This is a genomic window from Limnobacter parvus (assembly GCF_024623725.1).
In the GTDB taxonomy this organism is placed as follows: domain Bacteria; phylum Pseudomonadota; class Gammaproteobacteria; order Burkholderiales; family Burkholderiaceae_B; genus Limnobacter; species Limnobacter parvus.
This window is the reverse complement of record NZ_JANKHG010000001.1, coordinates 57,672-115,342: the sequence shown is the minus strand read 5'-3', so window position 1 is coordinate 115,342 and position 57,671 is coordinate 57,672. Positions and strand designations below refer to the sequence as shown.

The 57,671-nt window shown below is 52.4% G+C and carries 50 protein-coding genes, 1 tRNA gene and 1 pseudogene (2 of these 52 cut by a window edge); 32 read left to right on the top strand and 20 right to left on the bottom strand.

Translation table 11 applies throughout. The features are described 5' to 3' along the window. The 5 genes from NSP04_RS00460 to NSP04_RS00440 all read left to right on the top strand — a co-directional run. On the top strand, positions 1 to 575 hold the final stretch of the coding sequence (locus tag NSP04_RS00460) for a cytochrome b (RefSeq protein ID WP_257510368.1). 691 nt of this gene lie to the left of the window's left edge; only the last 575 of its 1,266 coding nucleotides appear in the window; its start codon lies beyond the left edge, outside the window; its stop codon occupies positions 573 to 575. Positions 576 to 625: 50 nt separating this feature from the next. Beyond that, positions 626 to 1,384, top strand: a complete 759-nt coding sequence (locus tag NSP04_RS00455; RefSeq protein ID WP_257510367.1) for a cytochrome c1 — start codon at positions 626 to 628, stop codon at positions 1,382 to 1,384. Positions 1,385 to 1,459: 75 nt separating this feature from the next. Further along, positions 1,460 to 2,062, top strand: a complete 603-nt coding sequence (locus NSP04_RS00450) for a glutathione S-transferase N-terminal domain-containing protein (RefSeq protein WP_257510366.1) — start codon at positions 1,460 to 1,462, stop codon at positions 2,060 to 2,062. 49 nt (positions 2,063 to 2,111) lie between these two features. After that, positions 2,112 to 2,657 (top strand): ClpXP protease specificity-enhancing factor, encoded by a 546-nt coding sequence (locus NSP04_RS00445; RefSeq protein WP_257510365.1) that lies wholly within the window; start codon positions 2,112 to 2,114, stop codon positions 2,655 to 2,657. Between the two features lie 14 nt (positions 2,658 to 2,671). After that, positions 2,672 to 2,747 (top strand) — tRNA-Thr (locus tag NSP04_RS00440). A gap of 154 nt (positions 2,748 to 2,901) precedes the next feature. On the opposite strand, the gene NSP04_RS00435 is transcribed toward NSP04_RS00440, so the two are convergent. Further along, on the bottom strand, positions 2,902 to 3,105 hold the full coding sequence (locus NSP04_RS00435) for a hypothetical protein (protein ID WP_257510364.1): 204 nt from the start codon (positions 3,103 to 3,105) through the stop codon (positions 2,902 to 2,904). Between the two features lie 348 nt (positions 3,106 to 3,453). Here NSP04_RS00435 and NSP04_RS00430 point away from each other — a divergent pair, with 348 nt between their 5' ends. Further along, positions 3,454 to 4,320 (top strand): class I SAM-dependent methyltransferase, encoded by an 867-nt coding sequence (locus NSP04_RS00430; protein ID WP_257510363.1) that lies wholly within the window; start codon positions 3,454 to 3,456, stop codon positions 4,318 to 4,320. Between the two features lie 26 nt (positions 4,321 to 4,346). On the opposite strand, the gene NSP04_RS00425 is transcribed toward NSP04_RS00430, so the two are convergent. The 6 genes from NSP04_RS00425 to NSP04_RS00400 form a co-directional block, all read right to left on the bottom strand. Beyond that, positions 4,347 to 4,946, bottom strand: a complete 600-nt coding sequence (locus tag NSP04_RS00425) for a UbiX family flavin prenyltransferase (protein ID WP_257510362.1) — start codon at positions 4,944 to 4,946, stop codon at positions 4,347 to 4,349. Between the two features lie 52 nt (positions 4,947 to 4,998). Continuing rightward, positions 4,999 to 5,331 (bottom strand): Grx4 family monothiol glutaredoxin, encoded by a 333-nt coding sequence (grxD, locus tag NSP04_RS00420; RefSeq protein WP_257510361.1) that lies wholly within the window; start codon positions 5,329 to 5,331, stop codon positions 4,999 to 5,001. An 80-nt stretch (positions 5,332 to 5,411) separates the two neighbouring features. Next, a complete protein-coding gene (gene prmC / locus NSP04_RS00415; protein ID WP_257510360.1) occupies positions 5,412 to 6,275 on the bottom strand; it encodes a peptide chain release factor N(5)-glutamine methyltransferase in 864 nt (287 codons plus the stop codon). Beyond that, entirely contained in the window at positions 6,272 to 7,354 is a 1,083-nt protein-coding gene (prfA, locus tag NSP04_RS00410; protein ID WP_257510359.1) for a peptide chain release factor 1, read from the bottom strand. Before prfA ends, prmC begins: the two co-directional genes overlap by 4 nt. Next, positions 7,355 to 8,623, bottom strand: a complete 1,269-nt coding sequence (gene hemA, locus NSP04_RS00405) for a glutamyl-tRNA reductase (protein WP_257510358.1) — start codon at positions 8,621 to 8,623, stop codon at positions 7,355 to 7,357. A 54-nt stretch (positions 8,624 to 8,677) separates the two neighbouring features. Continuing rightward, positions 8,678 to 9,421 (bottom strand): response regulator transcription factor, encoded by a 744-nt coding sequence (locus tag NSP04_RS00400; RefSeq protein ID WP_257510357.1) that lies wholly within the window; start codon positions 9,419 to 9,421, stop codon positions 8,678 to 8,680. Between the two features lie 106 nt (positions 9,422 to 9,527). Here NSP04_RS00400 and NSP04_RS14985 point away from each other — a divergent pair, with 106 nt between their 5' ends. Continuing rightward, complete coding sequence (locus tag NSP04_RS14985; protein ID WP_371824983.1) at positions 9,528 to 9,695, top strand: DUF3649 domain-containing protein; 168 nt, start codon at positions 9,528 to 9,530, stop codon at positions 9,693 to 9,695. A 355-nt stretch (positions 9,696 to 10,050) separates the two neighbouring features. On the opposite strand, the pseudogene NSP04_RS14980 reads toward NSP04_RS14985, so the two are convergent. Further along, positions 10,051 to 10,194, bottom strand: a pseudogene (locus NSP04_RS14980) (hypothetical protein); the annotation flags it as partial. 180 nt (positions 10,195 to 10,374) lie between these two features. Between NSP04_RS14980 and NSP04_RS00390 the strand changes: the two are divergent. Both NSP04_RS00390 and NSP04_RS00385 read left to right on the top strand, forming a co-directional pair. Then, a complete protein-coding gene (locus NSP04_RS00390) occupies positions 10,375 to 11,577 on the top strand; it encodes an alkane 1-monooxygenase (protein ID WP_257510355.1) in 1,203 nt (400 codons plus the stop codon). Positions 11,578 to 11,609: 32 nt separating this feature from the next. Beyond that, positions 11,610 to 12,683: a 2Fe-2S iron-sulfur cluster-binding protein gene (locus NSP04_RS00385; RefSeq protein ID WP_257510354.1), complete on the top strand. Its 1,074-nt coding sequence runs from the start codon at positions 11,610 to 11,612 to the stop codon at positions 12,681 to 12,683. A gap of 6 nt (positions 12,684 to 12,689) precedes the next feature. Here the strand turns inward: NSP04_RS00385 and NSP04_RS00380 are convergent, their stop codons facing one another. The 3 genes from NSP04_RS00380 to NSP04_RS00370 form a co-directional block, all read right to left on the bottom strand. Beyond that, positions 12,690 to 13,523: a hypothetical protein gene (locus NSP04_RS00380; RefSeq protein WP_257510353.1), complete on the bottom strand. Its 834-nt coding sequence runs from the start codon at positions 13,521 to 13,523 to the stop codon at positions 12,690 to 12,692. A gap of 117 nt (positions 13,524 to 13,640) precedes the next feature. Beyond that, complete coding sequence (locus NSP04_RS14925) at positions 13,641 to 16,112, bottom strand: hypothetical protein (protein ID WP_306815182.1); 2,472 nt, start codon at positions 16,110 to 16,112, stop codon at positions 13,641 to 13,643. Next, the gene (locus tag NSP04_RS00370) at positions 16,109 to 16,954 is read right to left on the bottom strand and encodes a hypothetical protein (protein WP_257510352.1); all 846 of its coding nucleotides are present in this window, start codon (positions 16,952 to 16,954) and stop codon (positions 16,109 to 16,111) included. Before NSP04_RS00370 ends, NSP04_RS14925 begins: the two co-directional genes overlap by 4 nt. A gap of 1,024 nt (positions 16,955 to 17,978) precedes the next feature. Here NSP04_RS00370 and NSP04_RS00365 point away from each other — a divergent pair. From NSP04_RS00365 to NSP04_RS00350, 4 genes are read left to right on the top strand one after another with little or no spacing between them, the layout of a single operon-like run. Continuing rightward, on the top strand, positions 17,979 to 19,751 hold the full coding sequence (locus NSP04_RS00365) for an autotransporter assembly complex protein TamA (protein ID WP_257510351.1): 1,773 nt from the start codon (positions 17,979 to 17,981) through the stop codon (positions 19,749 to 19,751). After that, the gene (locus NSP04_RS00360; RefSeq protein WP_257510350.1) at positions 19,748 to 23,803 is read left to right on the top strand and encodes a translocation/assembly module TamB domain-containing protein; all 4,056 of its coding nucleotides are present in this window, start codon (positions 19,748 to 19,750) and stop codon (positions 23,801 to 23,803) included. The genes NSP04_RS00365 and NSP04_RS00360 overlap by 4 nt, the downstream gene beginning before the upstream one ends. Before the next feature lie 8 nt (positions 23,804 to 23,811). Beyond that, positions 23,812 to 26,886 (top strand): Mur ligase family protein, encoded by a 3,075-nt coding sequence (locus tag NSP04_RS00355; RefSeq protein ID WP_257510349.1) that lies wholly within the window; start codon positions 23,812 to 23,814, stop codon positions 26,884 to 26,886. A gap of 44 nt (positions 26,887 to 26,930) precedes the next feature. Further along, positions 26,931 to 27,632, top strand: a complete 702-nt coding sequence (locus NSP04_RS00350) for a DUF599 domain-containing protein (protein ID WP_257510348.1) — start codon at positions 26,931 to 26,933, stop codon at positions 27,630 to 27,632. Between the two features lie 12 nt (positions 27,633 to 27,644). On the opposite strand, the gene NSP04_RS00345 is transcribed toward NSP04_RS00350, so the two are convergent. The 3 genes from NSP04_RS00345 to NSP04_RS00335 form a co-directional block, all read right to left on the bottom strand. Further along, a complete protein-coding gene (locus tag NSP04_RS00345) occupies positions 27,645 to 28,850 on the bottom strand; it encodes an ammonium transporter (protein ID WP_257510347.1) in 1,206 nt (401 codons plus the stop codon). An 82-nt stretch (positions 28,851 to 28,932) separates the two neighbouring features. Beyond that, entirely contained in the window at positions 28,933 to 30,162 is a 1,230-nt protein-coding gene (locus NSP04_RS00340) for a hypothetical protein (RefSeq protein ID WP_257510346.1), read from the bottom strand. 86 nt (positions 30,163 to 30,248) lie between these two features. Beyond that, complete coding sequence (locus NSP04_RS00335) at positions 30,249 to 30,869, bottom strand: TetR/AcrR family transcriptional regulator (RefSeq protein WP_257510345.1); 621 nt, start codon at positions 30,867 to 30,869, stop codon at positions 30,249 to 30,251. Between the two features lie 115 nt (positions 30,870 to 30,984). Here NSP04_RS00335 and NSP04_RS00330 point away from each other — a divergent pair, with 115 nt between their 5' ends. The 5 genes from NSP04_RS00330 (at position 30,985) to NSP04_RS00310 (ending at position 37,506) form a co-directional block, all read left to right on the top strand. Next, on the top strand, positions 30,985 to 31,179 hold the full coding sequence (locus NSP04_RS00330; RefSeq protein ID WP_257510644.1) for a type II toxin-antitoxin system VapB family antitoxin: 195 nt from the start codon (positions 30,985 to 30,987) through the stop codon (positions 31,177 to 31,179). Further along, positions 31,176 to 31,601 (top strand): type II toxin-antitoxin system VapC family toxin, encoded by a 426-nt coding sequence (locus tag NSP04_RS00325; RefSeq protein ID WP_257510344.1) that lies wholly within the window; start codon positions 31,176 to 31,178, stop codon positions 31,599 to 31,601. Before NSP04_RS00330 ends, NSP04_RS00325 begins: the two co-directional genes overlap by 4 nt. 147 nt (positions 31,602 to 31,748) lie before the next feature. Beyond that, positions 31,749 to 32,954 carry an acetyl-CoA C-acetyltransferase gene (locus NSP04_RS00320; protein ID WP_257510343.1) on the top strand — a complete coding sequence of 402 codons (1,206 nt, stop codon included), beginning with the start codon at positions 31,749 to 31,751 and terminating at the stop codon, positions 32,952 to 32,954. A gap of 21 nt (positions 32,955 to 32,975) precedes the next feature. Further along, positions 32,976 to 35,120, top strand: coding sequence for a 3-hydroxyacyl-CoA dehydrogenase NAD-binding domain-containing protein (locus tag NSP04_RS00315; RefSeq protein WP_257510342.1), 2,145 nt, complete (start codon positions 32,976 to 32,978; stop codon positions 35,118 to 35,120). Between the two features lie 37 nt (positions 35,121 to 35,157). After that, on the top strand, positions 35,158 to 37,506 hold the full coding sequence (locus NSP04_RS00310) for an acyl-CoA dehydrogenase (RefSeq protein WP_257510341.1): 2,349 nt from the start codon (positions 35,158 to 35,160) through the stop codon (positions 37,504 to 37,506). 44 nt (positions 37,507 to 37,550) lie between these two features. Here NSP04_RS00310 and NSP04_RS00305 read toward each other — a convergent pair whose 3' ends face one another. Together NSP04_RS00305 and NSP04_RS00300 are read right to left on the bottom strand one after the other, a co-directional pair. Beyond that, a complete protein-coding gene (locus tag NSP04_RS00305) occupies positions 37,551 to 38,567 on the bottom strand; it encodes a hypothetical protein (protein WP_257510340.1) in 1,017 nt (338 codons plus the stop codon). Between the two features lie 177 nt (positions 38,568 to 38,744). Further along, positions 38,745 to 39,971 (bottom strand): hypothetical protein, encoded by a 1,227-nt coding sequence (locus NSP04_RS00300; protein ID WP_257510339.1) that lies wholly within the window; start codon positions 39,969 to 39,971, stop codon positions 38,745 to 38,747. A 120-nt stretch (positions 39,972 to 40,091) separates the two neighbouring features. On the opposite strand from NSP04_RS00300, the gene NSP04_RS00295 reads away from it, so the two are divergent. After that, positions 40,092 to 41,093 carry a CaiB/BaiF CoA transferase family protein gene (locus tag NSP04_RS00295; protein ID WP_257510338.1) on the top strand — a complete coding sequence of 334 codons (1,002 nt, stop codon included), beginning with the start codon at positions 40,092 to 40,094 and terminating at the stop codon, positions 41,091 to 41,093. Positions 41,094 to 41,323: 230 nt separating this feature from the next. Next, positions 41,324 to 43,093: an AMP-binding protein gene (locus NSP04_RS00290; RefSeq protein ID WP_257510337.1), complete on the top strand. Its 1,770-nt coding sequence runs from the start codon at positions 41,324 to 41,326 to the stop codon at positions 43,091 to 43,093. A 107-nt stretch (positions 43,094 to 43,200) separates the two neighbouring features. Here the strand turns inward: NSP04_RS00290 and NSP04_RS00285 are convergent, their stop codons facing one another. Continuing rightward, positions 43,201 to 43,869 carry an OmpA family protein gene (locus NSP04_RS00285; RefSeq protein WP_257510336.1) on the bottom strand — a complete coding sequence of 223 codons (669 nt, stop codon included), beginning with the start codon at positions 43,867 to 43,869 and terminating at the stop codon, positions 43,201 to 43,203. Positions 43,870 to 43,975: 106 nt separating this feature from the next. Between NSP04_RS00285 and NSP04_RS00280 the strand changes: the two genes are divergently transcribed. Both NSP04_RS00280 and NSP04_RS00275 read left to right on the top strand, forming a co-directional pair. After that, positions 43,976 to 44,350: a CidA/LrgA family protein gene (locus NSP04_RS00280; RefSeq protein WP_257510335.1), complete on the top strand. Its 375-nt coding sequence runs from the start codon at positions 43,976 to 43,978 to the stop codon at positions 44,348 to 44,350. After that, positions 44,343 to 45,107: an LrgB family protein gene (locus NSP04_RS00275; RefSeq protein ID WP_257510334.1), complete on the top strand. Its 765-nt coding sequence runs from the start codon at positions 44,343 to 44,345 to the stop codon at positions 45,105 to 45,107. The genes NSP04_RS00280 and NSP04_RS00275 overlap by 8 nt, the downstream gene beginning before the upstream one ends. A gap of 448 nt (positions 45,108 to 45,555) precedes the next feature. Here NSP04_RS00275 and NSP04_RS00270 read toward each other — a convergent pair whose 3' ends face one another. Genes NSP04_RS00270 through NSP04_RS00260 form a run of 3 tightly spaced genes read right to left on the bottom strand, consistent with a single transcriptional unit; the run spans position 45,556 to position 47,440 of the window. Then, positions 45,556 to 45,714, bottom strand: a complete 159-nt coding sequence (locus tag NSP04_RS00270; RefSeq protein ID WP_257510333.1) for a hypothetical protein — start codon at positions 45,712 to 45,714, stop codon at positions 45,556 to 45,558. Then, positions 45,689 to 46,945 (bottom strand): MFS transporter, encoded by a 1,257-nt coding sequence (locus NSP04_RS00265; RefSeq protein ID WP_257510332.1) that lies wholly within the window; start codon positions 46,943 to 46,945, stop codon positions 45,689 to 45,691. Before NSP04_RS00265 ends, NSP04_RS00270 begins: the two co-directional genes overlap by 26 nt. Before the next feature lie 24 nt (positions 46,946 to 46,969). Then, positions 46,970 to 47,440, bottom strand: a complete 471-nt coding sequence (locus NSP04_RS00260) for a DsrE family protein (protein WP_257510331.1) — start codon at positions 47,438 to 47,440, stop codon at positions 46,970 to 46,972. A 141-nt stretch (positions 47,441 to 47,581) separates the two neighbouring features. Between NSP04_RS00260 and NSP04_RS00255 the strand changes: the two genes are divergently transcribed. From NSP04_RS00255 to NSP04_RS00210, 10 genes are all read left to right on the top strand, one after another. Beyond that, complete coding sequence (locus tag NSP04_RS00255; protein ID WP_257510330.1) at positions 47,582 to 49,270, top strand: type II secretion system protein GspD; 1,689 nt, start codon at positions 47,582 to 47,584, stop codon at positions 49,268 to 49,270. A 7-nt stretch (positions 49,271 to 49,277) separates the two neighbouring features. Continuing rightward, on the top strand, positions 49,278 to 50,123 hold the full coding sequence (locus NSP04_RS00250) for a hypothetical protein (RefSeq protein WP_257510329.1): 846 nt from the start codon (positions 49,278 to 49,280) through the stop codon (positions 50,121 to 50,123). A gap of 19 nt (positions 50,124 to 50,142) precedes the next feature. Further along, a complete protein-coding gene (locus NSP04_RS00245) occupies positions 50,143 to 51,840 on the top strand; it encodes a GspE/PulE family protein (RefSeq protein ID WP_257510328.1) in 1,698 nt (565 codons plus the stop codon). A 4-nt stretch (positions 51,841 to 51,844) separates the two neighbouring features. Next, entirely contained in the window at positions 51,845 to 53,095 is a 1,251-nt protein-coding gene (locus tag NSP04_RS00240; RefSeq protein WP_257510327.1) for a type II secretion system F family protein, read from the top strand. Between the two features lie 4 nt (positions 53,096 to 53,099). Beyond that, positions 53,100 to 53,975, top strand: coding sequence for a hypothetical protein (locus NSP04_RS00235; RefSeq protein ID WP_257510326.1), 876 nt, complete (start codon positions 53,100 to 53,102; stop codon positions 53,973 to 53,975). After that, entirely contained in the window at positions 53,972 to 54,457 is a 486-nt protein-coding gene (locus NSP04_RS00230; RefSeq protein ID WP_257510325.1) for a hypothetical protein, read from the top strand. The genes NSP04_RS00235 and NSP04_RS00230 overlap by 4 nt, the downstream gene beginning before the upstream one ends. Beyond that, positions 54,450 to 55,334 (top strand): peptidylprolyl isomerase, encoded by an 885-nt coding sequence (locus NSP04_RS00225; protein WP_257510324.1) that lies wholly within the window; start codon positions 54,450 to 54,452, stop codon positions 55,332 to 55,334. Before NSP04_RS00230 ends, NSP04_RS00225 begins: the two co-directional genes overlap by 8 nt. Positions 55,335 to 55,382: 48 nt before the next feature. Further along, positions 55,383 to 56,072: a hypothetical protein gene (locus tag NSP04_RS00220; RefSeq protein WP_257510323.1), complete on the top strand. Its 690-nt coding sequence runs from the start codon at positions 55,383 to 55,385 to the stop codon at positions 56,070 to 56,072. 172 nt (positions 56,073 to 56,244) lie between these two features. Further along, positions 56,245 to 56,787, top strand: coding sequence for a hypothetical protein (locus tag NSP04_RS00215; RefSeq protein ID WP_257510322.1), 543 nt, complete (start codon positions 56,245 to 56,247; stop codon positions 56,785 to 56,787). An 8-nt stretch (positions 56,788 to 56,795) separates the two neighbouring features. Beyond that, positions 56,796 to 57,671 carry the beginning of a beta strand repeat-containing protein gene (locus tag NSP04_RS00210; RefSeq protein WP_257510321.1) on the top strand. Its footprint extends 12,069 nt past the window's final position, so the window shows 876 of its 12,945 coding nt (coding positions 1-876); the start codon lies at positions 56,796 to 56,798; its stop codon lies off the right edge, out of view.

Genomic DNA, 57,671 nt, shown 5'->3' with positions numbered 1-57,671 from the left:
AGAAGGACGCCGATGGCAAGCCACTGGATGGCATCCCTTTCCACCCTTACTACACCGTGCATGACATTCTGGGTGTGGGCGTGTTTTTGATGGTGTTTTCCGCCATTGTGTTCTTCGCGCCTGAAATGGGCGGTTACTTCCTGGAATACAACAACTTCATTCCAGCTGACCCTTTAAAAACGCCTGCGCACATTGCGCCTGTGTGGTATTTCACGCCTTACTATTCCATCCTTCGCGCCATCACATTCCCTTTCCTGGGCCTTGATGCGAAGTTCTGGGGAGTGGTCGCCATGGGCGGTGCGGTAGTAATTCTGTTCTTCCTGCCATGGCTCGACAAGAGCCCGGTGAAGTCGATCCGTTATCGCCCAACCCTGCACAAGTGGATTTATGCAGTGTTTGTAATCAATTTCATTGTATTGGGTTACCTGGGCGTGAAGCCGCCTTCAGACATTGGCCAAATCGTGTCCCAGCTCGGTACGTTGTATTACTTCCTGTTCTTCTTGGCCATGCCATGGTGGTCCAAGTTGGGTTCGTTTAAGCCCGTGCCCGACCGTGTTGTGTTTCAACCGCACTAAGTTATGCGCACTAAGCTGACTGGACAACGAACTGGACTAGATAGGATTTGATGATGAAAAAACTATTGGCATTACTGGCTCTTGTGCCTTCACTGGTGTTCGGCGCGGGTAGCGATTACCCGCTCGACAAGGCACCTGACCTGACGAACGATTTGGCGGCACTGCAGCGCGGTGCTAAGCTATTTTCCAATTATTGCCTGAACTGTCACTCTGCTGAAAACATGCGTTACAACCGCTTGCGTGACATTGGATTGACCGACGAGCAAATCAAGGAAAACTTGATGTTTGCCACGGACAACGTGGGTGACACCATGAACATTTCCATGGACCCCAAAGACGCAAAATTGTGGTTTGGCGGAGTGCCTCCCGACCTTTCTCTGATTGCGCGTTCCAGGGCATCAAGCAAAGGCCCGGGTGCTGACTACATTTACACCTATCTGCGCACCTACTACCTTGATCCGTCCAAGCCGACGGGTTGGAACAACATGGTTTATCCAAATGTGGGTATGCCGCATGTGTTGTGGGAACTGCAGGGCGAGCGCCAGGCCAAGTATGAAGAAGTGCCCGCCGGTTACGGCAAAGAAGGCACTGTGCAAAAGTTTGTCGGATTTGAGCAGGTGAAGCCTGGCTTGATGACGGCGGTGGAATACGATCAAGCGATGGCTGATTTGACCAGTTTTCTGGTTTACGTCGCTGATCCGGTTCGCGAAGACCGTTTCAAGCTGGGTGTGATCGTGCTGTTGTTCTTCGGTGTGTTTACCATTTTTGCATGGCGTTTGAACGCAGCATACTGGAAAGACATTAAATAAGCATTTTGGCTTAATCATGTACAGGCTGGGGTGTTTGCACGCCCCGGCCATTTTTTGTTTTGGGATGACAACATTATGATGGTTCTTTACTCGGGAACGACTTGCCCGTTTTCTCAGCGTTGCCGATTTGTTTTGCATGAAAAAGGCATGGATTTCGAGATCAAGGACATTGACTTGTTCAATCGGCCTGATGACATCAGCGTGATGAACCCATACAGCCAAGTGCCGATTTTGGTAGAGCGTGATCTGATCCTTTACGAATCAAACATTATCAATGAATACATTGATGAGCGTTTTCCGCACCCCCAGTTGATGCCCGCTGACCCGGTGATGCGCGCGCGTACTCGTCTGTTTTTGTTCAACTTTGAGCGTGAACTTTTTCAACATGTAAGCGTGTTGGAAAAGGCGGGAAACCCCAAGGCAATGGACAAGGCCAAGTCGTCCATTCGTGAACAGTTGACCCAGCTGGCACCAGTGTTTTTGAAAAGCAAATACATGCTGGGCGAGGATTTTTCAATGCTTGACGTGGCTTTGGCACCGCTGTTGTGGCGCTTGGAGCACTACGGTATTGAGCTTCCGAAGTCAGCGGCACCGCTGATGAAATACGCTGAACGGATTTTCGCCAAGCCTGCTTTCATTGATGCATTGACCCCTTCTGAGAAGGTGATGCGTCGTTAATTGGGCGCTTGTTAATTCGTAGCGACCCAAAACCGCCGAGGTATTTGTAGTGACTGAAGTATCAACCAAGCCTTATCTGATTCGCGCCATTCATGAATGGTGCGTTGACAACGGTTACACGCCGTACCTCGCGGTGGCTGTGAATGAAAGCACCCAGGTGCCCAAAGAGTTTGTAAAAGCTGGCGAGATTGTATTGAATACATCGCCTTTGGCCACCAACAAGCTGAATCTGGGAAATGCAGCCATCGAGTTTGAAGCTCGTTTTGGTGGTGTGGTACGAGAAATTTATGTGCCGATTGAACAAATCAGCGCAATTTATGCGCGTGAAAATGGTCACGGAATGGCCTTTGAGGTCAACAAGCCTTTGGCGGAAATTGAAGGCGACGGCAATGAAGCGGTTCAGTTTGTGCTTGATGATCAAGACGAACCTGCGATTGACGATTCTTCAGACCACAAAAAATCAGGTTTGAGGGCAGTTTCAGGTGCGTCGGAAGATCCCAAGCCCCTGTCTGTCGCTAAATCAGATAAATCTGATGAAAAAACACCGAAAAAACCGGGTCAGAAGAAAAAGAATCATCTGACTCGAGTAAAATAGCGCTTCTCTTAAGTGCCGCTTTAGCTCAGTTGGTAGAGCAACCGCCTTGTAAGCGGTAGGTCGTCAGTTCGAATCCGACAAGCGGCACCATTCTTCTCCCGGTCTCCCGGGAAGCCATCAAAGTTGATAGTTTATTCCATATTCTTTGGTATCACGCTGTGATTCAAATGCGTGTGCCCACTCGTTGTGGATTGCTTGTTCCGCACTGAAAACCGCTTCATCCCTTTTTGATATTCATCCTTGCTCAAAGAATTTGGCAAAACAGATGGCCGAATTCTTCGTCGGCTTTTGGCCGACCGCTGCGATTGACATCAAACGGGGCGGTTTTCTTGAAGTGCGGAACAAGCAATCCCACTGCCGAGTTGGCTGAATCGTTGCTGGGTTGACTAAGCCAACGCGTGCGAGTCTCCGCTAACTGGTTGTGATAACCAGTGTGGTTATTATTCATCACCGCGCGTGCCGATTGCACGTGTGTGATCAATCATTAGTCGCGTTCAGTCCAATCAGCAGCGATATCCCAATCGCTTCGCCTTCAAGAAAACCTTCCCGTTTGAATTCACACGCCACGTTCGACCATAGGTCGACACCGATACGCGGCCATCTTTTTTGCCGCGATCGGTGAGTCAGTGTGAACTTCAAAAAGGGAAACACAGGTTTTCAGGCGAAGCGTTGGGATTCGCGGCGATTGGGCTATCAACGAACTGAGTTTTCAATCAACGCCAGGTTGAAATTTCACGCTGAATTCGGCACAGAACCCTTTACACTGTGCGCATTGAATTCAACCCTGCAAACACAAATGCCTAAACCGAAAAAGAACCCGCTTGATTCACTTGAATTGAAGCCAGGCCAGTCTGTCGAGCTATTGAAAGCACTTCACATTGTGACGCGGGAAGGCGGCATTAACCAAGACAGCCGCAGGAAGCTGAAGCAGGTGTACCACCTGACCCATTTCATTGAGCCCTTGATTGATGAGGCGCGAAAAGCCAATGAAGGCAGTTTGTACTTGGTAGACCATGGCGCTGGAAAATCATATTTGGGCTTCATTCTTTATGACTTGTACATCAAGCAGAATCCGGAAGGTGCAATGGTGGCCGGGGTGGAAACCCGCCAGGAATTGGTCGATAAATCCAGCGAGCTGGCCAACAAACTGGGATTCGGAAGCGGCATGAAGTTCATTAACCTGCCAGTGGCACAGGCCACTGAACATCCGGATTTGCCGCAGCAGGTCGACATTGTGACGGCGCTGCATGCCTGCAATACAGCCACAGACGATGCTATCGCTTTTGGTCTGAAGAAGCAGGCTAAATTCATGGCCTTGGTGCCGTGCTGCCAGGCCGAGGTAGCAACACACTTGCGCAAGAACAAGGCCAGCCAGTTGGGAAAAACAAGCTTGGTGGAAATGTGGCGCCACCCCTTGCACACGCGTGAATTTGGCAGTCAGCTAACCAACGTGTTGCGTTGCTTGCAACTGGAAGCGCATGGCTACCAGGTCACTGTGACGGAACTGGTGGGTTGGGAGCATTCGATGAAAAACGAGCTGATTATTGCAAAGAAGCATCAGCGTTCAAACCCAAAAGCTGCACAGCGCTTGCGCGACATGTTGACTGAGCTGGGGCTGGATGGTGAAGAAGGGTTGCAGCAGCGTTTTGGCGTGCCGGCCTGAAAGAAGCACGCTGTGGGGTTGCGGCATTAGCTGCTGCGCAAGCCCTGCCATTCATTGCGCTGTACATTCGGTAGGCCAAGTAGCTGAAGGGCGTGCTGGGCAGTGTCTGTGACCATTGCGTCGATGCTGCTTGGGCGCTGGTACAGTGCAGGAACAGGAGGCATAACCACGCCACCCATTTCAGTTACGCTGACCATGTTGCGCAGGTGTGCCAAATTCAGCGGTGTTTCACGCGGCAGTATCACCAAGCGGCGGCGTTCTTTCAACACCACGTCGGCTGCGCGGGTAATCAGATTATTCGACAAACCATGTGCTACAGCGGCAAGGGTGTGCATGGAGCAGGGTGCAATCACCATGCCCATGGATGGATAAGACCCGCTGGCAATGCAATTGCCCACTGATTTGGGCGAGTGCACTACATTCGCCTTGGCCTCCACTTCTTCTTTGCTCAAGTCGCTTTCGCTGGCCAGGGTTAGCCAGCCGGAAGATGAAATCACTAGGTGAATTTCAGTGTCGCCACGCGCGCGAAGCAAGTCCAGAATTTTCAAGCCATACAGCGCACCGCTGGCACCCGTGATGGCCACTGTGACGGATTGCAGGAACTGTGGGGGAAGGGTGCTGCTCAAGATGATATGCCTGAAAATGGCCGCAGACTGCAGGATGCGGCCGGATTCACGATTACTCGGATTTGGTTGATGAACTGGCCGCAGCGATTAGCGATTTCAGTTCGCCGCTTTGGTACATCTCGGTCATGATATCGCAGCCGCCCAGGAATTCGCCGTTCACATACAGTTGCGGGATGGTGGGCCAGTTGGCGTATTCCTTAATGCCCTGGCGAATTTCCGGGTCGTCCAGCACGTTCACTGTAACCACCTTTTCGGCTTCGCAGGCTTTAAGAATTTGAATGGCGCGACCAGAAAACCCGCACATGGGGAATTGGGCTGTTCCTTTCATGAACAGAACCACGGGGTGGCTGGTAACGGTTTCGTGAATGGAATCGCGAGCGCTCATAGAAACTTCCTTTCAATTTTGTGAATTGCTACAACCCTGTAGTGTAATGGATGTGGGTACAAAACGCTTGTTTTCAATGCCTAGATGCGGGCAAACACGAAGCGTGGTGTGCCAGCCAAGTCGGGCAAGCCTTGTGCCTGCACATAAGGCGCTTGCGAAAACAAGGCTTTCACAGCCTGTTGCTGGTTGTACCCGTGCTCAACCAGGACGCCGCCGCCTGTGCGCAGCAGGGTTGGGCTGTGGCGGGCAATTTCCCGGTAAAAGCGAAGGCCATCGCCACCATCGGTCAGGGCTTGGGCAGGCTCGAACCGCAGGTCGCCCTGTTCAAGGTGAATGTCGCCTTGTTCAATGTACGGTGGGTTGCTACAGATTAAATCGAATGCCAGTGCGGGGGTTTGGTTTAGCAAATCGGCAAATAGATCGGATTGAATAAAGCGCACGTTTTTTGCGCCCAGTTCGTTGGCATTGTATTGCGCCACCCACAAGGCATCGGCTGAAATGTCGCTTGCTGTTACTTCAAGTATCGGGTTTTCAAGGGCCAGTGACACCGCAATTGCGCCACTGCCACAGCCAATGTCGAGCACACGGGTTAACAGGTTTTCAGTGGACTTGCTTTGTAGAAAGCCCAGTGCATGTTCCACCAATTCTTCGGTTTCTGGGCGGGGTATCAGCACCCGAGGGTCCACGAAAAAAGGTCGTGAGTAGAATTCTTTCTGTTGAACCAAATAGGCGATGGGTTCGCCGTTTTTGCGCCGTGCTGCCAGTGACTTGAAAGCGCTAAGTTGGTCCATGGGCAATTCTCGGTTGCCTTTGGTGACCAAACCGACGCGGTCAAACCCCGTGATGTGGCTCATTAAAACGCGCAGTTCACTGGGCGGAAGGCCAGTTTCCTCGCGCGTTTGCTGCAAAACGGATTCAACGGTGGGTTGGGGCAATGTGCTCATTCTTTGGCGGTGATTTCAGCCAGCAATTCTGCTTCATGAAAGGCTGTCAGGCCGTTCATCAGGTCGGTCAGGTCGCCGTCCATGATGTAGTCGAGTTTGTACAGCGTCAAGTTGATGCGGTGGTCCGTCATGCGGCCTTGCGGAAAGTTGTAGGTGCGTATACGTTCTGAACGATCGCCAGAACCCACCAGGCTGCGTCGCTCGGAAGCCTCGGCTGCCTGGCGTTCGCGGTCTATTTTGTCTTGAAGGCGCACATTCAGCACCTTCAGTGCTTTGGCTTTGTTTTTGTGCTGGCTGCGTTCGTCTTGGCATTCCACCACCAGCCCGGTGGGCAGGTGGGTAATTCGCACTGCAGAATCGGTTTTGTTGATGTGCTGGCCACCGGCACCGCTGGCCCGGTAGGTGTCGATTCGCAAATCAGCGGGGTTTATTTCAATGGCTTCGGCTTCATCGGGTTCGGCCATCACCGCGACAGTACAAGCCGAGGTGTGAATTCGCCCTTGCGATTCAGTGGCGGGCACGCGTTGCACGCGGTGACCGCCCGATTCAAATTTCAAATGCTTGTACACGTTTTCGCCCGCGAGGCGAATGATCACTTCTTTGTACCCACCCAATTCAGAATCGCTGGCACCCATGATTTCAATTTGCCAGCCTTGTCGTTCAGCATAGCGGGTGTACATGCGGAACAGGTCGCCAGCAAACAAGGCCGACTCGTCGCCCCCTGTACCCGCGCGAATTTCGAGCATGGCGTTGCGGTGGTCGTTGGGGTCTTTGGGCAGCAGCAAGCGTTGCAAGTCGGCTTCCAGTTGCGCCAGTTTCTCTTCATTGTGTGCAATTTCTTCGCGGGCCATGTCGCGCATGTCGGGGTCGGCGAGCCATTCCCGGGCGGTATTTAAGTCGGCTTCAATGCTTTGGTATTCGGCAAAGCGCTCGGTGGCTGGTAACAATTCTGAACGCTCGCGCGTGATGGCCTTGAACTGCGCCATGTCGTTGGCTGCGTTCTGGGAGGACAAAAAATCTTCTAGGTCGGCCAGGCGCTCGGCAAGCCGAGTCAGCCGGTTCCGCATGCTGTCGTTCATCTATTTGTCGGTGTTTTTGATGTTGAATAGTTGGGGTACCCACTTTATCAGGGCTTCCCGTTCGGCCGGGCTGGCTTGGTGCAGGGCTTGCATTGGGCCATGCATGAATTTTGCGCTCATGCGGTGGGCCATGAGTTGCAATACCTCATCGGCTGGGGTGCCTTTGGCCAGTTGTTTGCGGGCGTGGTCCAGTTCAAGCTGGGCAATGTCGTCGGCTTTCTGGTGAATTTCCTGAATGGTGGGTACCAGTGATCGTTCGCTCATCCAGCGCATGAAGCCTTGAACTTGCGACTCAATAATGGCTTCAGCTTGTTCCACCGCAGCTGCGCGTTGTTCGCGGCCTTCCTGAACAATCTGGCTAAGGTCGTCGACGGAATACAGAAATACGTCATCAAGTTTGCTGACCTGGGCTTCAATGTCGCGTGGAACTGCCAGGTCGAGCATAAAGATGGGTTCGTGTTTGCGCTTTTTGCAGGCGGCTTCCACCATTCCTAGGCCAATGATGGGCAAGGTGCTGGCCGTGCAGGAAATCACAATGTCGGACTTCGCAAGTTGCTCGGGCACCTGGGCCAGACCAATTACAGTGGCGCCGTAGGTTTGCGCCAGCTGCTGGGCGCGGTCGGCGCTGCGGTTGGCAATGGTAATGCTTTTTGGGTTTTGCGCGGCAAAGTGGGTGGCGCAAAGCTGGATCATTTCACCTGCCCCGATGAACAACACATTGCGCTTGCTTAGGTCGCCAAAAATGCGGGTGGCCAGCTTTACGGCGGCTGAGGCCATGGACACCGAATGGGCTCCAATTTCAGTGTGTGAACGCACTTCCTTGGCCACCGAGAAGGTGCGCTGAAAAAGTTGGTGCAGCATCTGGCCCAGCGTACCAGCTTCTTCAGCGGTGCGGGCTGCCTGCTTCATTTGCCCCAGAATCTGGGCTTCGCCCAACACCATGGAATCAAGCCCGCTGGCCACGCGGAACGCGTGTCGTACTACTTCCTGCTGCGGCAGAATGTACAGGTGGGGGCCCAGTTCGGTGGTGGGAATGTTTCTGTTGTTGGCCAGCCATTCAAGCAAATCACTTTTCAGTTGCTCAATGTTGCTGCTGGCGCAATAGACTTCGGTGCGGTTGCAGGTGGAAAGAATGGCGGCTTCAGGCGCCTGCACGCGTACGGCGAGTGCGCGCAAGGCCTCTTGCAATTGCTCGGCCGGAAACGCCAAACGCTCGCGAAGGGCGAGTGGTGCGGATTGGTAATTCAGGCCGACTGCGAAAAGCTCCATAATACCTACTGGGCGGAAAACCCTTCATTATAACCCGCTATGCCAGCTTTGCTTTCAATCGTTTTCAGCGAGCTGGCGTTTGATTTTTGCGAGGTCGGATGATTTGCCCTCATGGTCGACTTGTTCCAGTTTGTAGCCAAAGCCATACACGGGTGTCAGGCGAAAGCCTTGCTCGGGTCGCAGGGCCAACTTTGAGCGAACGCGGGAAATGTGGGTGTCCATGGTTCTGGAGGGCAAATCGGTGTCGCGACCCCAAACACTTTCTTGAATGTGTGAACGTGAAAGAGGTTTACCCAGGTTGCGAAACAGCAGCAAGGCCAAATCGAATTCTTTTTGGGTCATGACCACGCGCTTGGCATGACGAACAATTGTTGAGAATTTTGGGTGAAATTCCAGGTCGGCAATTTCAAAAACTTCGGGTGCTGTAAGTTCGGGATAAGCGCGACGCAGCAGTGCATTCACGCGGGCAATCAGTTCACCACGGCGGATGGGTTTGATCATGTAGTCATCGGCCCCGGCATTTAGGGCTTCAACAATGTTTTCTTCATCTGTTTTTGACGTAATAAAGAGAACGGGTATCTTGATGTGCAGGGTGTCGCGAATCCACTGCATAACCTTGGGGCCAGAGCTGTCTGGCAACACCCAGTCAAGTAAAACCAGGTCGAAGCTGTCGCGATACAGAGCCGTTTGAAAGCTTTTGAAGGACGCAAATGCGTAGCATTTGTGGTTTGCTGATTCCAGCACCCAACGCAGCATTTCGCTCTGGGTCAAATCATCTTCAAGAACTGCGATGCGCATAACTGTGGCTCCTGCATTGGAATTTTTGTTACCACAAGGTTAATTTGTGTGTTGACAGTTTAATCGTTTAAACAGGGTGGGAAACACAATGTTGCTTTTTTGTTAAATTGATTGGCCTGCCAATTTATCAATTAAGGCGATTGAGGATTTTCGAGTTCGGTCTGCATGGCGTGCGTGGCGTGGGCTCCAGCAAAAATTACAGCCACGATTCGAAGTGCCTTGTCATAGATGGCTTGTCGTTGCTCGGGCTTTTCAACGTATTCCACGGCCATGAACAACACGTTTTGGGCAAGTACTTCCAGTACTTCGATCATTTCTTCTTGGGGTAGGCCAGGCAGCAGTGCGGCGATGCGATTGTCGCTGCAAATGTCTTCGCTGATGGCGCGTATGGTTTTTTTCAAACCGGCGCGCATGCGTTCCAGCGGGCCGAAGGCTTCGGATGCGCCCACCACAACTGGCTTGGGATTTTCAGCAGCCCAGTCAAAAAAACGTTTCACTAACATAGGGCGAATGTCTAGATCCGCTTCCTTGGCGGTGCTAATGCGAACTTCAGTGAAAGCGTCGATGACCGCTTTTTCCACTTCCAGAATCACAGCAGTACCCAAGTCGGACAAATCTTCGAAATGCCGATAAAAGGCGGGCGCAGACAATTTGGCTTCGCGGGTAATTTCACGAATGCCTAGGCTGGAGAAGCTGCGCCGTTGATAGCTCAGGTTCAGTGCAGCGTTGATAAGCCGTGTGCGGCCGTGGGTGGTTGATGCTGTGGAGGTCATAGGCCTTCGATTATATCGAAAACCCGAACGCCTGTTATGAAACCGTGTTTGTGTAGTTTGAATCAATCGATCTATGCAGGTATTGACGAGTATGTTTACAATCGTTAACATAGGATTTGTTGAGATAGACTTTGCCCATTCCACAACAACTAAAGGGCAGCAAACAACGGGAGACCTGACATGTTGCATTACTTAAAATTTACAACGTTCCCCCTGATTGCGATTGGTGTGATGCACGCCATGATGCAAGGTGGCGCCTGGATGTACACCGGTATTCTGGCTTTGGTGTTTGTGGTTGCATTGGGCGATATTTTGTTGCCAGACGACCGCAGCGAGCCCCGCATGGAAGGTGAGTTTTTCCTGAACCTGATGTTGTGGTTGACCCTGCCAATTTTAATGTGGGTGACCCTGTGTTTCACTTGGGGGGTTGCCCCGGTGGATGTACTGGGCATCGATGGCTTTATGAAGAGCACCTTTGGTTACGACCGCTTGCAGCTACAAGCTGACACCACTTGGTACCAGTGGTTTGTAGGCGCGGTGGCCGGTGCGTTTTTGTTTGGCGCAGGTGGCACCAATGTGGGTCACGAGTTGACTCACCGCACGTACAGCATGCGCGACATGATTCTGGGCCGCTGGATGTTGGCTTTTACTTGTGATGCTTCTTTCGCAATTGAGCATGTGTACGGCCACCACAAGAACTTGGGCACACCCGCCGATCCTGCCACTGCGCAACGTGGCGAGAATGTGTACAGCTTTGTGTTGAAAAGCACAATTGGCGGTTACAAGTCGGCCTGGAAGCTTGAAAAACAGCGCTTGGCAAAATTCAATCAGTCGGTGTGGAATCCAATTCACAGTCGAATGATGCGCGGTAATTTGATGAGTTTGGGCTTGTTTGCCGCGTCGTTCTATATCGGCGGTTGGGCCGGGGTGGTGATGTTTTGGGTGATGAGCGCTGGCGGTAAAACTTTGTTGGAAATCGTGAACTTCATGGAACATTACGGCATTGTCCGCCGTCCGGAAGACAAGGTAGAACCCCGCCACAGCTGGAACACCAACGCATCGGTTTCTACTGCACTGTTGTACGCCTTAACCCGCCATTCACATCATCACGCTGAAGCCGACCAGGAATACTGGAACTTGCGCAGCTACCAGCATGCACCCATGTTGCCGACCGGTTATTTGGGCACTATTTTGCTGGCATTGGTGCCTCCACTCTACAAAAAAGTAATGACGCCTTTGTTGAACCATTGGGACGAAACGTTTGCCACGCCAGAGGAAAAAAAGCTGGCCATTGAAGCGAGCGTTAAAAGCGGCATGAAGGGATTGAAGTCGGCACAGTTGGGCCAACAAGCAAGCCAGAACATGAACCGCGCTGCGGCCTAAGCCGTGGCCTGATTCCCCACAAGGAGACGACAATGAAATTACTTGAATGGTTTGGTTTACAGGGCGGTGCGGTTCAAGCCAAGAAAGGCAAAGTAAGCCACAAAGTAAGTGTGGCACCCGGCGGGCAAAGCTTTGAAGTCGAAAAAGGCCGAAAAGTGATTTTGAATTCGGCATTGTCGGCGGGATTGGGTTTCCCGCACAACTGCCGTGTGGGCAGTTGCACCCAGTGCAAGTGCAAACTGAAAAGCGGCAAGGTGCGCGAGCTGACCGATTCCAGCTATGTGCTAAGCGCTGAAGACCTGAAGGCTGGGATGATTCTGGCGTGCCAGTCGATTCCAGAAACAGATCTGGAAATTGAAGTGGAATTGACTTCGGGCGGTGACCGCTTGGTTGAAACACGCGGCACGATTGTGGGGCAAAAAGATTTGACCCATGACATTGTGGAGTTGCGCGTGGCGCTGGACGACCCCATGCCTTTCAAGGCCGGACAATATGCGGAAATTCGCTTGGAAGAATTCAGCCTTTCCCGCAATTACAGCTTTGCAATGGCACCCAAGGGGCAAGAGGCGAACGAACTGGTTTTTCATGTTCGCAAAGTGCCCGGCGGTAAGTTCACGGAATGGCTGTTTGCGGCCAATCGCCAAGAAACCCGCCTTAGCATGAGCGGACCATTTGGCGATTTCTACCTGCGCCCTGCAGAGGGTGAAAAAGCTGCCCCCATTGTGTGTGTGGCAGGCGGAAGTGGCATGGCACCCATTTTAAGTTTGCTGGAGCAGGCCAAGTGGGCGGGTGAAACCCGCGATGCGGTTTACCTGTTTGGTGCGCGCACCCAGCGCGATTTGTATGCGGCAGACGAAATTGCCCGCATTCAGCAGGGGTGGCGTGGATCCATGAATTTCAAGCAGGTGTTGTCGGAAGAGCCCGAGAATTCTGGCTGGACTGGCGCACGTGGTTATGTCACGGATGAACTCGACAAACTGCAACTGGATTGGCGTGAAGTTCAGGCCTACTTGTGCGGGCCGCCTGCAATGATTGATGCCGCCATCGCCAAGTTTTCCAGACTTGGCGTGAAGGCAGAGAACATTCGCTATGATAAATTCGAATAACTTGACTTAAAAAGGCAGGTTGCCAGTGATTGCGTCCAGCGGCAGTGCGTCTGCCGGGTTGGGCGCGGATCCAATAGGAAGCGATCCCAATGCATCAAAAAGCGGGTCGGAAATCACTGCCAAAGGCGTGCCGCCCAGGGCATCTGCAAGTGGGTCGAGTATTGCATCCAGTGGGGTGCCAGTGGTGCCTTCATCGACTGGTTCAGCAGGTTCCTCGGGATTTTCTTCCTCGGGGTTTTCCTCGTCCGGATTTTCTTGGTCTGGGTTGTCTTGATCTGGATTTTCGCTTTCGTCGGGATTGTCTACCGGGTCTGTGGTTTCGTCGCCGTTGTCGACTCGCACATCCGTGAAGGCGGAGCCTTCAAATAAAGTGTCGTCACCAGACGAGGCTGCAAGTGCTGCAACGCCCACACCACCACCAATCGCAGTGGCGATTCCGCCCACACCACTGGCTGAGCCTGCAGACAAAACCCCAGCACCAACCAATCCGCTCATGCCAGTACCTGCATCGGCAACCAACACTGCACCATCAGCACCTTCGCTGACTGCATAAAGTTCCACACCTTCAGTCAACGATGTAATTTCCAGAAAAGCGCCTTCTGCCGATGTATTAGTAGCGATTTGCGCAGCAGATTGAGGCGCCAGTGTAACCAATGAATCGGCTTGGCCAGAAACCTGTGCAGGCAGTTCAATGTCCACCGGCACAAGGTCTTTGTTTTGAAGTACGTCTCCGGCAAAAATTGCGTCGCCTTGGCGAAGGGTAATTTGTTCGCCTTGCCGTTGTACCTGCAGTTTGCTTGTGTTGGAGGCAATGGTGCCAATTTGTGGGGCAGTGCTCATGGGAGTAGTGTCCATTGGTTTGTCGGTAAAGTTATTAGTTTTACTGCGCGAGACTGCAATTTGGATTCAAACAAAAAACCCCTCCGAGGAGGGGTTTTTGTTGGTCCTTTCAGCTCATTAGGCAGTTGGTAAACCTGGGATCGGCAATGCGCTTGGATCTAACAGGTCTGTAACTGTACTAATTGGTGAACCATCTCCACCCAGCAAGTCGGTCAGTGCAGATGGATCTGTTGGAATTGGCAATCCGCCAGCGTCTGGCAAACCACCACCCGCCAGGTCAGTCAATGGAGCAAGTACAGCGTCCAAAGGTGTTCCTGTTGGGCCATCAGTGTCACCACCGCCAGGGATGCCACCACCCGCCAGGTCAGTCAATGGAGCAAGTACTGTGTCCAAAGGTGTTCCTGTTGGGCCATCAGTGTCACCACCGCCGGGGATGCCACCAGCCAATATGCTGTCCAGAAGTGCGGCGCCAGTTACGATGCCATCTTCAATTGGCTGACCAATCACTGGGATCATCTCGATTGGCGCAATATCAACAAACTGTTGTGCTGCACTTTCAATCGGACCAGCCTCTGGGTTAGGTGCTGGCGTCTCGCCACCGGTGTCACCACCTGGCAAGCCTGGGATTGCTGGCAAACCGCCACCAGCCAGGTCTGTCAATGGAGCAAGAACTGCATCCAGAGGTGTGCCTGTTGGGCCGCCTTCGTCACCGCCGTCATCACCTGGCAAGCCTGGCAAACCGCCACCAGCCAGGTCTGTCAATGGAGCAAGAACTGCATCCAGAGGTGTGCCTGTTGGGCCGCCTTCGTCACCGCCGTCATCACCGGGCAAGCCTGGCAAACCGCCACCGGCCAGGTCTGTCAATGGAGCAAGAACTGCATCCAGAGGTGTGCCTGTTGGGCCGCCTTCGCCTGGCTCGCCTTCGTCACCACCTGGCAAGCCTGGCAAACCGCCACCAGCCAGGTCTGTCAATGGAGCAAGAACTGCATCCAGAGGTGTGCCTGTTGGGCCGCCTTCGCCTGGCTCGCCTTCGTCACCACCTGGCAAGCCAGGGATTGTAGGTGCACCAGGGATGCCACCAGCCAGTAGACCGTCCAAAGCCATGGCGCCAGTTACGATGCCGTCTTCAATTGGCTGGCCAATTACTGGGATCATTTCGATGGGCGCCACATCTACAAACTGACGAGCTGCGCTTTCGATTGGGCCAGCAGTGGGGTTTGGCTCTTCTGGTTCCTCTGGATCTTCTCCATCGTCGCCACCGCCCATGTCTGGCAGACCGCCAGAGCGCAGCGCTTCAACCAGTGGCTCAGTGACTGCCTCAAGAGGTGTGTTGGTGCCGATGTCTTCGATCACACTGGCCAAGTTTTCTGCAAACACCGCTGGGTCCGCATTTTCCATCAATGCGTCTGTTATGGGAGACAGTGGAGTTTCAGGAATGCCACCTTCACCGCCACCAACGGCATCGGCGATAGGATCGATGATCAAATCAAGTGGCGTACCAGTGGTGCCGCCTTCGCCTGGCTCGCCTTCGTCACCACCTGGCAAGCCTGGGATTGCTGGCAAACCGCCACCAGCCAGGTCTGTCAATGGAGCAAGAACTGCATCCAGAGGTGTGCCTGTTGGGCCGCCTTCGCCTGGTTCGCCTTCGTCACCACCTGGCAAGCCTGGGATTGCTGGCAAACCGCCACCAGCCAGGTCTGTCAATGGAGCAAGTATTGCATCCAAAGGTGTGCCCGTTGGGCCGCCTTCGCCCGGCTCTTCACCCTCGCCGGGTTCGCCGCCATCATCCTCTGCTCGTTCGCCACCTAGCAGGTTGCCCACTGTTTCAATAAGTGGTTCACCTGGGCCAGCTGTTTCGGCGTTATTCGTCAATTGTTCACCAAGAAGCACCACACCACCGGCCAGTCCACCTGAAAGTTGCTCAGGCAGTTGTCCACCAGTCGGATCTTCACCACCTGCAACAACAAAGGCTAGGCCACCGGTTACTGGTGCCAAAGGTGCAAGGGCGCTCTCTGGGTTGGTCAAGTCGGTCAGGCCTTCCGCCACTTCTTGCAAGGTGCCTGGTACGCCAGGTGAACCAGCGTCAGAGTTCTTGGTACCAACAACTGGTGCCAAAATTTCAGCAGTAAGAGGGCTCAATGGGCTTTTGTCTGAGGCAAGAACATTGCCAGCTTTCGTCAAGCCTTGCGCTACGCCATCCACTTCACCTTTGTTTCGTGCTCGTGGGTTAGCGGCCGCCGTTGTAATCATGTTCTCTTGCACTGGCTCATTCTCTGTGAAGCCCAAGGTTTGTGCCAAGGGGTTGACCAGTGGGTCGAGCGGTGTTGGCTCTGCGCCTTCTGCCAGACCTTGAGCCAAGTTGCTCACTGTACCGGCCAAGCCTCCTTGGTCGTTGGTGAAACCTTCTTGCGGTTGACCAACGGTTTCTGCAAGCAGGTTTGCGACCCCAGTAGGATCCTGTTCAGACACGCTTGCGATGCCGTCTGACACAGTGGCCAGGCCATCAGCCAACGCACCGGTTACCGCAGTAATAGGTGCTAGGGGTGTCTCTTCGAGTCCTTGATTTAACGACTCAAGACCACCGATCACTCCAGAAGTGTCGGAGTCTGCATCGGCATCAGCATCGGCATCAGCGTCAGCATCAGCATCAGCATCAGCATCAGCATCAGCATCAGCATCAGCATCAGCATCAGCATCAGCATCAGCATCAGCATCAGCATCAGCATCAGCATCAGCATCAGCATCAGCATCAGCATCAGCATCAGCATCAGCATCAGCATCAGCATCAGCATCAGCATCAGCATCAGCATCAGCATCAGCATCAGCATCAGCATCAGCATCAGCATCAGCATCAGCATCAGCATCAGCATCAGCATCAGCATCAGCATCAGCATCAGCATCAGCATCAGCATCAGCATCAGCATCAGCATCAGCATCAGCATCAGCATCAGCATCAGCATCAGCATCAGCATCAGCATCAGCATCAGCATCAGCATCAGCATCAGCATCAGCATCAGCATCAGCATCAGCATCAGCATCAGCATCAGCATCAGCATCAGCATCAGCATCAGCATCAGCATCAGCATCAGCATCAGCATCAGCATCAGCATCAGCATCAGCATCAGCATCAGCATCAGCATCAGCATCAGCATCAGCATCAGCATCAGCGTCAGCATCAGCGTCAGCATCAGCGTCAGCATCAGCATCAGCATCAGCATCAGCATCAGCATCAGCATCAGCATCCGCGTCAGCATCGGCATCAGCATCGGCATCAGCATCGGCATCAGCATCAGCATCAGCATCAGCATCAGCATCAGCATCAGCATCGGCATCGGCATCAGCATCGGCATCAGCATCAGCATCAGCGTCAGCATCGGCATCAGCGTCGCCATCACTTGGTTCTGTGGTGGTTCCGGGGCCGTCGTCGTCATCGCTTAGCGCAACTGCACCCAACACCGCGCCGCCAATTGCGGCACCAACGCCTGCACCAGCGCTGCCGCCTGCGAGCAAGCCAGCGCCAACCAAACCGGACATTGATCCTTCATAGGGGGTCAGAATGGCGGAACTTACTTCGTTGTCGATGTCATACAGTTCAACGCCTTCGCTCAATGCCACCACTTCAGTACGATTTGCACCGTCAGCTACCGTGGAACTGATCTGTTCAAGCTTCGCGGATGCGTTCGGAGCCAGTTGCATAAGCGTGTCGCCGTGGCCCGCAGAAACGGCAGGCATTAATACCTCTGCTGTTTGTGCGCTTGTGTTTGTAACTACGTCATTCCATTTCAAGGCATCGCCTTGCGACAGTTGAATGATCTGACCGCTTCGTTCCACTTGAAGGCCAGATGCGGATTTAATTATTCCGACATTCGGGTTTGCGTTTTCCATGATTTACAGTTCCTCGGAGCTAGGGTTTTCTTCAGGCAAAAAGACTTCTATAGGCGTTTTACTCACAGCTGTTTCGAACGGATTCAAGGAATAGGAAATAATCACGTCAATCGCGGGATAAATTTGGACAAATAACGATAGATTGTGAAATTTATACTGTTAAAAGGTTTTGCAAAGCCTTCATTTCAAGCTATTGCGAGCTTTCTTGTGAGTAGAAACGTTAATTTCGTTGTCAGGTTTGTTTACAAAAAACCTTTTAAGATGCGGTTTGCTTGTATTGGGTGTTTTCGGCGACTAAGCCCGAGGGGGGACCCATTTTAGTGGGTGGGTGAGGTAATTATTCCGATAACTATCTTCACGCTGTTGAATTGAACAGTCTTAGCGGTCATTTTTGCCGAATCGCAAATGTAAATTTCTGTATTTTTCGGAATGGTTTGTGCAGAAACAATCTTTGGGCCCCGGTATGGATGTCAAAGTACTACGATGCAGGGCAGCCATGTGTGGCCAATGCCTACCAAATCAATGAGAGCGCTACAACCGAGTGTGCGGATGTTGTTAACAGTTTTTGTCATGAAATTTTTTCGTTTGCGTGTGTTGTGCATGGCATGGATACTTGCGTTTCAGCTTGGTGCGGCCAATGCGCAACCGGCAGAGGCGGAACTTGAACCGCCAAAAGTCAGCTATCAGGTGGCAGATCAGTTTCAAAGTCTGATTGATCAATCAACACGTCAAATTCTTGCTTCTGCGCAGGTGAACGACAATGGCGACGCTTGGCAGTTGTTCCGCCGTTTGCGGCCTGCAATTCGTGACGCCCTGGGCACGCAGGGTTACTTTTCTCCCAATATTCAACGTGTCGTCGATGAAAGCATCCCTGAAGACCAAGCTCCAGTATTGAACATTACGGTTGAGCCCGGGCCGCAAAGCAAGGTCGTGTCAGTCGACATCCAGTTTGATGGTGAAATTAACAAAGACGAATTCTCGGATCGCCGCGAAAGGCTGAAAACCTTGTGGCTGCTTGGCGTGAATCAACCCTTTAACCAAGGCGACTGGAGTGCAAGTAAAGACACATTACTTCGTGATTTGCTGGCGCGTGACTTCGCGGCGGCGACCCTGTCTGAAAGCCTGGCCAATGTTGATCCAGAGAAAAGTACCGTTGAGCTTCTAGTTGTTTACGACAGCGGGCCGGTATTCACCTTCGGCGAATTGAAAATTGAAGGAATGAAAAAGTATCCATTGGATTTGGTGTCGCGTTACAACAAAATACGCCCCGGTGATCCCTATGAGCAAGAGCGGCTACTTCGGCTTTTGGCTGACCTGCAAGGAACCAGTTATTTCTCGTCGGTTGATGTAAAAATTGATGCCGATGATCGCAACCCCAAGAATGTTCCCATCGAAGTTTCCGTGCTTGAAAGCGACAGCAAGCGTTTGGGTTTGGGTGCCGGCTACAGTTCCAACACCGGGTTTAGAACCGAGGCAACATATCAATACAACAACTTGTTCAATCGAGCCTATTCCTTGGTCACAGGTGCTCGTCTTGAACAAAAAAGGCAATCCGCCTATGCCGATGTCTTTTTACCGCCTTCAAGTCTGGGTATTACCGATTCAGTGGGCGTGGCATTTGATCATCAAGAAATTTCAAATCTTGAAGTGGATCGCTCATCGATCGGTGCCATTCGCGAATTCAGCAAAGGCATTAACGAGTTTCGGCTCGGCCTGAATTTTCAATTGGAGGCGCGAAAAACCTTGGGCGTGAATTTTGGTGATACGCAGGCCTTGGTGGCCAGTTCATCCTGGCAGCGCAATGCGGTGGATGACAGGTTGAATCCGCGCAAAGGTTACATTGCGTTTGGTCAGTTGGCCGTGGCAGCGGAACAGCTTGCATCCGATCAGGACTTCGTTCGTCTGTACGGTCGCGTACAAAAATTCTGGTCGCCTTCTCGCGAGAATGTTTTCTCCGCCCGTTTTGAGGCAGGTACAGTTGTGGCCAGCGCACGGCGAGACATTCCCCAGGATTTCCTGTTCCGGGCGGGCGGAACCAACAGCCTTCGTGGATTTGATTTTCTTGATTTGGGTGTGCTCGATCAAGGTGTTTTGGTGGGTGGCCGCCGAACCATGATTGGTAGCCTTGAATACACCAGGTGGTTCGATGGTGGCCCACTGGGTGCAGCGGTGTTTACCGATGTAGGCGATGTATCGAACAGCTGGGGCGATTTTGATCCCAACACGGCGATTGGCATTGGTGTGCGGTACCAAACGCCTGCAGGGCCAATCGCTTTTGATATTGCCAAGGCAGCAAATCAAAGCTCCCCCCGTATTCATTTCGCATTGGGGGTGGCGTTTTGAAAAGGGCAGTCACAGCGCTATTCTTGGTTTTCTTGCTGATCGTGGTTGGTGTTGCCACCTCGTCATTCTGGTTAATTAAAACTGAGCAAGGGGTGCAGTTTGCGTTTCGGCAGGCTGAACAATGGCTGGCTGGCAATACAACCCAAAAGCTTGTTGTTGGCAATGTACGTGGCACGCTGTGGCAAGGGTTGTACATTGACACCTTGAGTTGGCAAGATGGAAACAATTCTGTCCAAGCCGAGCAGGTTTATATTCAGGTGGACTTTCCAGTTCTATTGAGCAGGAAAGTGGTGGTGAACACACTTAGTGCGGATTCAATCCGTGCGCAGTTTCCCCCAACCGAGGAAGAGCAGGACCCCTTCGTGTTGCCCGAGCGAATTGAGCTTTCATCTGAACTTGAATTGCAAAACCTTGCCGTTGGCGAAGTCGTATTTAATGACCAAACCTTTAATAATTTAGCGGGCAAGGCCAGTGTAAAGAATGGTCGTCTGGATGTTGCTCAACTCTCGCTAACAACCCAAAACACTGACCTGAACGCACAGTTGAACGTGGTGCTCGAAAAGCCTTACCTCTTGAATGGTTTTGTGACCGCACAAAAAAACTTTGAAGACGTGGCACTGGATGCAAAGCTGCTTGCACAGGGCTCGGTTGAACGACTGGAATTAACGCTGAATGCCTTGGGCCAGAATCTGGAGCGCAATGAGGTTTCTCAAAGTGCTGAAGCGCAGGCGGTTCTTACCTTGTTCAAACCCAGCTTGCTGGAAACAGTTACTGTATTTGCCAGCAGCTTCAACCCGGCGCAGTGGCTTGAAGGTGCGCCACGTGCGTCTTTAACTGTGAATGCCAAAGTGTTGCCCAATGCAGATTTCACGCAAAGCGTCGGTGAGTTGTCCGTTCGTAACGCGTTGCCGATGCCAGTGCAAGAGGGTGGTTTACCGCTGATGAATTTGAAATCGCGGTTTGAATTGGCTTTGAAAGATCAGATGCCCCAGCAGCTGGACTTTTGGGTCGATGAACTGAGTTTGGCCGACATACAACGCGCCGCAGGGTCGGCGACTGCAACCCTGCAATGGCGTGCCGCTGCCGCGCTTGAAGATGGCTCGCCCAATCCTGACCTGGCCTCTGGTGTCATTGATTTCGATTTGAAAACACGCAATCTGGATGCTTCTGTGTTTGCCGATTTGCCAAGAAAAATTTCATTGACTGGCACGGTACAAGGCAGCAAAACGCCCACGCAGTTGCGCATTGATCGCTTGAACATGCAAGACCGCAACGCCACATTGAATGGCAAAGCGCTGGTGGGTTTGACCGGAAAGTTACCACTGAATGTTCAGTTAAATTTAAAAGCCATCAACCCCGGAAATTACATTCCAGATTCCAGTCCGTTGTTACAGGGCAAACTGAACGGCGACTTGTTTTTTAAAGGTGATTTGGCGCCCAGTGGCAACAGCAGTAAGATTGATCCTTTTGGTGAACTTCGCCTGAATCTTGACAATTCCTTTTTGGCCGACGCGCCATTAACCCTGAAAGCCCAGGCCACCGGTGGCACCCAGCGTTTGAGTAATGTGTTGCTTGATCTGGATGTGGTGGGCAACACCGTGCGTGCAAATGGCAGCTATGGCACGCAAGCCGATTTTGTGGACATCGACATTCACCTTGATGAGCTTCGCAGACTGGGCCGCCTGCTCGATATGAAACTGGCGGGCACCGCACGCCTTCAGGGGAAGCTGCGTGGAATCGGGGGCGATTTTTCAGGTGAAGGCAATATTAACGTTCGCCAGCTTGAACTGGATCAAGCTTTGCAAGTGGAACAAATTGCTGGGCAATTTTCACTGGGTTCAGCCCCCAGCTCACCATGGACTGGAGACATTCAAGTCAGCCAGGTCAAGGTGCCTGGCGCTCTGGCCAACACCCTCAATGGCATGAATTTGACTTTGCGTGGTGCGCGCAACCAGCATGAACTGAAGGGTGTGTTCAATAGTGGCCTGCAGCCGTTTAGCAGGCTTCGTCCATTGAAAGGTGAGTTCGCTTTAAGTGGTGGCATCAAGCAACTTCAAAAGCCAATTGCGGCCACTGGCTGGCAAGGAGCAATTACCGCTTTAAAAGTAGAAGGCATGTGGATCCCCGCGCGCAGCTTCAACTTGCAAAGCCCTGCACCGCTAACCTTGGCGGGCGGTTATGTGGAACTGCTGAACCTGGTGATAAAAGGCGAAGACACATCTTTGATTCACAACAAATTGCTGCGCATGGCCAATCGCGAAATTCGGGTTGAAGGGGAAATGCCCCAGTTTTCATTCCCGCGAATGTCGCCAATTTTGCGAAAGCAGCTTACCGTTGAACCCAAAGACTTGATCGCCAAAGTGAAATGGGATTACTTGTCCAATCCGGAAAAAGTCGAAGGTCATGTGGATGTTACGCATGTATCGGGTGGTTTGCAGGTGCTTGAAGACTCACAAATTGATGTCGGAATTCAAACCCTGATCGCTCGTCTTGATTTTGACCGGGAAGCCGTTAGTGTGAATCTGAACGTGGTCGCCGATGAGTTTGGTTCCGTCACTGCAGACCTGCGTTTGCCAGTTGTGCAAAATCCGCAAACCAATACATGGGGCATCGCGGGCAACCAGCCCATGAAAGGCGCGGTGGCGGGCGGATTCACTGAACTGAACTGGTTGGGTCCATTAATTAGCGGTGGGGTAAGAACCAGTGGCACCGGGCAGGTCGCCATGGCCATCGGCGGCACGGCCAACAATCCGGATGTGCAAGGTCGCTTGTTCGCCATGGATCTCGATGTGTTTCAGCTTGACCAAGGTGTCCGGCTTGAAGAAGGCAACATCATTGTCGATTTCACCACCGACAAAGCCAGCATTGATACCTTTGAATTCACCGTGTACAACCGCCGCTCGCCACGACGTTACCTTGAAGAACTGGGGCCACTGATTCAAGGTGTTGGAAAAATTACTGCAACAGGTCAGTGGAACTTGACTGGCCGCGATGGCGAAATTCGCATGGTGATGGACAAAGTACCTTTGTTGCAGCGACCCGATCGATGGATGAAAGTAGATTCCACCGTACAGGTTCAGCAACCCACCGTGGAAGACGGTCCCCTTAAAATTCGCGGTACATTGAACGTGTTGGGCGCTTATTTTGAAATGCCCGAAAGTGGGCCCCAAACGCTGAGCGACGACGTGTTCATTCAAGGTCGAAGCGAAGCGTCTGGCGCTGGCTTACCGATAGATCTGCAAGTTCGGGCCAATTTGGGTGACCGTTTTTACGTGAATGCCGAGGGTCTTAGAACTCGGCTGGAAGGTGGGCTGCAGTTGGTTTTACTTGAAGGCGTTGGTGGCAGTGGCCAGCGCCGCGCGGGCCGCAGATTGACGGCCAACGGCACCATTCAAACCGTGGACGGAACCTACCGTGCCTATGGGCAAGACCTTTCGATTGAGCGCGGTGTAGTGAACTTTCAGGGGCCAATCGACAATCCGGGTTTGAATGTTCGTGCAGTGAGAAAGGGTGTGGCTGTGGAAGCGGGCGTCGAAGTCACCGGTACTGCGCAGCGGCCAACCGTGACGCTGGTCAGCGAACCCGCCGTGCCCGATTCTGAAAAGCTGTCGTGGATGATCCTTGGTCGTGGCAGTGGTTCTGCCGATCGCGATTCAACCTTGCTGTTAACCGCAGCTGCGGCTATTTTTGGTGACAGTGATGAAAGCACGACGCGAAAAATTGCGCGGTCAATTGGTATTGACGACTTGAACCTGAGCACTGGTTCGTTGACTGCAGCCGATTCCCGTGCCGTGGGCAGTAAAGTGGCGATTGCGCCGGGAGCAGATGCGTCAGCAAGTATTCTGGGTTCCGACGACCCACTGCTTTCACAGCGGATCGTGTCTTTGGGCAAGCGATTAAGCGACAAGTTTTACTTGAGTTTCGATCAGTCGGTGACCACCGCGGCCAGTATTGTAAAGTTGAATTACCAATATTCTCGTCAATTAAGTTTTATTGCCAGAACGGGGGCTGACAATGCAGTGGATGCCCTGTACCAGCTGTCTTTTGATTAAATAAAAACATGAATGAACGGCTTGATTTACTGCGTGTACACTTCGAATCAGTGGTGGTGCCTGCCAGCATCGAACCCAGCGTGTTGATCCTGTCGTTTTCAGATGGCAGTTCACGTGCAACAGTGGCAACATTTCGCGCAGCAACCTTCGGTGAAGCTTGGCAAAAACTTCATGCGCACACCGAACAGCTGCCGCCTACAGCAGTCAGCAGTTGTGTGCATTTGCGCATCGACCTTGTGGTGCGTGTTGAGCCCACAAACTGGGGCGAATTGAAACGCAAACTTTCACAAACCAAGCGAAATTATTTCACGCGAAGTATTGCGCTTGATGCGCAGTTTGAGCATTGCTTTGTGTGGGGCGAATTGAACGGCAATGCCATGTTTTACGATGGCTCTGACATGGAATGTGCAGCCCTGAACGTTGGAAATTTCGAAAGCTATGCACGAAAAAAGTATGGTCAAAGTTTTGCATTGAATCATTCGGAGGAACAAGCTGTTTGGCTGTTCGATTCAGTTGGCGCGTACTGTGGAACCGATGGTGTTGTGCATCCCCTTGTTTCCGAGGGTGTAGCCACCGGGCGCCGTGAATTGGCCCCCTTAACTGCTGATTCATGTGCAGAACTTGTACTGGATGCCAGTGAGTTTTTAGCCCGGCAAGTAAAGCCCAACGGCATGTTTGTTTACGGCCTGTTTCCCTGCTTTAACCGCGAGATACCTACCTACAACACCCTGCGCCATGCAAGCTCAACCTACGCCATGCTGGAAGCCTGGGAACTTACAAAAAGCGAAACCCTGAAAGCCGCCATCGACCGTTCACTGAATTGCCTGTGTACGCAGTTGATCAAGCAAGTCACTTTGCCGGGTGGAATTAAAGCCGCGTTTCTGGTCGACACCGGCAATGAAATCAAATTGGGTGGAAACGCAGTGTGCATATTGGCCTTGGCCAAATACACCGAACTAACTGGTAGCACCCAATACCTTGCGCTGGCCGAATTATTGGCCCAAGGCATTGTGGCCATGCTGAACCCCGGTACACGGCAGTTTGTGCATGTTTTGAACTACCCCGAGCTTTCGGTGAAGCAGCAGTTCCGCATAATTTATTACGACGGCGAAGCCGCATTTGCCTTGATGCGCCTTTACAAAATTACGCGCCGTGCTCAGTGGCTTCAGGCCGTTGAATTGGCTTTTGAATATTTTATTGAAGCCCGCCACTGGAAGGCCAACGACCACTGGCTTAGTTACTGTGTAAACGAGCTGACCCTGTATCGCCCCAAGCGCGTTTATTTTGAGTTCGGTATCCGAAATTTCATCAATCACCTCGATTTTGTGCAGACGCGCATCACCACCTTTCCCACTCTGCTTGAGCTGATGATGGCGGCTGAGCAAATGCTGGTTCGCTTGCAGGCCATACCCGAATATTCCGACCTGTATTCGCAGGTAGATGTCGAAAAGTTTTACCGGGCAATGCATTGGCGGGCCAACTATTTGTTGAACGGTTTCTTCTGGCCGGAATGGGCGATGTATTTTGGCAAACCTAGTTCTATCCTGGGTTCTTTTTTCATTCGTCACCAAGCCTACCGGGTGCGCATCGACGATGTGGAGCATTACTTGTCCGGTTTGCTTGCCTATCGAAGACATCTGTTAAATGGCGTACCTGTAAGCGCCGCACCTAGCACTCCTTTACCTGCTGACCGGGCAACACAATGGCACCCTTCGGCCATGGCCAATGCCACGGGTGGCATTTGGCTAATTCCTCCCCCAAGCGATTGGGTTCCTCAAGGTGTGTGTAGTTGGTGGCCCTCATTTCAGGAAGGTCAGTTGCTGACTGTTAGTCAGAATGACCAAGAACGCGGTGTTTCCATCCAACGGCTTTCGACTGGGGAAAGAAGTTTCAAAGGCATAATGGCCACCCAACGCCCACCAAATATGCCTGAAGATTGCGGGCTGTTGCTGGTGGACGACACTGAAAAAGCCGTCGTTGCATTGGGTCGTCATGCGCGTTCCCAAATGCGGAGCAAGGTGATTGGAGTTACCGGCAGTGCAGGAAAAACCACCACGGTAGCCCTTTTGTGCCAAGTGCTTGGGCAATTCGGGTCTTGCGCCGGAACTCAGGGCAATGCCAATTTGCCGGTTGGTATTGCATGGAATATGGCAAATGCGTTGTGGGAAAACGATTTTTTTGTCGCTGAAATGGCAATTGGCCGCATGCACATCAACGCCCAATTGGCACGGCCCCATGTCGCGGTGGTGACCAATATTGGCCACGCGCACCTTGAATACCATCACACTCTTGAAGAAATTGCACAGCGCAAAGCACGCATTTTTGAGGGTGTCGAACAAGGGGGGTTCGCTGTCATTAATCGCGACACCGATTGCTTTGAGACACTCGAAAAAGCGGCTAACAAATGCCAACTCAACTTATGCACATTTGGCCGGCATGCAAGTTGCCATGTGCGACTGCTAGGCGATGGCACTGCAAACAATCTGTTTCAGATCCGCATCGACAATAAGGTATATCCACTTTCAGCCACTGATATTGCTGATCACATCCTTGCCAATTTTCTGGCTTGCGTTTCCGTTGTGTATTGCCTGGGGTTGAGCGTGCAACAAGCTGTCGAACGGTTTGGTGGCTTTAAGCCCTTGGCAGGGCGGGGCAGTGAATTTGACACCACTATTTCCGGCAAGCAGGTTTGTGTCATTGATGAAAGCTACAACGCCAACCCTTTGTCGACCAAGGCGGCAATTCTGCATGCTGTCGTCAGTGCACAGCGTCGTGGTCTAAAGCCAGTTTTGGTGCTCGGTGACATGCTTGAGTTGGCAGACCAGTCTGAAACATTGCACCGGGAGTTGTTGCCACTGCTAAGTCCTGAAAAAATCAAGGGCTTGATACTTCTTGGCGAACAAATGAGGCGCTTGGCGGAAAATTTCAGTCACATTGCCCGATTCGCAACAACAGTTGATCAGCTGGATCAGGTGCTGCCTGTGCTAAGTGAGAGAATAGAGGATGGCGACGTGGTTTTGTTCAAGGGCTCGCATGGTACCGGTCTTCATGAGGTGGTCGCTACCTTGATGGCAATCAATTAATCCACACCAGAGCTACTTCCAAATAAACTGCTACCGGATCAACAATGACCGCTGTTCAATCTGCAATTTCACTGCTCACACCCTTCGACTGGATCGCCGTGGCGTTTTTTGTCATTTGTTTTCGCGGTTACAACTATGTGTTCGATGGGCGTAACCGGTTTGGTCGGCACGGCCTGGCTCAAAAAACCCATGAATTCCGCAAGCTTTGGGCGCGCGAACTGGTTCGGCGTAGCAACCGGGTGGGCGACACCGCGCTGATCAGCAATCTGGTCAGCAGCGTAACGTTCTATGCCAACACGTCCATTTACATTATTGCGGGTTTGTTCGCGTTGCTGGGTACGCTCGATCAATTGGTGAATATCACTTCCGATTTGCCTTTCAGCCGTGAAGTAAGCCGTGGGCTAATGGAAATCAAAGTGCTGTTGGTATTGGCCGTGTTTGTGGTGGCCTACTTCAAATTCACTTGGAGTTTGCGCCAGTTCAACCTGCTCACCATTCTGGTGGGCGCTGCACCCGATGGCAATCCGGACAAAGAGTACAACGAAGCGTATGTATCGCGCATGGCGCGCATCAACAGCCTGGCCGGCGATGAATTCAACCGAGGCTTACGCAGCTACTACTTTGGCATTGCATCAGTGACCTGGATGATTCACCCCGGCTTGTTGATGGCGTTCAGCGCATTGATTGTGTTTGTGCTGATCCGCAGGGACTTCTACTCAGAAGCCCTGGAGATTATGTCGAAATAAACAAATTACGAATTACCAACTGCTGGTTTCGCGTTCGGGGCTGGCGCTTACCTTGTGAATGGTCAGGTCTGCACCGTTGAATTCTTCTTCGTCGCTTAGGCGAATACCCACGGTTATTTTCAGCACACCGTAGACCAGGAATCCGCCAAGCAGCGCAAACAAAACCCCCGCCACGGTACCAATCAGTTGGCTCATGAAGGCCACACCACCCATGCCGCCCAAGGCTTGCTGGCCGAATACACCCGCCGCAATACCGCCAAACGCACCACAAATGCCGTGCAGTGGCCACACACCCAATACATCGTCAATTTTCAGGCGGTTTTGCGTGAAGGTGAACATGTACACAAACAACACGCCAGCCATGGAACCCACAGCCAGTGAGCCCAATGGGTGCATGATGTTGCTGCCTGCACACACAGCCACCAGGCCAGCCAGTGGGCCGTTGTAGGCAAAACCAGGGTCGTTGCGACCAGCGGCCAGTGCGCCCAGGGTGCCGCCCACCATGGCCATCAGGCTGTTCACTGCCACCAAACCAGAAATGCCCTCGATTTTTTGGGCGCTCATCACGTTAAAACCAAACCAGCCCACCGCCAGCACCCAACTACCCAATGCCAGGAAGGGGATGGATGATGGGGGGTGTGAACTGATGCGGCCGTCTTTCGTATAGCGGCCACGGCGCGAACCCAGCAGCAGCACAGCAGCCAATGCAATCCATCCGCCGACTGCGTGAACCACCACGCTGCCCGCAAAGTCCATGAAGGGCGATCCAAAACTGGTCGTTAGCCACTCTTGAAAGCCATAATTACCATTCCAAACGATGCCTTCAAACACCGGGTAAATTAGACCCACCAACGCTGCGGTAGCCACCAACTGTGGAACAAAGCGGGCACGCTCGGCAATGCCGCCGGAAACGATTGCTGGAATGGCTGCTGCAAAGGTCAGTAAGAAGAAAAACTTCACGAGCGAATAGCCGTTGCCTTCGTTCAATACGGTGGCGGGTTCGTAAAAACCAACGCCATATGCAATTGCATACCCAATAAAGAAATAGCTGATGGTACTAACTGAAAAGTCGGCCAGAATTTTGACAAGTGCATTCACCTGGTTTTTGTGGCGCACGGTGCCCACTTCCAGAAATGCAAAACCAGCGTGCATGGCAAGCACCATGATGGCGCCTAAGAGCACGAAAAGCGTGTCGAGTGCGAGTGTGATTTGTTCCATTTTGGTGAATCTTCAGGTTTATGGTTAAAAGTGGGGCATTTAATGCAAAAACAATGCCCGCTTTTAAACCTGAAGCTGCACCTTAGTGGTGCGCTGAAATGAGGAGACTATTTCGTTCTTTTCTTTTTCGGTCGGTATCACCGATGCCGTTCACATGGCCCATCCAGAATCCGGACAAAAGATCCCCTGTGTGGTCATTCCGGAGATGGCTGCTTACAGTGCCACGCAAGTGATCCACACTTTTAATCGCCTTGGTTATGTTCGGCCCCGCTTGGCGAAGCAGTTCTTTGGGGTCGGCGTTGGCATGAATAAGGCCAATTTCCTGAAAAGTTTTCATGGCCAGCAATGCCAGTTCGGCCTGTGGCTTCAAACGCACTTCAGTGTAGTCGTCGTTGAACTCCAGGCAGTTTTCCAGCTCGATGCTGTTTCCAAATTCCGCTTGAATTGCCCTGCGCAGGGGTTCGGTTTTTAGTTGGTCTGCGGGCATACCAGTTTGAATTGAACTGGCGGTGTGGTTAACCAGCGCCTGCGCCAAGCTGTCTGCCACCGTGTTTGCCAGCAACGCTGGTGTAATGGTTTGGCGCAACAGGCTGGCAGCCATGTCGCCCACTTGTTCTTGGTAGGCTTGAGTGGCGTGGCGGTCTTCAACCACACCAAGCCCCCACTCACCGGCCACATGATTTTTCAGAGCTTGAATGTGATGAATTTCAAGTTCTTTGGCCAAATTGGCGCGCATCTGGGCTTGGTCTTCATGCTGCACAAGTGCTTGAAGGTGTTGTTCGATCAATGTGTTTTTCGTGTTCACCAGCAAACCAGCCAGCCCTGTTTGTTGTTGGCACAGTTGTTGTGTACTTTCCAGTATGTTCAGTGTTTCACCTTCAGTGCACACCCCCAAACCTTGGGCCATTGACAAAGCCGCCCCCAACTTCTGCGCCAAAGGAATTGCCGGGTTGCTCAATTGCTGAACAAACAGGTTTAAGTTGCGCCGGTTTTCATTAATCATTAAAGGCGACAGGTCACTGGGCCGGCAATTTACTTTGGCTTGCAGCATGTGCTGCAAATTGCCTAAGGCGATTTTGCGTTGGGTGCCAGGTGCGGCGTGTTGCTCAATGAATTGATGAATGCCTCGTATGGATTCATTTAATTGCGAAACGTAAGGCGTGCGCATGTCAGCATTACGCTTGAAGTTGCCCCACGCCGGGCTGTTTGGGGAAATGGAAGGAAGATCGCCGCCTTGATTCAAATTTGGGGCGGCTTGTTCTTTCAGGGTGTGCCAGCTGGCGACATTCAAACTTTGTACGGGCATGTTCATGGAATATCCGTGCAGGGCCTCATTAAGTTTGAGTGGACAATTCAGGCCAGCAAGTTCCATGACCCTTTATTAAATTCGGGTGGCGCTCAGTGCGCGGCTTTCAAGGCCCCCCACAAAATGCCAAACAAATCATCGAACTGGTCAATCAGCCGGTTGTTCTCTTTCCGCAAAAAATGCATTTGTGCAACACGCCCAAACACGCCCATGAACACGTCCAGCAGCATCTTGCTTGAAACCGTGTTGTTTAACACACCCTTCTGTTGCCCTTCTTTCAACATGCCCAGAAACGCACCCATCAGTTCCGGGCTTTCATACACCGGTAGGTCTTGGTAACGGCTTGCAGGAATTGAAACGGTCAACAACAAAATCACCTTTGGGTGTTTGTCGAAATAATCCAGCATTACCCACAGGGTCTTTCGCAGTCGCTCCCGGTAATCCTCAATGCCTTCGAGGTGGTCAATCATGCGGTTGGCCAGCCGGCTCAGTGTGGTGTCCAGCACATAGGCCACCAGTTGTTCTTTGCTGCCAAAGTATTTGTAAATGGTTTGTAGCGAAACATTGGCGGTGCGGGCCACCTCGATCAAAGGCACATTGTTGAAGTCGTGCAGCGTAAACAATTCAAGCACAGCGTTTTCAATGCGGTCCAGTGTTGCTTTGCGCATATTGGCTGGGTTGGCGCTTGCGTTGTCAGTGTTGGTTTTGTTCATATGTTTTGTTGAAGGCTTGGCAGTGACCGGACCCACCTGTAAAAGGCAAAAGGGCGTGAATCAAAAACTGAATCAGTTGGTGCTAATGTTGATTCATTCAATTTTGGATCAAACCATGCGCACCACTGTGAATCTGGATGATGAATTATTAACCAAAGCCCAACAGCTTTCTGGCCTTGGCGAGCGAAATGAATTGCTGCGCGAAGCACTGCGTGCGCTCATTCAAAGGGAAAGTGCCCGAAGGTTGGCTTTGCTGGGCGGTAGCCAGCCTGAACTGAAAAATATTCCCCGCAGGCAGTGGCAGCTGTGAAAGTGCTTGTCGACACCACCGTGTGGGTGGATCATTTTCAGCAATCCGAGCCACAGCTGGTACGCCTTTTGAACGAGGGCAGTGTGTTGGGCCACCCCTTCGTACTGGGCGAAATGGCGCTGGCCAATCTCCAAGACCGCGAACGGGTATTAATCTGGATGGCCGACCTGGAGCCCACGGTGCTGGCCTCGCCCACCGAGGTACTGGAGTTGGTTGAACTGCGCGAACTTCATGGGCAGGGCCTGGGTTATGTCGACACACACTTATTGGCTTCGGTGTTATTGTCGCCGGGAACCACCCTGTGGACCCGCGACATGCAGCTTTTGCGGCTGGTCAAGGAACTGGGTTTGCAGCCCCCAATTCAAGACCGGTTTTTTATGCACGACTCTGTACGCCAGTACACCGATGACGGCAAACGGTAAGGCAAATTACCATATTCATAGAGCCGCTACTCTAAAGTAACTTCTTGGGTTGATTGTGCGTTTGCACATCGCCATTCTGGACTGTGAGCAATTCACTATAGTTTCGGTAATTCCGATTACCGTACCCAGAATAACCAGGAGGCACAGATGCCATCGGCACTGATATTTGACGCAGTAAGAACCCCACGGGGCAAAGGTAAGAAAGACGGTAGCCTTCACCAGGCAACACCCGTGTGGTTGTTGAATAACCTGCTGACTGCTTTGCAGCAGCGCAATGATCTGGACACCAGCCTTGTTGACGACGTGGTGCTGGGTTGCGTAACCCCCGTTGGCGAACAGGGTGCTGACATTGCCCGCACTGCTGTGTTGGATGCCGGTTGGGCCGAAACAGTGGCAGGTGTTACCCAATCGCGTTTCTGCGCTTCAGGCCTTGAATCAGTGAACCTGGCTGCAGCCAAGGTGGGCAGTGGTCTTGAAGACATGGTGGTTGCTGGCGGCGTGGAAAGCATGAGCCGCTGGACCATGGGCAGCGATGGCGGCGCGTGGTTCATGGACCCCCGCATCAACGACAAACTTGGTTTTATTCCCCAAGGTATTTCTGCCGACCTGATCGGCACGCTTGAAAACTTCAGCCGCCACGACGTAGACAGCTACGCCGTAGAAAGCCAGCGCCGCGCCGCCAAGGCGCAAGCCGAAGGCCGTTTCAACAAAAGCCGCGTACCAGTGAAAGACTTGAACGGCTTGATTCTGTTGGACCACGACGAATTCATTCGTGGCAACGCCACCGTGGAAAGCCTGGCCACTTTGCAGCCCTCATTCGCCATGATGGGCAGCATGGGCTTTAACGCAACGGCCCTGCGCAAGTACACCACGGTTGAAACAATCAACCACATTCACCACGCGGGTAACTCGTCCGGCATCGTCGACGGTGCTGCATTGGTACTGGTCGGTTCAGAAGAAGCAGGCCGCAAGGCAGGTTTGAAGCCACGTGCGCGCATTCGTGCCGCAGCGGTCATCGGTTCTGAACCCACCATCATGTTGACTGGCCCCACACCGGCCTGTTTGAAAGCACTGCAAAAAGCAGGTTTGAAGGCTTCCGACATTGACCTGTGGGAAATCAACGAAGCGTTTGCAGTTGTGCCCATGCAAACTGCGCGCAACCTGGGCGTTAGCCTGGACCGCGTGAACGTAAACGGCGGATCGATTGCCATGGGCCACCCACTGGGTGCCACTGGCGCAATCATTCTCGGCACCTTGCTTGATGAACTTGAGCGGCAAGACAAAACCTTGGGCCTGGCCACACTGTGTGTGGGCGGCGGCATGGGTATTGCCACCATCATCGAACGCATCTAATTGGCCGAAGGAGAAACAACAATGAGTGCAGTGAAATTTGAACTCGGTCAGGATGGCATCGCGGTAGTTACGCTCGACATGCCCGGCCGTTCCATGAATGTATTGAACGAAGAATTGATGGGCCCCTTCGCGGAAGCCCTGACCCGCATTGAAACCGATGCAACCGTGAAAGGTGTGGTGCTGACTTCTGGCAAGCCAGAGTTTTTGGCAGGCGCAGATCTGGACACGGTTTACAAAATTACCGAAGCCCAGCAAGCGTTTGATTTGGCCGAAGCCTTCAAAAACCTGCTGCGCCGCATGGAAAAGTGCGAAAAGCCGATTGTGTGTGCCTTGAACGGCACGGCATTGGGCGGCGGTCTGGAACTGGCGCTGGCTTGTAACCACCGTGTTGCGCTGAACAACCCCAAAGCCAAATTCGGCCTGCCCGAAGTGAAGCTGGGACTGTTACCTGGTGGCGGTGGCACACAGCGTTTGCCGCGAATTATCGGCATTCAGGGTGCGCTGGAAATGATGACCCAGGGTTCCGAGTTGCGCGTCGAGCAAGCCGTGAAAAAGGGCATTGTTCAAGAAACAGCCGACACAGTCGAAGAAATGATTGCCAAAGCGAAAGCCTGGGCAGTGGCCAACCCCAAAGCTTTGCAGCCTTGGGATGTGAAGGGTTTCAAATTCCCCGGTGGCGATTCCAAGCACCCTGCCATCGCACAAATTTGGGCGATTGCTCCCAGCATGGCCAACGCCAAAGCGTTTGGTAACTACCCAGCCATCAAGCACATTGCAAGCTGCGTGTTTGAAGGCGGTATTACCGACATCGACACTGGCCTGAAAGTGGAAAGCCGTTACTTCGCTGCCTGCGTGTTGTCGCAAGAAAGCAAGAACATGATGAACACGCTGTGGTATCAGCTGAACAGCATCAAGAAAGGCCAAAGCCGCCCCAGCGCACCTGCAAAAAGCACCGTGAAAAAGGTGGGTATTTTGGGTGCAGGCATGATGGGTGCCGGCATTGCTTACGTGTCAGCGAAAGTGGGCATTGAAGTGGTGTTGATTGACGCCACTCAAGAAGGTGCAGACAAAGGCAAGGCCTACAGCACCAACCTGCTGGACAAAGCCATTGCCAAGAAGCGCAGCACCCCTGAAAAGAAAGAAGCACTGCTGAACCTGATCACCGCCACCACCGATTATTCCAAGCTGGAAGGCGCGGATTTGGTCATCGAGGCTGTGTTTGAAGACCGTGGCGTGAAAGCCGAAGTAACCGCCAAAGCGGAAGCGGTTATTCCAGCAACCGCGGTTTACGCATCCAACACATCGACTTTGCCTATTACTGGCCTGGCCGAAGCGTCCAAGCGTCCCAACCAGTTCATCGGTTTGCACTTCTTCAGCCCCGTGGACAAAATGCCGCTGGTTGAAATCATCATGGGTGAAAAAACCGACGATGCAACACTGGCCAAGGGCTTTGACTATGTTCAGCAAATCGGTAAAACACCGATTGTGGTGAACGACAGCCGTGGTTTCTTCACCAGCCGTGTGTTCGGCACATTCCTCATGGAAGCCGCTGCCATGGTGGGCGAGGGCGTTCACCCACGTTCTATCGAAATGGCAGGTCTGGAAGCCGGCATGCCCATGCCACCCTTGGCGTTGTACGACGAAGTGTCGCTCAGCCTTAGCTTGCTGATCATGAAGCAAACCAAGAAAGACATGGAAGCCGCAGGCCAAACTTTCCCAGATCACCCTGGTTACAAAACGCTGATTACCGTGGCTGAAAAGCATGGCCGCATTGGCAAGAAAGCAGGCAAAGGTTTTTACGACTACACCCCTGCCGGAAAAACCCTGTGGACAGGCCTGGCCGAAGAATTCCCGGTGGCTGCACAACAACCTTCTTCGCAAGAATTGCAAGACCGCTTGATGTACATCCAGGCCAATGAAGCCGCACGCTGCATGCAGGAAAAAGTGCTGCGTTCCGTGGCCGACGGCAACATCGGTTCAATTTTTGGATTGGGTTTTGCGCCCTTCACCGGCGGCATGTTGCAGTTCATCAATGCCAAAGGTTTGCCCCAGTTCGTGCAGCGTTGCGAAGAACTGGCCGCCAAGTATGGCGAACGTTTCAAGCCCGCCAGCATGCTGGTTGAACTTGCCGCACAGGGCAAGAAGCTTGAAGACAATTTGAACTAATTTGAGTCAACTGATTTGAATCAATAGGAGCAGTACCATGGTATTCAAAGCAATCATGAATGGCTTGATCAAAGCCAAGGCCATGCCGCAAATTTCCGCCACCGAGCGCCAAGCGCTTGAGGCGGGTACGGTGTGGATCGACGGGCAAGTGTTTTCAGGCAAGCCCGACTTTGCAAAAATGTTTGCCGAGCCGTATTCGAAATTGAGCCAGCGCGAGCGCGAGTTCATCGACGGCCCAGTGCAGCAGTTGTGCGAAATGTGCGATGCGCATGAAATTGCAACCACCCGCATCATTCCAAAGCAGGCTGTTGATTTCCTGGCGTCTGCAGGTTTCTATTCTTTCCTGATCCCGCAAAAATTTGGCGGTCTGGAATTTTCGGCCAACGCCATTTCAACCATCATGGCGATGATCACTTCACACAGCCCTTTGCTGTCCACTTTGGTTGTAATTCCCAACAGCTTGGGCGCAGCCGAATTGATCAAGCATTACGGTACACAGGCGCAGAAAGAACATTACCTGCCACGCTTGGCCACTGGTGAATTCTTGCCGTGTTTCGGTTTGACCGAGCCCACAGCCGGTTCTGATGCCGCTTCCATTCTGGCGCGTGGCGTGGTGTTCAAAAACGCAGAAGGCAAAGTTCAAATCAAGCTGAACTTCCGCAAGCGCTACATTACTTTGGCACCTGTTGCCAATTTGATTTCGCTGGCATTCAAGCTGCACGACCCAGACAATTTGTTGGGCAAAGGTGTTGAGCCTGGTATTACTGTGGGCCTGGTTCACCGTGGTACACCCGGCCTAGAAATGGGCAAGCACCACCAGCCAATTGGCGATGCATTTTACAACGGCCCAATTATTGGTCGCGACGTGGTTATTGATGCCGATGAAATTATTGGTGGTGCGGAATGTGCGGGCCAGGGCTGGCGCATGTTGATGGAACAGCTGGCCGGTGGCCGGGCCGTTTCATTGCCGGCCGGTGCAGTGGGTGGTGTGCGTGCAGCAGCTGCTGCTTCAGGCGCTTACGCCCGTGTGCGCCAGCAGTTCGGCATGCCGATTGCTGAAATGGAAGGCATTCAGGAAAAGCTGGCTGAAATCGCAGCCATGGCTTACCTCAGTGAAGCAGCGCGTGTTTATGCGGTTAGCGCACTCGACAACAACGAGCAGCCCCCCGTGGTTTCCGCTGTGTGGAAAGCCTACCTCACCGAACTTTCACGTGAACAGGCGAAGAATGCCATGGACGTGATGGCCGGTGCAGGTGTAATGCAAGGCCCCAACAACGTGATTGGTCGCGGTTACTGTTCAGCCCCGGTTGCCATTACCGTTGAAGGCGCGAACATCATGACCCGTTCGCTGATTACATTCGGTCAAGGTGCTGTGCGCTGCCACCCTTATGCATTCAAAATTGCGAACGCACTGGAAGCCAACGACCTGCCCACATTCAGCAGCGCGCTGAAGGGCTGGATCGGCCATATGGTAGTCAACACAAGCCGATTGGTTGGCCTTACGCTGACCCGTGGCTACATGGCCAGCACTCCGAAAATTGATGGCGTAACACCCTACCTGCGTAAGCTGGCCTGGGCGTCTTCACGCTACTCATTCCTGACCGACATGGCGTTGATTACCGTGGGCGGCAAGCTGAAAGCACGCCAGCAACTCACCGGTCATTTCGCCGATGCCTTGGGCTGGCAACTGTTGGCAATATCAACCATTCGCCGCTACGTGGCCGAAGGTGAAATCAAGGAAGATTTGCCACTGGTGCAGTACGCTTGTGAATACGCATTGGCGAAAGTACAGAAAGCTTTCGAGTCGATCTATTCCAATTTCGGCAACAACCCGGTCGGTTTCCTGCTGCGCACCGTGGGTTACTTCAGCCTGCGCGTGAACCCGATTGTGGGTTCTGGTCTTGATCGTTTGGTGCCCACCGTGGCCAAAACAATCACCAAGAGTGGCGCACAACTGGCGCGTATTACTGGCGATTTGTACATGCCCAAGTTCAGCCTGGCTGAACTGGACAGCGATGAAGTGCTGGCCCAAACCACAGGCGTGAAGCGCCTGATGGCAGCCTTCCAGGCTGTGCAAGAAGCTGAAGTGGTGCAAATGAAAGTGATTCAGGCGCGCCGCTCGAAGTTGGTGGACAAGGGTTCTGTGCAAGAAATGGCTGAAGCCGCATTGGCCAAAGGCATTATTACAGCAGCTGACAAAAAACTGCTGGACCGTGCCAACCGCATTAGCCTGGAAGCCATTATGGTCGATGAATTCACACCACAAGAATTCTTTGGTGATGAGTCAGTGACCTACGCCCCCGGTTTTGAATGTGCCAACGTACCGAATGTTTTGCACAACGAAAAGCCCGTGCAAGCAGTTGAAAAATTGCGCGTAGTGGCCTGATTGTTTTTGCAGTCAAAGAAAAAGCCTCCTTCGGGAGGCTTTTTTTATTGAATTGAAATTCGCCGCAAGTAGTGCTGCCTGTCGCTCGCCGTTTCAAATGATTCAAGCTTGTCCAGCACCTTGCCAATTTGGTGATATGCCTTCACCAGCAGAAAATGATTGGCAGTTTTTTCTGTTGGCGTTTTTGGGGGTGTTGCTGCGCTCAGTGGTGCAGAATATTTGCTTCGGTGTCGTTCGATTGATTGCGGAAGCGCATCAAGGGAATGTTCTTGAAAAGGTTGCACGCCTGCAACATTTTCATAGCCTTGTTCCCGAATAAAGGCGCCGCGTTGGGCTGTTTTGAGCAGAAACGGCGGCAGCATCAATGTGGCTGTTGCAAAGTGCGGTGTCACCTGTTTTCTATCTTTTATACGTGTGCTCTCGGTTCCGCCCAAAAGCGAGTGCAGGGAATCGAAATCCCCTTCTTTGTAAAACCGCAAGGTGTCTTTTAAAATTTGAATGGAATCCACCTTGCAGCCATTTTTACTGGTTTGTCGGTCATCGCTGACTTTAAATTCAATCACGTCATTGCCTGCGTTTGATTCATCGCGAATAAAATTGGTCATCAAAAAATTTTGCTGCGCGTTGGGCATTGAATCCAGATTCATGATCTGAATAACGTTTTTTGATTGTTGAACTACATAGGGCACTACATGCCCGGAATAGTTGCGCGTGGTTTGAGTGACAGATGAAGGAACGATTAATCCAAACGCATCGCCGTTCGATGCCCGCAAGCACTTTGCGATGTGCTCGTTGCCGCGAGCGTTTACTTGGCTTGGAATCAAAGGCCATATTTGTATACCGTACTTTTGCCGATACAGATCACAAAGTATCAGCATGGCATCGTCAAGTGGCTTGATCCCCGCAATTTCACTTGGTTTTCCCCGGGCAGGTTCCAGAAATTCAATCACTGGTTTAAACAACGGGTTTCTGTTGCTGTACCCCAATCTTTCCGCACGTCGCTGGTAGTTTTCAATAAGTTGAACTTGGTAGTCTGTGTCGATACCTTGCTGGGTCAGCATTCGGGATCGCAAAGTTTCCAATCGTGAATGCGTGTGGTGGTTTGGTTCCTCTGAGGGTTGCGGCATGCAATTCTTGAATGGATTGATCTGAATGTTCCCCATGCCGCCACTTCCCTCGAATTGTTATACACAGAAATAAGTAGCCACGAACGGGGACCGGTTCCGTTTTGCCATTGCTTAAGTGTGCGTTTTCCTTAACTTTGCCAGGTACTTGTCGCGAGACACCTTGCTTTCAAACGACTCAAGATGATTTAAAACCTTGTTTGCATTGTGAAAGGCTTTCACCGCCAAAAAATGATTGTGCAGTTTGCCGGCGTTTTCCCAAGGTTGTCGTGAATATCGCTGCCAGTGTTGTTCAATCGTTTGGTATTTCCCCGGTTGCGTGGGTGACAGGTGTGCTTGCAACCATTGCGCATCGTTTTGGTTCCCGTTGGCTGGCCATTCCGCACGTTGATTAACTTTTTGCAGGAATAGGGGCAAATCGATTTTTAACAAATTGACCGCGCTTGTGATTTGATCACCGTCGGCAAGGTGGTGCGCAGACAAATCGTCAAGAATGCACCTGCTGGAACTTTTTTGTTGCACCAAAAGATCTTTCAATATTTGCAATGCATCGGTGTGGCAAGAAAAGTGATCTGCTTGTCGTGCCTTGTGCAGTGTAATCATTCGAATATTCATGTTTTGATGAGACAAACGCAACATCGCCCCGAGCAGTGTCGTGTTGGGGTTCAGGGTACTGTCCAGCGAAACAACGTTGATCACCTTCTCAAATTGCTGAATCACTATCGGGGTTACGTGCCCCGCGTAGTTGCTCTGTCCAGGCCCCATACTTTCCCCTTGCCCTTGGCTTGTAGTTCGCAAAATCAAACCCACCGGCATGCCTTTGGCTCGCAGGCATTCCTGCTTTATTTTTTTTGCCAGTTGTACTTTGTTCATTGGGTGGGTTTCAACCACAATGCGGATTCCATACTTTTTTTGATAAAGGTCGGCAAGCACCAGTTTTGCATCATCAAGCGGTTTTGCAATCAGCGGGTCACCTTCCCGCAGCGCAATCGTTTCTGATTGCACTCGGTTGTTTGCGAAAACAAACAGCGGATTCTCCACCTCGTACCCCAGCAGGCGGCTTCTGAGTACAAGTTGTTTTTTTAATTCATTTTGGGCGCTGAGTGACGGCCCCTGGTCATTCAAAAGCCAGTCCGTAATTGGCTTTAACTGATGCGTCCCTGTTGTTGCGTGCGTCTCCCGGAAATTGTCCTGAACCGGGGAAATCTTGTAGCTGCGGTATAACAGATGGCCAAGGCGATGTGCAATTTTCGGCAACGTGTGGGCGAGTTGGTTAAGCGTGTATCGGGCCGATGTATTTTCAATCGTGGTGTGGTGGTTCGTCGAAATCGAATTGGGCATGGGTTTGACACAAGCGTAAGGTGCCACTAAGTAACTCAGTGGCGATCCGCAGTTCATTTAATTGAAAAAACAAACGTTTGTTTGGTAAACTGAAACGAAACAACCCATGGAAAATTTATCGTGTCACCCATCCAAGACCCCACCCTACTCAAGGGCCTCACCGTTCTCGATTTGTCTCGCAACCTGCCCGGTCCTGCCACATCGCTGATACTTCAGCAAATGGGTGCCACGGTCATCAAGATGGAACCCCCGCACGGCGATGACGCCAAAAGCATGCCTATGCTTTATGCCGCGCTAAACAGCAGCAAGCAGATTGTCACCGCCGACTTCCGCACGCCGGAAGGCATTCAAAGTTTAAAAGACCATGCGGCCAAGGCCGATGTGTTGATCGACGGTTTTCGCCCCGGTGTAATGGCAGAAATGGGGTGTGGTTTTGAGACCCTTCAGGCGCTGAACCCAAAGTTGGTGATGTGTAGCATCACCGGTTATGGGCAAACTGGCGCATTGGCTGAAAAAGCAGGGCACGACATCAATTACATGGCGCTAAGCGGGGTTCTGGACGGTTTGCAAACCGCCAACGGCGACATTCCGGTTCCCGCTGTGCAGTTTGGTGATTTGTTTGGCGGTACTTCAGCCGCGGTGCAGGGAATTCTGGCAGCGCTGCTGAAAGCGCAGCGCACAGGGCAGGGCACCTTTGTGGATGTGTCAATGACGCACAACCTGTGGAAGCAAAACATCATGCCCGAGAGCATGGAACAAATGTGGGTCATGCTCAGTGGCAAGCCCGCCAGGCATCAAGACGACTTACTCAGCGGTGGTTTGGCCTGTTACAACGTTTACCGCACGCTGGACAATCGGCACTTGGCGGTGGGCTCACTCGAGCACAAATTCTGGAAGGTGGCTTGTGAAGCCATGGGTAAACCGGAATGGATCAATATTCACTGGAGTCGTGGTGCCATGCCCGGCACGCCCGCTGCTGTTCAAATGCGCAATGACATGATTGAACTGATCGCATCGCAGCCTTTAAGTCACTGGGAGCAGGTGTTTGGCAATGTCGACGCATGCATTACGCCGGTACTAAGCCGTGCAGAAGTGAAAGCGCGAAAAATACTGTTGAGCTAACCTTTCGGGCAAAGTAAAAGTGCTTTCGTTATTTTGCCTAAGTACTTGATTCGGGCTGAAAACTTACATGGGCCTTACCCAAATCGAGTGAAGGGTGATATCTTTATGACTGTCTGAAGACTTACACAACACTTATAAAAAAGTCAGGGCGACACCGCTTGGTCAGGGAGGCAGCAAACAAACCCGGGTACCACTGCGCGTCAGCCTTGATTTGCATGGAGATTAGCCAGATGTCAGCACGTCCCGATGAGGCCGCCCCCCAGGTGTCGCCTACCCAATTTAATGGTTTTGTCAGCAAAGAAGCACAAGAGTTATTTGAGTCGAATTACTGGACCAAAAGCTACCCCCCTGGCGTGTCTGGCGACATGCCCCCCCTGCGCTACACCAGCATGCTGGAGTTGATCCAGGAATGCCTTAAAAAGTTTGCAGACCGCCCTGCCTTTGTGTCAGCAGGCACTGAATTTTCATACAAGCAGGTTGATGATTATTCAGACCAGTTTGCGGGTTATTTGAAATCGATTGGCGTGAAAGCAGGCGATGTTGTGGCCATCATGTTGCCGAACTGCGTGCAGTTTCCGGCGTGTTTTGTTGGTGCCATGAAACTGGGTTGTACCCTGACGAATGTGAACCCCTTGTACACCGTGCGCGAATTGAATCATCAATTGAAAGATTCGGGCGCAACCACCATCGTGGTGTTTGAAAACTTTGCCAACACCTTGCAGCAGTCTCTTGAAGGCACTCAGGTTAAAAACATCGTGATCACTCAGCTTGGCGATTTGTTGGGTGGTTTGAAGGGCCTGATCATCAACTTCGTGATGCGCAAAATCAAGAAGATGGTGCCTGCCTACAACTTGCCGCAAGCCGTACCATTGAAAAAGGCCCTGGCTGCAGGCAATGGTGTTTCATTCCCCAAACCCAGCCCACAGCTTGATGACGTGGCACTGTTGCAGTACACAGGCGGCACCACTGGCGTTTCCAAAGGCGCCATGCTGACCCAGCGCAACCTGATGAGCAACATGGAACAGGGCCTGGCCTGGATGAGTGAAGCAATTGGCAAAGACCCAATTTGCGTGGTCACTATGCTGCCGCTTTACCACATCTATGCGCTGGCCGTGAATTGCATGTTGTTCATGACCTTTGGCGCGCGCAATATCTTGATTGCCAACCCACGCGATGTGGGCACGGTCATGAAAGTGCTGCGCAAAGAAAAATTCCACGTAATTACTGCCGTGAACACACTGTTCAATGCATTTTTGAACAACGAGGAATTCTGCAACCGCGATTTTTCCGACATGAAATTCGCGATGAGCGGCGGCATGGCCTTGCAGCAACCCATCGCTGAACGTTGGTACAAGGTAACGGGTTGTGCGATTTCCGAAGGCTTCGGTATGACAGAAACCTCGCCTGTAGTAACCGTGCCACCGCTGCATGGTGGCGAACGCCCGGCCTTCCGTGGCAATGTGGGTTTGCCCATTCCTGGCACCGAAGTGCGTTTGAAGCGAGACGATGGTTTGTGGGCAGGCCTGAACGAACCTGGTGAAATTTGTGTGCGCGGCCCACAGGTGATGTTGGGTTATTTGAACCGCCCCGAAGAAACCGCCAAAACCATCGACAAAGACGGTTGGCTGGCCACTGGCGACATTGGCACCATGGACGAACAAGGGTTTGTGAAAATTGTCGATCGCAAGAAAGACATGATCATTGTCAGCGGTTTCAACGTGTTCCCCAATGAAATCGAAGACGTTGTGGCCCAGCACCCGGGCGTTCTGGAATGCGGCGTAGTCGGCGTTCCCGACCCGGTTACCGGCGAAAAAGTGAAGTTGGTGGTTGTGAAGAAAGACGCCAGTGTGACCAAGGAAGACTTGATCGCGCATTGCCGCCAGAATTTGACGGGCTACAAAATTCCTTCATTTGTTGAATTCCGCGACGACTTGCCCAAAACCCCAGTGGGTAAAATTCTGCGCCGTGAACTTCGCGACAAGCCGAAAGAAACAGCGTAAGTCTGAAACAGTTAAACTGGTTTTGCTCAACAAAAAAGCCACCTGTGAAGGTGGCTTTTTTTATTCAAACTTCGCGTGTGGCGAAGCTCAATTCTCTGATTGCTTCCTTAGTTGCGCACGTACATTTCAACGCGGCGGTTCTGTGCACGGCCTGCTTCGTTGTCATTGCTGGCCACTGGGAAACCTTCACCCAAACCAGCCGCCGTTAGGCGAGCGCCGCTGATGCCTTTGCTGGTCAGGAAATTGGTCACTGACTGTGCGCGGCGTACTGACAAATCCTGATTGTACTGGTCACTGCCAGTGCTGTCGGTGTAGCCAATCACGCACACAATGGTGTTGGGGTTGTCACGCAGGGTGGCTGAAATTTGATCCAGCGTGCCAGCGAACTGCGATTTGATTGCAGTTTGGTTGGTGTCAAACAGCGCCGCACCTGGAATATCGAGCATCACAGAACCATCGCGCTGTTCGCGCACGGCAATCTGGCTGCCCACCAGGTAGCCGAACAAGCCGCCCAAGGCTGCGCCGCGCACGGTGTCTTTGCCGTCAATGGTGTTGCCAGCGATTGCACCACCAATTGCGCCCACTGCGGTACCAATAGCGGTTTTGGTGTTGTCGACCTTGCGTTCGGGCGCAACAGGGCAACCCGCTACTGCCACGGGTGAACCTGGAGCTGGCAGAGATTGTCCCTGTGGTTGTTGATAAATACCGCCGCCATTGGTGGCGCAACCTGCTGCAAACAAAGTAAGGGCGATTGCTGAAAGTTTGAACTTGTTCATGGTGTCTTCCTTGAGTTTTTTTATTAAATATTTGCTGTCCACTCGATTGTAACGCCTCACTCTTTTTCAGGTTGACTATAAAATTTTCATGGCGCTACACTGCCACATGCTTAAATCATTAACGATACTTCTTGCTTTTCAGGCCTTGGGCGAATTGCTCAGCTTTGCTGCCTTTCCGTCCATTCCGGGTCCGGTTTTGGGTCTGATTTGCCTGCTCGCCTTCTTTTTCCTGAAAGGCGAGGTGCCCGTCGACATTCAAACCACGGCCAATGTATTCACAGCAAATCTGGGTTTGTTGTTCGTTCCCGCTGCGGTGGGGGTGGTGGTGTTTTGGCCAGTGCTTGCAGAATTCGGTGTAATCATTCTGATCAGCCTTCTGGTTAGTGTCGTCGTAACCCTGGTGGGCACAGCCCTGTTGCTGGATCGCCTTGCCACGCGGTTCATGCCTGGTGATGTCAGCGAGGTATCGAAGAATGATTGAACCAGCGCAAATTGAATCGACGCGTCGCTTGGCCGATCTGCCTGAAATTTGGGTGTACTTAACTGGTAACCCGCTTAGTGCCTTGTTCCTGACCTTACTGGCCTATCAAATAGGCCTTTGGTGCTATAAAAAAAGCGGGCAGCAGCCCTTCACCAATCCGGTCATGATCGCCGTGTTACTTCTGGCGGGTTTTCTGCAAATTACAGGTCTTAGTTATCAACAATATTTCGAAGGTGCGCAGTTTGTGCACTTTTTGCTGGGTACTGCCACTGTGGCATTGGCTGTGCCCATTTACCAAGGGCTGACGGCAGTGAAAGGGCAAACCATTCGCACACTGGTGTTGCTCAGTGTGGCCCTGTTGGTGGGCGGGGGGCTTTCAATTGCCAGCGCATTGGGCACGGCTTACCTGTTGGGAGCCAACATCGACATTGTTCAAAGCCTTTGGGCCAAATCGGTGACTGCGCCAATTGCCATGGGCGTTAGCGAACGCATTGGGGCTTCGCCCACGCTCACTGCCTTGTTCGCGATTGTTACCGGCATCTTGGGCGCGGCTGTGGGTACCTGGCTGTTCAATTTCATGGGCATGAAGCGCTGGTGGGTGAGGGGTTTCACCATGGGCTTGGCGGCGCATGGCATTGGCACTGCAAGGGCGTTTAGCGTTCACCCGGAGGCGGGGCGTTACGCTAGCTTGGGTATGGGGCTGCATGGCATATTTGGCGCGTTGCTCATTCCGTGGATGTTCGCCTTGGTCGCCTAGTGGTTTGAGTCGCTTGAAGAATTCCGGACAAGTGCAAGGTCTGCTTGGAAATCTGAATTCCCGCCATACAAAGCTGACACCACTTGAACCCGCCTCGCCAAAAAAGACGGGCGAGTTCGGGTTCTCACCTTCGGTGAACAGTGTTGTCAGTTTGATGGCGGCAGATTTCCTTGAATCGCAGACCTTCCAACTTGAACCGGAATTCTTCTAAATATCAAGTTGCTCGCGTAGCACCGGGATTATTCAGGTTGCTGGGTTGGCCTTGCGCTGGGTCAGCACTTCAAGAAAACCGCCCCGCTTCATTTTAGCGAGCGTGTTCGCGCGAAGAGCGACCCCGCACACCGACCATCTTTTTTGTCGGGGTGCGGTGAACGCAAGCTAAATTGAAGAAGGGTATTTGCGGTTTTCAGTGCTGACCCAGCGCAAGGCCAACCCGGCAATCGAATCATTAAAAGCAAGCAGCCCAAGCGGCAACATAAACCGCCCGCATGTCCGGGCTGGCATACCCCAGCATCACCAACAGGGCGACCACCACCAGCGCCACCTTTGCCCAGCGTGGCATCAAAGGTGCTGCAGATGAATCAGGCTGCTTGGGTTGTTGGTTCATGGTGCTCTGCACTTCGTTCCTGTATTGGCCAGTTTATCGCAGCTGCAATTGCACTTAAAGCCACACAGATCCACCACACCACCTGGTAGCTGCCTGTGGCGTCAAACAACAACCCCCCCAGCCAGCCGCCAACAAAAGCACCAATTTGATGGAACATAAACACCAGGCCGCCCAGCATGGAAAGGTTTTTCACCCCAAACATGGACGACACCGTGCCTGTGGTCAGCGGCACGGTTGAAAGCCAAAGTACGCCCATGCAAGCTGCGAACAGGTACACGCTCCAGGTGCTGAGTGGGGCCAGCACGAAAGCGATAATCAATAAACCGCGCAAACCATAAATGCCGCTGAGCAACATCGGTTTTCGGTATTTCCCACCCCACAACCCTGCCAGGTAACTGCCCAGAATATTGAACAGACCAATCAGTGCCAGGGCAGTGCTGCCTGCGCTGGCGGGTATGCCACTGTCTTGCAGGTAGCTGGGCAGGTGCACACTGATGAACAGAATTTGAAAGCCACACACAAAGTAGCCTACGCTTAACATTAAAAATGCCCGGTGTTGTATCGCTTGGCGAAGCGATGCCCACATGCCCAGTTCAGGCGGCAGGTTTGTCGGCGTGCTTGCAAGGGCTTGGCCAAGCGGCGCTACATTTTGTTTTCTCTCGAACAGTGGCCAAGCCAAAGCCATGATAATCAGCGCAATACACGCAAGCGCAGTTAGCGCAGAAGACCAACCAATCGAGTTGATCAAGAACAGCCCGCCGGGCAGGAATGCAAACTGACCCAATGAGCCCAGCGCCATGGAAATGCCCATGGCCATACTGCGCTTTTCAGGGGGCATGGCGCGGCTTACCGCCCCAAAAACCACAGGAAACGTGGTGCCACTCAAACCCAGGCCAATCAAAATACCTGCACTGAATGTCAGCATACCGGGGCTTTCCACAGTGGCCATCAAAAAAAGGCCTAACGCGTAAAGCGCGCCCCCAATCATCATGGTAATCGCAGCACCTAGCCGGTCCGCCATTCTTCCTACAAAGGGCTGTGCCACCCCCCACACCAGATTTTGCATCGCAATGGAAAAGGCGAACACTTCGCGTCCCCATTCATTGCTCAAACTCATGGGTTGTAAAAACAAACCGAATGAATGGCGAACGCCAAGTGCAATGGTCATGATAAAAGCCCCGCACCACAGCACGGTTAGGGGTGAAACAGCCTTGTGGGTTATGGGGTTCATGAAGGCAGGGTAATAAGTTAATTATTAGGGTTTGATGTAAGCGAAGCCTTGTTGGGTTTGCAAATCGGCAACGCGCACTACGCCGGAAGGGGTGAATGTGGCGTCCAGCACAAACTGGTCCTTGTTCAGCTTTCTGTTCTTCAAGGTAATTTCGCAAATTTCAAACACAACACCACGGGCTGTTAGCGCGCTAACAAGCGGTGCGTACTGCGTGCCGGTTTCCGCGTGTTTGGCGCCTTCCATCAAGAAATCAACGCCATTCGCATGGGTCACCACCACAATAGTTGTTTTTGGCGACACATCCAGATGGTTGCGAATATTTCGCAATCCCTTAAGCGGCTGTTCAGCGCCATTGATGTGATACACCACTTTCGAGGTGATGTCTTGGGTGTGCACTCGAGGTGCAGCGGCGGTGTTCTGCGCGTGCAAAGGGCTTGTTAGTAACATGCCGGAAACCAAGCCCAGCAACGCTTTTCTGATAAAAATAGCTTTCAATTTTTCTCTCCATGAATTCCGGTTAACCCCACTTTATCCCACGAAAAGGTGGGGGCGGTGAGGTGACTCCTTAGAGGGATGTTTAACCCATCCCTTATCTGGATACTCAGTGGTACCGATTAGTAAAGGATGAGCATCAGTATGAAACCAAACACCGCATTAAACACCGCTTTATCGGTGAGTAGAATTGGTGTTTACGTGGCTGTCGCCCTGGGCGCTGCTGCTTGCTCATCGTTGCGTCCGTTCGAGGACATGCAAGTTTTCAAAGACAAAATCAAAGCGCCTGAAATAACCGCTGCTGAACTCTCCTCGTCTGACTCAAACATTGCCCAGCGAACATTGCCAATCGAACGCTTGCCCTCGGACACTTTCTGGGTGCGGCCTCAAATGTCGGGCGGGCAATTGCCCGATCGCGAAATTCGCAATTTGTCAGTGACTGAACGTGGTTTGTTCGATGTGCTGCAAATTATTTTTGCAGACACCAACATGCCACTTAGCTTTGAAGGTGGCGCAGATTCAGCTTCCCGTTATGGTGTGGTCACCCTTAATAACTTGAACGGCACTTTGCCCAGCGTCATGAATCAGTTGGGTGAAATCATGGGTTTCTTCTGGACTGTCAGCGATTCTGGTGTGTTGCGCATCATGCCGGAACAGCAGTTTGTAGTCACCATGCCCCCGGTGTTGAACGAAGACAGCATGGCCGGTGTAACCAACACCATGCAGTACCTGGGCGCGAAAGACGTTTACCTGGACCGCATCAACCGGTCGTTGGTGTTTCGCGCAAACCGCCGCGCGTTGACCGACATTCAAAGCTACATGAACAAGGCCCGAGCAACCCGTTCACTGATTGTTTACGACATGAATGTGTTGCAAGTCGATTTGAACGATTCGTCGAACATGGGCATTCGCTGGGAACTTTACAAAACCGGTGCTGGCATCAACACAGCGCCCGATTCTGGAATTGTAGGTGCGGCCAGTACTGCCACCAGCGTAGGGCAGGTGTCGCGTTCTTCCACAGGCATTGAAGCACTTATTTTTGGCGAAAATTTTTCAACCAATTTCTTGCTCGATTTCTTACGCTCACAGGGTGATGTTAAAACACTAAGCCAGCCCAAGATTGGCCTGATGAACGGCACCAACGGCAACATTCGCGTGGGGCAGTCCACCACGTTTGTTTCACGGGTCGGTTCTCAAATTGTGAACGGCGTTGCGCAATCCACTGCGGATACTCAAAACCTGCGCACCGGTCTTGAAGTGTCATTAACTGGCGAAGCACACGACGCCACCATTTACACCCGAATCAATATTTCGATTACCGAACTGCTAGCACTGAAGCGCTTCACTGCATTGGGTGTTGATTTAAACCTGCCTGAAGTGGCTGACCGTGAACTGAAAACCCAAATTCGTTGTCGCCCCGGCGACACCATTTTATTGGGTGGCATCACCGTATCGCGTTCACAAGACGATTCTCAAGAAGGCTTGGGCATTCTCAGCAAGGTGAAAAGTACCAAGCAAACAGAACTGGTGGTGACCATTCGCCCACGCTTGCTGCTGTTCGATGACACCCGCCAGGCCGCAGCCGATGTTTACAGCGAACCCATGCGCGCGCCCGCTGTACGCAGGCAAATTCAGCCTGTACCTGCGGCTGTGCCAACACCCAGTTCAACTCCGGAAGTTCAGCCCGAAGCCGAACCCGAAGAGTTTCTGGAGCCCGTGGCCAGTGTAGCCAAGGCGGAATTCAAAGGCAGTGCGCTGCGCATGTCCAGCCGCCTGGGTGCCGTACCACAACCCACGCAAATGTTGTCGAAACTAACCAAAGTAAAACCCTGAGGCTGACATGAAAAAGTTGAACGACACACGTTGGCTTCTCGTACTGCTTACAAGTACTTTGCCTGCAGTTGGCCTGGCACAAACCATCGCAAATCCGCTGGTACGGCCTGCGCTGCTAACGGAAACAAACAATGCCGCTGAAGGCAGTGCGCCCGCCAAAAGTACGGCCCCTGTTGGCAATTCCGCAGATTCTGAGGACCTGCGCCAGCAGGCCGAGCGACGAATTACACAAGAAGATTTAAATGTAAGGCAACAAGCCCTGAATTCAGCTGTAGTGCCTTTGGCGCTGGCCAATCTGTTTTCCGGAATGCAGGTCACCGCACATATTCAAAATGCAATCGTGATGCGCAAGGTCAGCAATGAAACAGTGCAAACATCCCCTGGGGTGGGCACGTCTCCCGGGCAGGGCGGGCAAGCGGGGCAGGGCGGGCAGGAATCTGTAGTGGCCGGCACCCGCAATGTATCGCGTTCTACTGCGGTGGTTCGTTTGCGAGTGGGGCAAGTGGTGAACATTTCGGGTTATTCCGTGCGCGCCAAAGTGATGGGGCAAGACGTGATGGTCGATTGGCTCAGCGACAAAGGTGCCTGGGTCAATGTGTTTTTCGGCGCATTGGAATCAAGCGATGGCGGCATTGCACAAGTACCCACCGATTCGCAGTTGCTGAAAGTAGAAACGGAATCTTTCAATTACCTGGTTCCCAGGCTAAACACACAAACTTTCTCAGCCACGGGCGTGGCGGGTAATCAGCAAAGCAACCAGCAAGGCAACAACGGCAACTTCGGTTCAGGCTTTGGCGGTGGCAATCAAGGCTTTGGCCAGCAGCCCGGCTTTGGTTCGTCTTCACCGTTTTAGCCGCACAAGGCAACGCACCATGAAAAGCACAGAACAGGAGTTGAGCGATGCAGGGCTTGATGACCACCAGCTCACGCTGTTGCGTCAGCAACATGCACATTTGCGATCAGAAGGTCGTGTATCTGAACTATCAAGCCTCGCGCTGCGTTCGCGCTTCATCAATGCCGATGATCTTCGGGACGATGACCATGTCGATGACCTGGGTGTCATTGGTGATCACTTCACCCTGCAAACAATTTTGCCGCTGGAATATTGTCGACGCTTCGTGTGCGTGCCCACTGAGTTTTCAAAAGGTGTGCTCACACTGAAATGTGCTCAACCTTTAAGTGCAGCACAACGCGCCCGAATTCAGGAAATTCTGCGTGCCCCAGTGCAAGCGCTTCGTGTGTTGCCCGCAAGTCGACAGGAAGTATTTGATGTGCTGATGCGCATTGAACAATCGGGTTCAGTCAATGGTTTGGTGTCCATTCTTCGTTCCGAAGGTTTGGAAGCGGGGCGCTTGCGCAGCCTGGTGTATGCGGTGCTGAAAGAAGCACTTTCATTGCGCGCAAGCGACATTCATCTAAGCCGGAAATCTGACCCCGATGCATGGATAGCCTATCGGGTTGATTCCGCCATGCGCCAAACCCATCTGTTACCCGAATTGCTGATGCAGTCGCTGGTGGCCCGTATCAAAATTGAAGCAGGCATGGATGCGTCGAATAGCCGCACGGCGCAAGACGGTCGCTTGACTGTTGAACACGAGGGCCGAGTTGTGGATTTTCGTATTTCAACACAGCCTTTGGTCGATGGTGAATCGCTGGTGTTGCGTGCACTGGATGCATCATTACTACCCAGCCTTTCCGCATTGTTTCCGGGCCAGCCCAAGATGATGGAACTGATTCGCGGCATTACCCAGCAAACCGGTAAAACCGGTGGCTTGGTGTTTATTTCCGGTGCCACGGGTTCAGGTAAAAGTACAACGCAATACACCATGGCTTGCGGGTTTCGCCGCGATGCGATGAATATTATTACTGTTGAAGACCCGGTTGAATACATCTTGCCGTTCGCCAAGCAAATTCAGTTGCAGGCTTTGGTGAAGCAAAAAGCAATTGACCTGGAACGGTCCATTCTGCGGCAAGATCCTGACATTCTTATTTTTGGTGAAATTCGCGACGCCGATTCCGCGCGGGCAGCGTTGGCTTTTGCAGAAAGCGGTCACTTGGTCATTTCCACCATTCACGCCAACAGCGTGATTCAAGTCAGCGAACGGTTTTTGTCGATGATCGACCCTTCGCACCGGGCCGATTCAGAATTTCTGATTGCGCACTTCTTGCGCATGGTGGTGCACCAGCGCTTGATGCGACGTTTGTGTTCATGTGCCAAGCCCATGCACAACGACGAAATTGAACAGCTACAAAGCCACACCCTGCGACTAACAGGTGGGTTGATTCAAGCCCGCCCCGGCCTTAAAAAGAAAACTGGTTGCACGCGCTGCGCAAGCACTGGGTATTCAGGTCGTGTGGCCGCGCATGAAACTTTGCATGTGCCCACCAATGAAGGAATGAGGGCCAACTTTGTGCGGGCATTCAAGAACAATGAGCTTGAATTGCCAGTGGACTTGCGCGAAGAAAATGGTGTGGAGTACACCAGCCGCCTGGACACATTGCAAACCCTGATGGACCAGGGGCTTGTGGATTGGCGCAGCGTGGCCCAACTATTCGGTGCGGTGGAGTAAGCGCATGGCCATTGCAAACTACAGGGTTCAATATCTTGCACCGCAAATGCTCGACGCCACTGCGCGCCCAGATGATCGTTTAACCGGCTATTTCCGTCACGAACTTGTTATTACTGCTTCCCGAAAACGCGAGGCCATTCAGCAGGTGATTGACCGGGGTGGGGTTGTACTCGATATTTTTGAAGTGCGTTCAAAAGGCGCATTGCAAAGGCTGTTTGCATCCAAGGTAAGCCGCAGTTACAAACAAAAATTCTTGCAGGCTTTGGCATTCAATGTGCGTTCAGGCCTGTCGCCTGAAAAAGCATTGGAACAGGTTATTTTGGGCGAGCTGGGCGAGCAACGTTTGGTCTTGAATCAAGCATTGAATGCACTTCGACAGGGTTTTGGATTTGTTCAAGCCCTTGAATTGTTGAATTGGTTCGATGATTCAACACTGGCGGTTCTGCGTGCCGGTGAAACAGCCGGGCAGCTTAGCAAAGCGCTTGAAACAGCGGTTAGTTTTTATGAAAAGGGTTCCGCAACTTTCAAGTTGATGTTTGGTGCAGTCACCTGGACTGCGCTTGATTTGATCATGGCAGTGTCCACCGTGGTGGGCATGCGCTTCGGCTTGATCGAGCAATTGAAGGGCACTCCGCTGATGAGTGAGGACCCGGAAAAAATTGCTCAGTTTGAAAGTTCGCTGGCGCTTGCTGAACAGGTCAACAACGGCCTTTTGGCGTTCTCGTTTGTGTTCATGCTGGTGTTGATTTATTTCACCATGATGGTGTTGTCGCCCGACCAGAAAACCAGAACCCAGGCCTTTGCCATGCTGGAAAAAGTACCAGTGATTGGCGAGCTGTTGATATCTTCCGGCATGGCTGCAACAACCCGTGTGCTGGGTTCGCTGTTAACAGGCGGTGTTGCGTTTTTGAATGCAGTGCAAATTGCGCGCAAGGGCACCATCACCCCCACCATTACACGCTTTTGGGAAGACATCACCAACCGCAGTGAAATCGGCGAGCAACCGGCAAGCGCATTCAATCACATGTTGCTCGACAGCAGCGAAAGGCTGCTGATACGCGCTCACAAAGACCAAACCCAATTGGCCGAGTGTTTGGCCTCAATTTCACAAACCCGCGAGGACAAAGCCAATTCCGCAGCACGCAGATTCGCGATTCTCGCCTTTGTGGGCTCGCTTGTGTATTCCGGCATTGCGGTGCTTTTCAGCCTTGCGGTGGTGTACCTGCAAAACGAACTGGTGATTTCAGGATCCTAAAAAAATGGAACAACACGTCAACTTAAAAGCGATTTACTCCAACCTGATCGCAGGCCGATTGCCCGTGGGCAGCGCCAGCCCGCAGCGTGTGGTGGTTAACCACGCATACGCTTTGTTGGGCACCAATCGCTTGCACACCTATTTTATTGAACGTGCGGGGTATGTGTATTACTTCGCCATTGAAAGCAGCTTTCTGGCCTCGTCGTCAGAATTCAAGTTGCCATTTATTGATGTATTGCCCAACGGGCCGCTTCATCAAGGCGATGCGATTTACCTGCTTCATGGCAGCGACTTCTCGGTCGCCATGATTCTTGAAAGTGGCAGCATGCGGTTGTTGTGCAACGACCCCGAAGCCATTAAAGATTATTTGATCGACCTTGACTTGCAAGTGGTTGAAATCAACAACAAGGGCGGCAGGCCCTTGGCCAGTGTTCCCCAGGCCATTCAGGGCATTTCAGATCGAGTTAGTTCCTATTTAATGAAAGGCTCCATCGGCATTTTGGCGGTGTCTGTACTCAGCTTTGTGGGCGTGCAGATTACAAACACCGTGTTAAGCCGAACCAATGAAACTTCGCTGAATGCGCAGGCCGTAGAAAACGATTTGAACGCCACGCTCAAAGACCTCAGCGTACAACAGCCCCTGGCCCGCCAAATTTCAAGAATTCAAATTGTTTCCGCCACCGTGGTGCGTTCAGGCGGGTGGATTCAATCCTATCGCTTAATTGATGAAGACGATGAAAGTTTTGAATTGGTGCTGCCCAGTTGGGTTAGTCAGGATTATCTCGATTCCTTGGGGCGCGCCGGGGTAATCACCGATCTAAGGGATATGGAAGGACTGCTAACGGTACGTAAAGAAGGTAAGAAGGGGAAAAAATCATGAGGCTCGACTTCAAGACAGATGCATCAATGTTGATGACCGAGGTCAGCCGCATGCTCGGGCTGGCGCCGATTCTCACGATGATGATCGCTGTGTTGATGCTGGTGCTGGCTATTTTTTCTGTGCAAGACCTGCTGGTTGAAACACAAAAGGAAAAGAAAAGTATGGAGCTTCCTGCCTTCACCTTGAAAAAATTGCCTGTGGGTAAAAAAGTTTATGAAGACTATTCGGTCGTGTTGGGGCGCTTGAGTCCTCACGTCACGGTAGCAGCAGAGAAAGACGGCTTGCGCATCGACATCACAGACCCTGCAAGGTACGCCGAGTTCATGTATGTGCTCAACAGTGTGCAGGGTGTATCGAAAGACGTGGTTTGGAAGGCCAAGGAAATTTGTTTGGCAGGTTGTGCGGGCAAGGCTTCAACTGCTTTGGTCACTGGAATCGTCGAAAAGGTAGAAGTTAAATTAAGGGGTCAAGAAAATGAATGACATGAACACACTGAATGAAGAGTTTGCCCAACCCGTTGAAGCCTCTTCCGCGAAAACTGACACCCGAACAAAATTAATTATGGGCGGTGCGGGCTTGGCCTTCGTAGGCCTTGTGGCCTGGGCGGGCATGACCGTGTTCGGTGATTCGGCATCAAGCAGCTCGGGTGTTTCACCACTGGCCAATGCAAACGCCGCCAACAAGGGCAGTGACGTGGTGCTGGCCAGCATCGACGGCATGAAAGTGACCGAAATGGAAGTGGGCGGTTTGCTGCAGTCGGGTGTAGACAAAGCCATCGTGATTGACCGCTACATCAACAAAGTAATTGCCGCCGAGTTGGGTCGAAAAATGTACGCCGAAGAAGCGCAAGCAACCCTGCAAGCCGCAGAGCGCGAAGTACTTTCAACGCTTTACACCACCCGCCGCATGGAAGACCTTCGCAAAGGTGTAAGTGACGAAGAAGTAAAAACCTACTACGACGCCAATGTGCTTGATCAAAACTTCCAGCTATGGAAAGTCAGCTACTACTTGAGTGTCGACGCCAACGACGTGCAAAAAACACTGGCCAGCCTCAAGAAAGGCGACAAAGACGCTGAAGAACAGCTAAAGCCACTGATTGAACAAGGCGATGGTTTTGCTGCAGCGTCTGCCTTGCCTTACAACTTGGGGCGCGTGGTGTCCAAGATGAAGAAAGGCGAGTACAGCGAAGTCTTGCAACTGCGCAATGGCTTGCTGATTCTGAAAATCGAGGACAGCAAAAAGATTGACAAGCCCAAGATGGAAGACTTGAAACAAGACATTGTTCAAGCCCTTGCGATGCAGAAGTTTAATGAAGAACTGGAACAAGCCCGAAGAAAAGCCAAAGTAGAACTTGGTTAATCAAAGCGACGAAATAACACACTTATTGGAAGTGCCGAGGAGAAAGTCATGCAAGTAATACGACAAACCAGACCATTGTTGGTCAAACAATCAGCCCAATCGGGCTTCATACAAGCGGCGCTGTTGTTTGGTATCGCGTTGATGACTGCAGTGCTGGGCGGCTTTGCGCTGGCCAACCGCAGCCCCACCTCGCAAACCGACGTGGAACAGGCCAAAGTCAATGCCTCGGTTATTTTGAAACAGGCCAGCGACCTGCGCGACGGCGTGGCGCGTTATTCAAGCGACTTCGGTTCTTCAGCAGTTGAAGACACCATGGACTTCACTGGCACTACACAGGTTGGTTTGTTTGATCCCGCAGCGCGCTACGCTTCCCCGCAAATCATGCCCACTTCAGCATTCGTAGCTGGCCCTGCCACTGTCATTCAAACCTTGGGAACCAACCCACTTGCTGCTGGCCATTGGTACATTAACCGAGCCACACCCGGCGATGGTTTGGGCGGCCCTGGGGTTGATCCAATGGTGGTGTTGCCTGGTTTGCGTCAAGATGTATGTGGCCGCGTCAACACACTGCTGTATGGCACAGCGAACATTCCGGTTGGCACTGCTGCCCTGACAGCCTGGACCACCGATGCGGATGGCGGACTTGGAACCGCAGGCGATGCGGCAGGCTGGCCTGAAGGTTGTGTTGAAACCAGCGACGCAAGCTACGTTTACTTCAAAGCTGTTCAAGAAAACTAAGCGGCAGTTAATTCCGCAGCACTTAAATTCCACTTAACCCCGGCACACCCACTAGGCAGGCCGGGGTTTTTCTATGCCCTGCTTAACCTGATGTAGGGATACTGCCACACCCAAGAAAAGCCGTTAAATCGATGTATGGCGTAATCCGTGAATGGAACTGGACCAGAAATAAATGAACACCTTGCAACGCGCAAAACGACAATCGGGCTTTATCGCTTCGTACATATTGTACGGAATTGGTCTGTTGGCGATTGTCGGCGTGGCGTACGGTCGTTTGAACATGAGCAACCAGCAGGGCCGGGTTGTGCAGCAAACCGTTGAAGACGTGGCCAGCCAGCTTGAAGTAATACGCGGCAAAGTGTTGTTGTGCGCAGCCATTTACCCAGACGGCGACCACCTGCAATTCAATACTCGGCATGCTTACCCGGCGCCCGCAGGTGTGGGCAATCGGGATTTGATTTCAAACGTAGAGTGCCCGGGTGCGCCCCTGGGCTCGCGTTCGCTGGCCACCATGTCGGACGGAATACCCCTGCCAGCCAGCCCCCCAGAATTTGAAGAATGGATATACGAACACACTGAATTAAATGGAATTCGATTGCGTTTAAACCCGCGTGTTGCGGGGGGTGCAGAAGCCACCCGCAATCGCCTGCTACGGCAATACCCCAGCACCGCAGCGCTGGACGGCGATGAACTTGTGTTCATCGTGTTGAACTAGAGGTCGTGATGAAAAAGAACACACAACATTCACAGCACACCGGCAGTTTTCATGAACGCCCCCTGGTTACCGCCGTGCGGCACGCCTTGCCCTATGTGGTGGGCTTAAGCCTGGCGTTGTCGATCTCGCAACCCGCATCAAGCCGCAGCAGCGATTCAGCCGCCGCGTTCACCGCCACCCAGTTGGTGCGCCAGTTCACGCTTAAAAACACGGTGACGCAAGTTTCACTGGGCATGCAGGGTTATGTTGCCGATGTGGGTGGCCAGCAACGTGGCCCGGCCATGGGCCCACGCCCCACGGGTTTTCCTGCCGACATGGGTTCAGTGCCCAACAATGTGAACTTGCCCCAACGCGATGGCGCAGGCAGGCCACTGGGTTATTGCGCCTGGGACAATGAATCTGCAGTAACCAGTGCAGACTACAATGCAGGGCAGGGTGTTGGTAACCCCTTGGTGTATGCCGTTGTGTCGCCAGGGTTAAACGGTGCCATGCAAACCACCTGCGCCTACATTTTGCAAAATGGCGTGGGTGTGGGCGACGACCATGTGCAGGTAACCGCACCCATTCAGGTTTCAAGCAAGCAGTACAAAACCGCAGTGGGCACCGAAGCTGATTTGCTGACCACCCCGGGTGAAGAAGGCGACATTCGCTTGGTGCTAGACACCAACAAACTGTACAGCTACGTGAATGGCGTATGGACAGGCGTACAAGCCAGCCCGTTTAGCGACAATTCCGCAGTGAATGGCACAGGCGCCATTAGCTACACCGGCGGCACCGTTACAGTGGCCGATTTTCAAGCCACTACCGTGGCAGTAACAGGCGCGGTTAGCGGTGCAAGCGCCGTGTTTACCGGCGATGTGGCTGCTGCCACCTTCACCGGCAAC

What these genes read in the sequence shown, in the direction of transcription:
- NSP04_RS00455 (WP_257510367.1), top strand. Translation starts at nt 626, where the DNA reads ATGATGAAAAAACTATTGGCATTACTGGCTCTTGTGCCTTCACTGGTG.
- NSP04_RS00450 (WP_257510366.1), top strand. Translation starts at nt 1,460, where the DNA reads ATGATGGTTCTTTACTCGGGAACGACTTGCCCGTTTTCTCAGCGTTGC.
- NSP04_RS00435 (WP_257510364.1), bottom strand. Translation starts at nt 3,105, where the DNA reads ATGAATAATAACCACACTGGTTATCACAACCAGTTAGCGGAGACTCGC.
- NSP04_RS00430 (WP_257510363.1), top strand. Translation starts at nt 3,454, where the DNA reads ATGCCTAAACCGAAAAAGAACCCGCTTGATTCACTTGAATTGAAGCCA.
- grxD (WP_257510361.1), bottom strand. Translation starts at nt 5,331, where the DNA reads ATGAGCGCTCGCGATTCCATTCACGAAACCGTTACCAGCCACCCCGTG.
- prmC (WP_257510360.1), bottom strand. Translation starts at nt 6,275, where the DNA reads ATGAGCACATTGCCCCAACCCACCGTTGAATCCGTTTTGCAGCAAACG.
- prfA (WP_257510359.1), bottom strand. Translation starts at nt 7,354, where the DNA reads ATGAACGACAGCATGCGGAACCGGCTGACTCGGCTTGCCGAGCGCCTG.
- hemA (WP_257510358.1), bottom strand. Translation starts at nt 8,623, where the DNA reads ATGGAGCTTTTCGCAGTCGGCCTGAATTACCAATCCGCACCACTCGCC.
- NSP04_RS00400 (WP_257510357.1), bottom strand. Translation starts at nt 9,421, where the DNA reads ATGCGCATCGCAGTTCTTGAAGATGATTTGACCCAGAGCGAAATGCTG.
- NSP04_RS00390 (WP_257510355.1), top strand. Translation starts at nt 10,375, where the DNA reads ATGTTGCATTACTTAAAATTTACAACGTTCCCCCTGATTGCGATTGGT.
- NSP04_RS00385 (WP_257510354.1), top strand. Translation starts at nt 11,610, where the DNA reads ATGAAATTACTTGAATGGTTTGGTTTACAGGGCGGTGCGGTTCAAGCC.
- NSP04_RS00380 (WP_257510353.1), bottom strand. Translation starts at nt 13,523, where the DNA reads ATGAGCACTGCCCCACAAATTGGCACCATTGCCTCCAACACAAGCAAA.
- NSP04_RS00370 (WP_257510352.1), bottom strand. Translation starts at nt 16,954, where the DNA reads ATGACGACGACGGCCCCGGAACCACCACAGAACCAAGTGATGGCGACG.
- NSP04_RS00365 (WP_257510351.1), top strand. Translation starts at nt 17,979, where the DNA reads ATGAAATTTTTTCGTTTGCGTGTGTTGTGCATGGCATGGATACTTGCG.
- NSP04_RS00355 (WP_257510349.1), top strand. Translation starts at nt 23,812, where the DNA reads ATGAATGAACGGCTTGATTTACTGCGTGTACACTTCGAATCAGTGGTG.
- NSP04_RS00350 (WP_257510348.1), top strand. Translation starts at nt 26,931, where the DNA reads ATGACCGCTGTTCAATCTGCAATTTCACTGCTCACACCCTTCGACTGG.
- NSP04_RS00345 (WP_257510347.1), bottom strand. Translation starts at nt 28,850, where the DNA reads ATGGAACAAATCACACTCGCACTCGACACGCTTTTCGTGCTCTTAGGC.
- NSP04_RS00340 (WP_257510346.1), bottom strand. Translation starts at nt 30,162, where the DNA reads ATGAACATGCCCGTACAAAGTTTGAATGTCGCCAGCTGGCACACCCTG.
- NSP04_RS00335 (WP_257510345.1), bottom strand. Translation starts at nt 30,869, where the DNA reads ATGAACAAAACCAACACTGACAACGCAAGCGCCAACCCAGCCAATATG.
- NSP04_RS00330 (WP_257510644.1), top strand. Translation starts at nt 30,985, where the DNA reads ATGCGCACCACTGTGAATCTGGATGATGAATTATTAACCAAAGCCCAA.
- NSP04_RS00320 (WP_257510343.1), top strand. Translation starts at nt 31,749, where the DNA reads ATGCCATCGGCACTGATATTTGACGCAGTAAGAACCCCACGGGGCAAA.
- NSP04_RS00315 (WP_257510342.1), top strand. Translation starts at nt 32,976, where the DNA reads ATGAGTGCAGTGAAATTTGAACTCGGTCAGGATGGCATCGCGGTAGTT.
- NSP04_RS00310 (WP_257510341.1), top strand. Translation starts at nt 35,158, where the DNA reads ATGGTATTCAAAGCAATCATGAATGGCTTGATCAAAGCCAAGGCCATG.
- NSP04_RS00305 (WP_257510340.1), bottom strand. Translation starts at nt 38,567, where the DNA reads ATGCTGACCCAGCAAGGTATCGACACAGACTACCAAGTTCAACTTATT.
- NSP04_RS00300 (WP_257510339.1), bottom strand. Translation starts at nt 39,971, where the DNA reads ATGCCCAATTCGATTTCGACGAACCACCACACCACGATTGAAAATACA.
- NSP04_RS00290 (WP_257510337.1), top strand. Translation starts at nt 41,324, where the DNA reads ATGTCAGCACGTCCCGATGAGGCCGCCCCCCAGGTGTCGCCTACCCAA.
- NSP04_RS00285 (WP_257510336.1), bottom strand. Translation starts at nt 43,869, where the DNA reads ATGAACAAGTTCAAACTTTCAGCAATCGCCCTTACTTTGTTTGCAGCA.
- NSP04_RS00280 (WP_257510335.1), top strand. Translation starts at nt 43,976, where the DNA reads ATGCTTAAATCATTAACGATACTTCTTGCTTTTCAGGCCTTGGGCGAA.
- NSP04_RS00275 (WP_257510334.1), top strand. Translation starts at nt 44,343, where the DNA reads ATGATTGAACCAGCGCAAATTGAATCGACGCGTCGCTTGGCCGATCTG.
- NSP04_RS00270 (WP_257510333.1), bottom strand. Translation starts at nt 45,714, where the DNA reads ATGAACCAACAACCCAAGCAGCCTGATTCATCTGCAGCACCTTTGATG.
- NSP04_RS00265 (WP_257510332.1), bottom strand. Translation starts at nt 46,945, where the DNA reads ATGAACCCCATAACCCACAAGGCTGTTTCACCCCTAACCGTGCTGTGG.
- NSP04_RS00255 (WP_257510330.1), top strand. Translation starts at nt 47,582, where the DNA reads ATGAAACCAAACACCGCATTAAACACCGCTTTATCGGTGAGTAGAATT.
- NSP04_RS00250 (WP_257510329.1), top strand. Translation starts at nt 49,278, where the DNA reads ATGAAAAAGTTGAACGACACACGTTGGCTTCTCGTACTGCTTACAAGT.
- NSP04_RS00245 (WP_257510328.1), top strand. Translation starts at nt 50,143, where the DNA reads ATGAAAAGCACAGAACAGGAGTTGAGCGATGCAGGGCTTGATGACCAC.
- NSP04_RS00240 (WP_257510327.1), top strand. Translation starts at nt 51,845, where the DNA reads ATGGCCATTGCAAACTACAGGGTTCAATATCTTGCACCGCAAATGCTC.
- NSP04_RS00235 (WP_257510326.1), top strand. Translation starts at nt 53,100, where the DNA reads ATGGAACAACACGTCAACTTAAAAGCGATTTACTCCAACCTGATCGCA.
- NSP04_RS00230 (WP_257510325.1), top strand. Translation starts at nt 53,972, where the DNA reads ATGAGGCTCGACTTCAAGACAGATGCATCAATGTTGATGACCGAGGTC.
- NSP04_RS00225 (WP_257510324.1), top strand. Translation starts at nt 54,450, where the DNA reads ATGAATGACATGAACACACTGAATGAAGAGTTTGCCCAACCCGTTGAA.
- NSP04_RS00220 (WP_257510323.1), top strand. Translation starts at nt 55,383, where the DNA reads ATGCAAGTAATACGACAAACCAGACCATTGTTGGTCAAACAATCAGCC.
- NSP04_RS00215 (WP_257510322.1), top strand. Translation starts at nt 56,245, where the DNA reads ATGAACACCTTGCAACGCGCAAAACGACAATCGGGCTTTATCGCTTCG.